Raw genomic sequence first — 57,671 nt, forward strand, 5'->3', positions numbered from 1 at the left:
GTTATTTGTATTTGATGAAAAAATATTGGATGCAGCTGGTTTACAAAATAAATTAAATGATTATTATTACTTTTATAATTTTAAAAGAGTGCATAAATCTTTGAATTTTCAGACACCATTTGAATTTTTAACTAATTTAACTAAATAATTTTAAATTTATAAAGTTTTATTTAAACTATTTTTTAGTGTGTCAATTTTAGAATTTTTATGGTCGTATAAAGAAAATTGGGGTTTTTTATAAAAACAAGAAAAAAATGTCTTTATTTTATTGAACTAAATAATATTTAAAAACAAAAACCCCAATCTTTTACATGCGACCATTTTTATTTATATATGTATCATTTTTAATGATGTTTTTATATTTTAATTATATTTTTTATTATTTTTTCTTGTTTTGTTGCAATCTCCAAAATGTGTGTGGTATACTACAAATAATTTATTTAAATAATCTATATGATCTTGATAAATACTATCGGGGTTAGTACTTGTAATTAATATTAATTTTTTATAATCACGAACTGCTTGCATAATTGCTTCTTTTTCTGATTTACTAAATTTATTAGCTTCTCCAAGCCAAATAATACATAAATCAGCACCATTTGCTCATGCTGTTCCTTTCCCTAATACTTGCGATGAATTACTTTTTCTAGCCCCTTGTAATTTAATAAAACTACCATTAGGAAATGTTCAAGTAGGTTTATTAAATCTAGCATTATATTGATAATGACCACCTTTTCATTTTTTAGTAAGATTAAGTATTAAACCAACTTTATCTAAGACATCTTGAATATCTTGTTGCATTTCAGCAGTATCTGCACTATTTAATCTAAAACCATATATTGCTATTTTTTTATCTTTATTTGCTAATACAATACAACTTAATAATGCTATTAATTCATCAGTAGAATATGTTTTACCTGCTTTACGACTACCTGCTAAATTAATCTCATCTGCAATATACTCTGTATTATTTAATAAACTAACTATTATTTCATTAAGATAACTATATTCATATAACATTGCCATTATATTTTTCTCCTATCTGTTATGTTAATTACTGGTGGAGCATAATTTATTTCAGTTTCATTTTCACGACCATAATACTGTGCATATACCGATACACCCTCTTAGTTTCGTTTAAGAGATGTAATTTTATATTATTTTCTAATATTCTTATTTTCATTTTAAGTTCATTAAATGCTAATAAATTAGTGTTTTTTAAGTCATTATATTCATCTTCTTCTAAATTACAAAAGATTAATAAGGTTTCTTTTGTGGCAAGTTTGATATTATTTTCTTTACAATATTCATCAAATTTTGTTAATTTTTGCTTTATTTTTGTTAAATTTGCCATTATTCATCACTTTTTATCTACTTTTGCCATCTTTTTTACCTCTTTTTGTTATCACCATTCTACAAAAAAATATCAAAAAGTAAAATAAATTAAAAAAAGACTTTTTCAAGTCTCTATTTTTTAGTAATTTTTAAACAAGCGATTAAGGGCTAGTAAATCCTACTTGTATTAAATTACATCACCATCCTACCATCATTTAAAGTATTGTCAACAAAATTTTAATTTTTAGTGTATAAATATTTTAATAGAAAGGGCTAGGTTGTCTTATGAAAAAAGAAAAGAAAAAATTTAAACATTTTAATTTAGCAGAAATAAATGACTTAAAAGAATATTTAATATACGAAAAATTTAAAAAGAAAGATGGCACACCTAATTATTCTAAAATAGGAAAAGTAATGAATAAAAGTCGTAATACAATTAGATTAGAGGCTAAAAGACTTAAAGAAGAATACGATCATAAAAAAGCGAATGATGATTATAAAAATAAAAGAAAAAAATCTATAAAATATACTACAATTAGAAAAAAGTTGTAAATCATATAAGAAAAATTTTAAGTAAAAGACGCTATTCACCAATGTTAATTATTTTTGAATATGAAAAAAAATATAATGAAAAGTTTCCATTTTCACATGTGACACTTTACAAATATATTGAATATGGAGTTTTTGATGATGAAAATACTGAAATTAAGAAAAAACTGCCATTTAAAGGTAAAAAGTTTAAAACAAAAAAGAGAAAAGATGATCGTGGTCAATTAACTAATATTAGATTTATTGAAGAAGCAGAACATGAAAAAGGTACTTTTGGTTGATTTCAAATGGACTGTATAGTAGGTAAAGACCATCAATCTGCTTGTTTAACTTTTACAGAAGAAAAAAGTTTATATACGATTTGTTTTAAATTAGACCACCATAATTCAGAAGAGGTTAATAAAGCCATTAAAAGTATTTTTTAAAAATAAACTTTATAAGGAAAATATAAAAGGAATAATAACTGATCAAGGTAAAGAATTTAGTAAATGAAAAAAAATTGAAAAGATTACTAATGCAAATGTATACTTTTGTGATGCTGGAACTCCAACACAAAAACCCAAAGTTGAAAGAATGAATAGAGATATTAAAGAATATCTTCCTAAGGGAACAGATTTTAATCCTATTAGTTAAAAAGAAATTAATAAAGTTATGAAAATTATTAATGAGAAACCACGACCGAGTTTAGGTTGATTATCCTCCAAAGAGGTATTTTTAAAAAATATTAATATTTAATTTTTTTAAATATGAATTATATATTTGTAACAAAGTTTTCTTTTTGTCGTGCTTAAATATTAACTTATATTTAAAAAAATTATTTTTTTTAAAAAAATAGTTGCAATTTTTAATAAAAGATATATTATTGACTTAAATAAGGACAAATTGTCCTATTTGCATCTTTACTTTACATTTACAAAAAATTGGAATAAATATAATCTGCAATAAAGACTTTCATATACAACTACTAACAATTCCTTCTTTAACTGAAAAAGATCATATTATTCTTTTTTTCAAAATCTGGTTGTACGCGTGAAATTCTTGAAATATTAAAAAATGGAATTAAATATAAAATTCCAATTACTTTAGTAACTTCAAATTTAAATTGTGGCTATGAAAAATATTTATATAATAAAATTATTTTTCGAACATTAGAGCAACTTTTCCGCTATTCAGCTGTATCTTCTAAAATTACACAATTTCTATTTGTGGATATTATTTTTAACCAAATTATGGAAAGAAAAAAACAATTTAAAAAATTAATTTTACATGGAACTCACATAATTAAAAATTAAAACAAAATTAATTCTTAATTTTATATTATAGTTCCTTTTTTATTTCAATTATTAACTAAAATAACACCTTTTTGAATTTCTTCATATATTGATGGTTTTTTATCTATTAACATTGTTATTAAAATATTAGTTATAATTAATTGCGAAATATTGCTAGAAATAATTGAAAAATAGGTTGAATCTAAATAAGAATGATATAAAATTCTATAATCTGGTTGAATCAAATCACTATTATTCTGCTTAGTTGTAACTAAAACCGTTTTTATATTGTTTTTTCTACTTAATTTAAGTAATTCAAGAATTTCACACGTACGACCAGATTTTGAAAAAAGAATCAATAAATCATTATCATTAAATGAATTTAAAAACAATAACTGATCATGAAAATCTTGCGATGTATAAGAATTAAATCCTAATTTAATTAAACTATCATTTAATTCAGAACAAATAACAGAAGATGAACCAACACCAAAAACAAAAATACGTTTAGAAGTAAAAATACAGTTAATAATATTTTCTAGTTCTAATAAATTTAAGTTATTAATTGTTTCAAAAATAGAATATAAATTAATATTTTTAATTTTTTGAATTAAATTAGGTAAATTATCATTATATTGAAAATTAAAACTACTTTTAATCTGTTTAATTTTTTCATAAATAAACATTTTAAGTTATTTAAAATTTTTATATCCTATTTTTTTCGATAATCTTGATATTGTTGATGTTGCTATTCCTAGTTTTTTACTAATAATTGTGATTGAATTATTTAAAAAATATTCCGGTTTTTTATTGATTTCAATTGCCACATATTTTTCTAAGGATGTTAAATTATATAAATCCAAAGCAATTATTGGAATAATTTATACCCTCCTTCACTAAAAATTATAATGTATTAAATTTTCAAAAAATTTGCATTTTAATAAAAAAATACAAAAACAAGTAATTTTCTTGTACTTTACTATCTTCTTTTATAATAAAAATAATAAAAAAATAGAAAGGTTTATAGAAAATGAAAATATTTAATGAAAAATTATTACAATATATTGAAAAACCAATTAATAAATGAAAGCAAGCAATTGAATTAGCATCTGAATTATTAATTACAAATAATTATGTTAAAACTGATTTTCCCATTAAAATTATTGAAATAACAAATGATTTAGGTCCTTATTATTATGTTGTGGCACCAAAATTAGCATTATTACATATTATGCCTGACTCAACAATTTTAAAAACTGGAATAAGTTTTACATATTTTAAAATTCCAGTTAAATTTCAAAAAGAAGACAAATACCATATTAAATATTGCTTAGCTCTTGCTGCAGAAGATAATTTTTCACATATAGAATTACTTCAATCGATTGCTAAGCTATTTGCAAAAAAAAGAATTTTTAACTAGTATAAAAAACTGCTCATCATCAATAGAATTAATTGAAATTATCAAACAGCATGATAATTAAAAAATATTAAATTTACTTTCTTTCATTAGTTTTATGATCTAAACTTGGTTCTAAATCTTCTTCTAACTTATGTTCTAATGCTAATTTCTGATCAACTTCTAATGTATGCTGGCTACGTTGTCAATCTTTATAGATAAAAAAGCCAAAAGCAACTGCTAATAAAATTGCTAAAACTAATAAAACAACAATGACGATGGTAACTAACATGGTTTCTGTCCTCCTTTTTCTCGTTTTATGCCATAATAACTATTCAGACTTGCAACTAGGACTGGTACAAAAATACCTAACACAAAAGCTAATACTGAGATATATCAAGCGTTTTTTGTACAACTAATAATAAAATTATAAACTAAAAAACCAACAATAACAACTAATATAAGTGGAATTAAATAATACATCATAATTTTATATAACTTATTTAATTTAATTCATGATACTTGGTTATTGTAATTAATTACAATATGTAGTTTTTTTGCATATCAAACAAAGAAAATAACTTGTGCTAAAGATACTAAAATTAAATCTAATCCTGCTGCTAATAATTGAAAGGAATTAATTACTTGATATGTGCTATCAAAAACTATTAATAAACCAACAACAATAATTGTTAAACAAATCCCACAAATTACTTTTTGATTACTAATTTCATATTGTGTTTCAATAGCATCCACAATAACTTCAACATTACCAACCGTTGTACTTAATCCGGCAATAAATAAAGCTAAAAAGAATAAAACTCCTAAGAAATTCCCAACTCCCACAACAGTATTTTGATTAATAATATGGAAAGTTTCTGGCAAAACATTAAAAACAAAAACCATTAAATCATTACCAAACTTAGTAGCAATTTGTTGTTGAAATAATAAAATATCATTTTTATCAGTAACCAAATTATTAATAATAGCCCCTGATGCACCAAAAATAAAGATTAAGTTAGTAATGGATAAAAATAAAATTCCAATTACTAATAAGTAAGCTTTTGAACCATTATCTTGATTATGTGGACCTACACCAGCAAAGCGCATCATCATTCCCATTCCTAATGATGTTGTAAAAAAAGCTAAGGAAAAAACACTACATCATGTTTGACTTTGCTTTAATTTCTCTAAATTATTTGTTAAAAACAACGTTGCTAATCCTTGATGGCTCCCTGGGACTGTTAAAATATAAATTGCTAAAATTAAAATAATTAAAAATAATAAGGGCATAAAAAACTTATTAACTTTTTCAATTCCCTTAATTCCAAATAATAAGACAAGACCAACTAACAAAACAACAAATAAAAAAGCTAAAAATACAATTCATTGAAAACCACCATTGTTAGTTACGCCAAAACCACCACGCTGTAAAATCTGATGGTTAAAAATATTTTTATAAACATTACTAATCAAGGTAGGACTAAATTCAATTCCAATCGAAATAATAGTATAACCAACCAAAACAGCATAATAAATCGGAATAATAATCATTAAAGTTGATTGAAACCAACCCATAAAGCGACTAAAGCGAACACTTTCTTTATCAAAAATGTTAATTACACTTTTACGTCGAAGATTTCCTAAGTTAAATTCAAAAATTAATAATGGAACTCCCACAATTAATAATGCAAAAATATATATTAAGAAAAAATAAAATCCACCATATTTATTAATATAACCAGGTAATCCTCAAATTACCCCTAATCCAATTGCTGCACCTAATGATGAAACAATAAATCCAAATTTTGTCATTTGTTTTTTACTACTCATTTTTTTCTCCTTTATTTTTAAATAAAAAATGCAATATTGTTGCATTTTTACCATTTCTATTTCTTTTGAGATCTAATCTTACGACTAGTACCTCAAACAACGGCAATAATAATACTTGTGCAAAAAGCACCAAACATAATAATTAAAACAATTTTAATAATGTTAACCTTTTGATTATAACTTGCAATATCATCATAGCCAAAAATGTTACCAATATATTGCCCTTTAATTCCTAAACTATTTACAAGATTCTTAAAATATTTTGGTGCAACATTTCGTGCTTCTTTAATCATTCCATAGTAAGCATCAACAGCATGCCCCATCTCATGGTTCAAAGTACAAAAAACACTTGGTGAGCTTCATCATCCAATTAAATATTCAGAAATAGTTTTTCCCTTCAAAACATTATTAAATTTTTTTGCAGAAATAACGATATAAGCCCGTCTAGTTGAAATAAAACTATTTGACCCTGGTAATGATTGAAAAGAATAATTTGTATAAGCTGCTGTTTGTCTACCTTTTTCTAACAATGGAGCATCAGGAGAAAATAAAAATCCAGTTAAAAAATATTTAAAATTGTCACCAGTTATTGCATAAGTCATATTAAATAAATTTAAAATTTGTTCTTTAAGAAACTCCATCAATTCATCATTTCATTTATAATATTTTTGCATTACTTGCACACTATCTTTTAAGAAAATAGTGCTCCCTTTTTCATGATAATAATTATTTTCATATTCTGTTATCTTTTTTAAATCTTCATCTAACTTATCAAATGATGAATAATATTGCTGTTTACTAGTATTCATAAAATTTTCAAATTTTATAATCGCTGATTGTGATGCTTTCGTATATGAATCATTCATCATATTTCCTAATTCCACTGTTAAATCCTTCTTACCATTATTAATAATTTTATTTCGTAGAATATTTCCGTCAAAACTAACATTATCAGTTTTAATATCTTGCATTCCACTTGACTGCCACATAATTAAACTTGTTTTAAGAGCATTAAAAGTATAATTCTGTGCTCATAATTTTGTATTTTCGGGAATTAATTGTTGTAAACCAAGTTCAAAAGATGGCAAAAAATATTTTAAATCAACTGCATCAATTGGTTTAGTTGTTAAATTAGTATTATAACTAATATTTGACTTTGCAACATACTGATCAATTTTAGCAAGTTGTTTTTGTAAAGAAGTAATTCGGGAACCAAAATTCTCTTTTTGAAGCGGAGTATAAATATCAATAAAAAAATTATTTAAAATCTCTCAGCTTTTATTTTTCATTTTGTTTGGCATTGTCATTCATTTTGAATATGCTTCGGCAAAAAATTCTTTCCAAGTTTTCATTCCATAAATACTAGTATTAATAATCGAGGCCATTAATGACATTTCAAATAATTCTTTCGTATCGATTCTCACATTATTAATATTAGTTTTAGTATTATAAATTATATCTTTATTAGCAACAATATTGTTTTCTATCATTTTTACTGTTTTGTTTTGGTTAATATTGGAAGACTTATAAATAAAATACTGTAATAAATAGCCTGAATAAATAAAATCATCTATGTCAAGTGATGAAACTGCTGTTGGTGATAGTTCTGTAATATATCCCTTTTGATTAATAAAACTAGAAGTAGGTATAAATGTCATATTAATAGTTCCAAACACTAATAAACTACTTGCTATTGTATGAAACTTTCCCATAATTTTTTCTCCTTTTAATATATTAAAAATTTATTGTTGATAACCAACATACTAATTAAAAATAAAATTAATTGTAATAAAAACTACTTTTAACAAAGCATAAATTTAAAATAACAAATACTAATTATCAAATATTTTCTAATTGTAATAACAATGCTTTCATTTCTAACCCACCACGATAGCCACGTAAAGCATTATTTTTGCCTAAAACACGATGACAGGGAACAAGAATTGTGATGGCATTATTGCCAATTGCTGTCCCCACAGCTCGCATTGCTTGCGGATGTCCAATTTTTTGTGCAATATCAGCATAACAAGTTGTTGTTCCAAATGGTATTTTAGCAATTTCTGCTCAAACCTTTTTTGAAACAAAGTACCAGTGAAATCAAACGCTAAAGTAAAAAATGTTCGTTTTCCCATTAAATATTCCGTTAATTGCTCCATAACAAGGTTCGTTTTTCCTTCTTGATCAGCAATTAATAAAATATTTGGTCCCTTTTTCTTCAACCAAGATTCTAATTCATTAAACCCTTTGTTATTAGAACCAATAAAAGTTACACCTTGTTCAGAAACAGCAACATATAAATTTTAATTATTAACCTTTAAATTGTTATAATACCATTTAGTTAACTTTTGTTTGGCCATATCTTATAACCTCCTAATGATTGCTGTTTTTGATTAAAATAAATTATTTTGTGCTTTAAGGTATTTAAATTATACTATTAATTTATGAAAAACTATTTATAATTAGCAAATTTTTTTTATTTTTTATTAGTATGTAAACTGTAATATAAACTGTAACAAATTAAAATTTAAAATCAAAATAATTTTTATTATAAATTATCATATGAAATAAAAAAGATTAACTTTTTATCGTGTTAATCTTTTTAATAAAATGAAAATATTATTTGATAGCTTTTACATAACCCTTAAAAGCAAATTTTCCAGAAATATATTTTGAAGTGTCTTTTGCTTTAACTAAAATTATGACTTCTTGTTGCTTTGAATAATCACCTGGCTGAGCATTATTTGTAATTGTATAATCCTCAGCAGTTACTGCTTATACTATATCTTTCACAATTTTTAGCACTTTAGCAACAAGCGTTGCTTCAATATTAATTTTTTCTAATTCATTAATAGTTGTCGCATTTGGATTCGCTGCTTTAATTTCTAAATCACTATATGAAATAGTACCCTCGCGAGAAGAAATATCGACTTTTTCTATTTTTGTAAGTTGTGGTAAAGTTACTTTAATATATCCGGTATTGCCAATAACAACCATACTATCCTGCGCTGCAACAATTTGAACATAAACATCAACTTTACTATCTTGTAAATTAACAGTTTCTAATTTACTAACATCCTTATCTTTAAAAACATCATAAGTAAAATCAGCTGTTGTGTCCGTTTTATTAATTCATTGTACCGCTGATAAAACAATTGTATCTAATACTATTTTAATCTCAGCTTTTGTAACTCTATTGGGACCATAACAGTCATTTCTTCTAGTGCTTCAATTATTTTAATTTTTGCTAAATCATTGTTACTTTCAGAGTTGTTACTCTCATCTTTGCTATCACCAACTTTGGTGCATGCAACTAATGTTGTTGCGCCAGTTGTTGTTAAACTAAAAATTGATACGATTGATAAAAATTTTTTCATAGTTTGTATTTCCTTTTCTATTAAGTAGTGATTTTATAAAAACAAACATAATTAAAAAATACATGAATAAGAGAAAAAACATTAACAATTATTTTAATTACTTTTAACCCTACTTTTATATAATTTATATTTTTAAATTTTCTTTCTCTTACAGGGACAAGTATATAATATTTTACAAAAAAAACAATATTTTTTTTGATGATTTAATATTTTAAAGAAATTTTTTTATGTTATTATTTAGTTAATAGATTTGTTGCACTTGCATTTACAATTTACAAATTAAAAAATAATAAGGAATACATTCTTGCAACTTTTGATAATGAAAAAAGAACAAGAAGAATTATTTAATAATATTTTACAAGCAATTTATAATAAAAGTTATTATTTAAACATAGAAATAAAATAGAAAGATAATTATCTTTCTATTTTATTTCTTTTTTACATTCTTGCAAAAATTCAATAGCTTTGTCAATTATTAGACAATCTATTTCTATTTTTATAGATTTTGTATTTAGTAATTTATCATATTTATCAAGTAATACATGATTTTCTCTTTTATATGGGTAATATTCTTTTAAATTAAAAATACCGTAATTATCATCTTTGTCAAAAATAATTCTTTTATTCATATTTTACCTCATTTCAATTTCATTATAACACTTTTATATTATTTGTTTAGTATTTTTATACATAAAGTATTGTATTTATAAACTATTGGTATATACTTAAATTATATTTTAATCTTTTTGTATTAAAAAAGAGTTTATGCTGACTTGTTAATCGGACAAGAATAAAAAAAGAGGAGTTTATAAAATGGCACTTACAAAAGAACAATTAATCGAACAAGGTTTAAGTGAAGAAATTGCAGAAAATATCTTAAATCAGTTTAATAATGAAGAAAAGAAAATTAGAGAAAGTGTGCAAAAACGAAAAGATGTTATATCAAAAGAAGACTTTATTAAATTATCTAATGAATTAGATGAATTAAAAGCATTTAAAGATGTTCCATCTACTAAAATTGAAGATATTAAAATTAATTTAGAAAAAGTTAGTGGTAATTCTTTATCTGAAAAAATGCAAACTTTAAAAGAATTAAAACCTGATTTGTTTGTTGAAGATCAACCATCAGTTTCACCAACTAATTTTATTAAAGATATTATTGAAAAATCGGTTGAAAATAAAAATGATGAAATTGAAACTATTAAAGAAAAAGAAGCATATACTCCTGATGAAATTAAAAAATTAACTGATTATACACTTAAAAACCTTAGATAATAAGGGAGTGAAATATTATGGCAACAATTAACTTGCCACAAGTACCTTTTACATTACAAGGTAATACAACAGATCAAAAAGCGTATGTTGATATGGTTAATGCTTTATTGCGTGGACCTTTATATAATGAATATGCAAGTATTATGCAGTGTGCTACTGCAACCGCAGAACAAGTTGCTTGATTACCTAATGCTGGTCAAGCGTTATATAATTTAACTCATCGTATGGTATGACAAGATGATTATTTATTTCCTAATGGTGGGACAACTCAAACAATGGGATTAACAAGAATTCCAGTACCTATTGATAAAAGATTTAATTTAAAATTAATGAATGAAGCTTTTGACTTAGCATTAATAGAACAAAATATTAAAAATGGCGTTGTTGCTGATGCTATTTCTAGTGTTGTGCAAAATAAATTTGTTAATTTAGAATGTGAATTAATTCAGGCTATTTATGATTATTGTTTAGCAGATGGTCAATATGAAGTAATTCCATTTCGTAGTTATACAGCCGAAAATGCAGATGATGCAAATAAAGCATTCTTTACATTAAATGAAACTTTGATTGAATTAACAAATCAAATTAGTAATTTATATTTTGGTTTACCAACAGATAAAATGTTTATGGTTTTAGGTCGAAGATCATGTTTAAGATTAACACCTGCTTATTTAAAAGCAATTGGTTCACAAGCACAATTAAAATCGATAGTTAATGGTGAATTATATGAAAATACAGCAATGGGTATTCCAGTATCAAAAAGCTTTCATTTAGAAAAAACATATACAAAAGGACAAGTTAACCGTGATAAAGGTTATAATTTTACTAATGTAAATGGTTTAATTATTAATAAACAAGTATGAGTTTATCCAATTAATATGGATACTATTCAACAAGTTTTAGATAATGATACTGCTAACCCTAAATGAATTGGTAAAGTTCAATATGCAACACCAACTATTTTATATCCAAAAACATATAAAATTATTTTGGAAAAACAACCAAGCCAAGATGAAATTACTGCCACTAAAAGTAATCTAAATAAAACTTTTAGATTTCCAGTTGATTATCTAATTTCAGCATCAAAACCAGAATCAAAACCAAATAATCAAGGTTAATATAAAATGAATTTACTAATATTACGCGTTTTAACTTTATTAGTATCTAATTTAGAAAATAAATCTTTAATAAGTAAATTTGTAAATTTAATTAATAGAGTTAATCAAGTTCAAAATAAAATATTAAAGCCAATTAATTATATTAGTGATAAATATAATAAAATTACAAATAAAGTTGAAGATATTTATCAGTGATTAAATCCATTTACTTATTTAGATTTAATTAAAAAATGTCATAAAAAAGAAATACAACAAATATTAAGTCAATTAGAAAAAGATAATAATATTAAAAATAGAGAACAATTTAAAAATGAAAATTATTTAAATACTAATTAACAACCTTTAAATAGTAGTTGACTTGATAGTGGTATGTTTAATATTACAAATAAGTTAACTTTAACTTTAACAGGTAATTTAACTATTTTAATATATACAAAAACAGCAAAACATCCGAAATTTTATGGTCCATATGTTTATCCTAGTGTTCCAGTTGAAATTTGAAAATTATTAAATAATGCTGTATCTAATGCAGGAACTTTATTTTGGCGTTATTGATTAAGAAAATTATTACCTAGTCATTTAAGAAATTATATTAAAAAACGATTACCGCAAGCATTAAAAGAAAAATACCCCAAAGGAACCACTAAATTAACATTACCAACAGTTCAAAAATTAAATCAAATTAAAAAGTTTATTAATAATTTAAAAATTGGACATTTTAATTTTAATTTTGCTGGTGAAATTAATAATAAAAAATGGTATCGTGAACGCCGAAATGATGTTAAAAATATTAAGAATTTATATAAAACACCAGTTAAAAATATGTTTTACAAAACTAATCAAACTATTAAAAAAATTAAAAAAGTACAAAGAAAAATTAATAGTTATAAGTCAAGTAATTTAAAAAATAAATATCGTAATCAATTAAGGGGTGTTTTATATGGAAAATAATTTAAATAATTTGTTATTTATAACAGTTGAAGATGTTAAAGAAAGTAAACTTTGACAACCTATTAATGATAGAAAACAATCTGCTTATAATGATAATTTAATTTATAATGCTATTTTAAAAACTAGTTTATGAATGGATAGATTATCAGGTGAAACAATTTCCGATAAGATTAATAAAAAAGAATTATTTCCATGAGTAAAAAAAGATAATACTGGTTTAATTGAATATGATAAATGATTAAGTTATATTTAATCTGCTTGTTTATTAGCAGTTATAAATTGATATTTACCAAAAGGAGTTAATGATTTAACTGGTAGTGCATCATTTTCACAAGGTTGTTTTGCTTATTCACAAACTAATGATCCAGAATCAAATGAAAATATTACCAAAGATGTTAAAAATGCTTTAAAATTAGCAGGTGAAATAATTGATATTATATCTAGTAAAACAGTATCTAGACCTTATAATTATAATTTAGATAATTATGCTCATCCATGAGAAGAAGAATATAAGCATATTAGTAAAAAAACTTTTTATTTCAACATTATTATTTTGATTAAAAGAACGATTACAAACAGATAATTCAATAAATATTACTTATCCAACTGTTAATGATTTTTCTAAAATTGATTATAACGAATATATTAAACTTATTGTTCCATTTGATAATGATAGTATTTATTATGATGAAATTAATAAAGTATGAAAATCTAATACTGGCAATATTATTAATCCAGAGTCTATAATGAAAACATTAAATCTTAATGATTTTGTTATTACTGAAGGTGGTAATAATAAAGGTAAAATATCTGTAACAAATGGTTATAATGATGAATTAGCAATTGATGACCCAACAAGTGGTGGTGAATTTGTTAATTATATGAAAACACGACAAATTGGAATTAAATTAATACATACTGAAAGTGGAAAAGCGAATGCTTCATTTAATCAAAAAACGGATGAATTAGAAATTTGAGATCCAGCATTTAAAAATAATGATATAACTGCTAATTTTGAAATTATTAAAACAAGTACAACATCAGAATTAAAAACAACTGATGATACATTGTCAACTACTAAATATATTAATGAACATTATCAATTAAAAGGTAGTGGTTATAATAATTGAGAAGTTGTTAATACTAGTGATTTTAAACCTAATGATAAGCAATATATTTTACCAGTTATTCCTAATGGAATATATAAATATAAAGTTGAATTAGGATATTTAAAAGAAAATAAAACTATTTATAAAAGTTCATTAATTTTTAGTGAAAAAAAACTTTGATAAAAATTATGATGTAGTAGTTGGAAATACCTTTCGATTTTCAGGGTTACCTATTTTTACAATATCTATTAGTTTAAGAAAAGGTTATCAAAATACTGTTATTAGTTTATTAAATCAAAATGGCGTTAAATATGAAATGCAAACATTAAATATTGAAAGAAAAAAAAGTAATTTAGAAAGGATTTTAGTTATGAAACACGATAAAACAACTTGATTTAAAGGTGCTCTTCCTTGAAATTGATTTAAAAAAGACCTTATTCCGATTTATAATTGAACTCATAAAGATATTAAAGATTGAGAAAGAAAATATAAAATTCGTAGTTGAGTAGTTAGTTTTTATACATTGATATTTTTAACATTAAATTGTTGATTAGAATATGGCATGATTAATGCAATAAAAGATAATATTAATTGATATAATTATGGTCAATATTGAGGTAATGAAATTGCTATTTTACTAACACCTTTATTTACACACGGAATTCAGGGTATATTTGTTGCTAGTAGTAAATCAAAAGTTGATATGAAAATTGATATCCCTCGATTAAAAATATCTAAAGTAAGATTAATATTTACAATTTTACCTTTAATAACTTTAATAATTTCTTTAATTATTATTTGAATTGATAAATCAAAATGAAAAAAAGACCATTTAAGACATTATTTGGACTGCCGTATTAATCCGCGTGTTATTCAACCACGAATAGCAAAAGTATGAAACAAATTAGATGGTATAACGGAAGAAAAATTAAAAAATATACAAGATGAAAATAACAAAGAATTAAATTTAAAATAGACTATATATAGGGGTGGTTGATATTTTTGGGTGGTTATATAGTTTAATTTATAAATTATTTTGTTCTGAAAGGATAGATGGCCACTGTTTGAGTAAGGATAGAAAGGAATTAAATAAAATGAATGAAACATTAATGATTGTTTTACTTGTGTTAGCAGGTGCGGGTGGAATGGGTAGTCTTGGTATTCTAGGCTTATCTGCTAAAAAAATTAAAAAATATAAAGCAGAAATTAGAGAATTAAGAACTGCTGTTATTTTTCATGAAAAACATTTACGAGGATCTGAATATGCAACAGAATTAGCATTAAAAACAGGTTAAATTAAAAATGTTAAAAAACAAGTTAAAGTAAACAACAAAAAACAAGCACAAAAAGATGCTATTAGACAACTAACAAATAGTATTTAAAAAAATAACCTTAATTGGTTATTTTTTATTTGTTTTTAATATAATTAAATTCTTTTCACCATATTTATTGATTAAATATTCTCAGTCTTAGATTAAATTTATATTTACATCTTCAGGGTCTGTACCAGTTATATATTCACCAAGGGCAGTTTTACATGGGCGATTACCTTGTTCTGAACGATAACATAAAATATATTTATTCATGTTCTTCCCTATCTTTTTTATTGTGTTTTATATAAAAATTAATAAGATATTCTATTTTTTGTGAATAAGTAAAGTCATTAAATTCATTTCAAACTTTTTCTTCATTTTCATTTAAGTAAATATTAACATTACGAATTAATTTAGAATAATATTTTCCTGTTTTTTGATTAAATGAATGTTTCATAATATTAACCCTTATAATTAGCAATAATAATGGCATCTCTTATATGGTGAGATATTTTTTCATTATTATATTTTCAACCTTTACCATATTGATAAGTTAAATTATTATCTTTTTCATATTCTCATATACAACCATCATTATATTTACTTAAATTTTCCATATTTTTAACAATTGATTTAGTATGTCTTGGTGATACTCAATTAATATTACTTACTTTTTTCGTATTGTATTTAACTGTTCCAATTACTTTTAATAAATCATCTCTATCTTTACTAGTATTAGCAGATGTATATAAACAATCTTCAATATTAATAATTGCATCTGGTCTTAAAAAATCTAAAATAATATCGGGTTGTGTAATTCGGTTATTATTTTTATATTCTAATTTTTTAATTAATTTATTATCTTTAAAAACAACAATAGCCGTAGTACCAGATCCAGAAGGGTCAATATCTATTTTTATCATGCGTATACATCCTCATCATTGTTAACTGCTGGTACTACATTAGAGATATTTTCTTCTTTAACTACATTATCGTTTGTGTTCGCTATTTCATCATTACATTGGGTATTTATATTATTTGATAATGTTTCATGGCTCATATGCCCCTGATTTTTAGCGATATTACTATCATTATTAATATAAATCTTTTCATCATTAGTTGTAATAACTGCTTGATCTGATTTATATGCTTGTTGTAATTCAACTGACATAATACCCCATCTTCGTAACAAACTAGTTAATACTGTTTTTAATGCCATTTCATCAAAAGTAGCAATATAAAATGATTTATTTTTAGCATAAGTTTTATAATATTTCATAAAATGATTTTCCATTTGTTCTTTGGTCATATATAGTGTTTTTTCAAAACCATTAACCATTTTAAAATATGCTACATAACCTATAATTGGTAATTTTTCTCGTTCATCTTCATTTTGTATTCAATTAAAACTAGTTCCTTTTAAACGATCATAATTTATTAATTCACCATCTTTGACATCAGATACTGAAATATCTAAATATTAACCGCTTCTTTGGGCTAATTGAATATAATTTTTATAACCCATTTGAAATTGTGCTTGATTAACTCATTCTTGTATTTCGCGACCATTAATAATTCTTGTTATTTTAGTGTTATATGGAACAACATAAGCATAACCAAATTGTCTTTCTATTGGTAAATTTAATAACACCCCTTGATAACAAGCAGTCATAATTGTTTTTGGATCTGCTTTTTGTAATAATTCATTACTATTTGATATTGCAACTATATTACTTTTAAATCTTGCAATTTCATTTTCATTTGAAAATTTACTTTTAATTCAATTAGTAGCTCTGTATCAGTTCTTAAAAATTCTACTATATTTGCCATTTTATTTAACTCCTTTATTTATTTTGAATTTAATACCCTTAATTCCAATTAATTTAGTATCTGTATTTGTATCTCATTGTGCTTTAATTATGTTTTTAACTAACTTTTCATCAACAATTAAATATTTAATTAGTTGTTTTAATTCATATTGATTAGCATTTTCTAAAAAATTATTATCAATTCCTAAAATATCAATATCTTTGATTAATAATTTTTCTTTAATAAAATTAATACCAGCTTTTTTTAATTGTTTTGATTCTAATGATTTATCAATTTCAGCTACTTTTTCCATAACTCTAACTTGTTCATCTTGTATTTGATCTATATCTAACCCCATATCAACAGTTAAATTATTTGCTTTCTCAATTAATTCTTGTTTTTTTAATTCTTGTTCTTTTAAAAACTCTTGTTGTTTTTATTTGCGAGCTTGTATCAAATTATTATTAATTTCAACTCTGTATCTTTCAATATAATTTCTATAATTAGTAATTATTTTACCAATTCTATTATGCTCATCTAATAATTTTTGAACAGGTTCTAATCATTCTTTAAAAACAAAATTATTTTTAGTAATAGCACTTGGAATATCTTTTAAATGAACATCTTGATAACCATTTAATGCATAATGATTAATATGTCTAAAAATATACTCAATTAATTCTTGTTTATTTTCTTCTTTAATTTTTTGAACATTATACGCTAGAAAACTTTCATTTTTAAAATCCGCTTCGTTTAAAGGAAATTGAAATGTAATATTATTTACTGTATTTTTTACAATATCACTCATTATTTATCCTCCTTATTAGATAATTTGTCATATTTTGAACTGTCAACTAATATTCAATCGATAGAACCTGTTGAATATGGATTTTTGTAAAAATCTTCTTTATATAATTGTTGTTGTTTTAATTCTTCAAGTTCTTTTTTAAGTTTTTCGTTTTCTTCTTTAAGTTTGTTAAATTTAATTGATTCTGTTATATTCATTTTAAATTTCCTCCAAATTCATATCCATAATTAAATTATTAATATATTCATAAGCACTATCTTATGAATAGCAATAATCTTCTAATGCAATGTTAAATAAATCATCTTCGGTATAAACTTTGCCATCTTCATCTTTTCACATATTATTCACATCATTTTCATTTAATATTTTCACTTTCTAAATCAATAATTACTGTTGGATAATACTTTTCATTTTTAGCAGTTATTTTTGCTTCTTCAAAAGTATAAAATGAATATGTAGTTAAATATTCATTTTTAATAATTAATAAGTATCTTTTAGTCATAATTTATTCCTCCGAATTCTTTTTATTTACAATTAAATTTTCTAATTGATAAACTTTTAATCAATGTTCTTCACATAATATAATTTCTTTTTTATAACCTAAATTTCACTCTAATTTATCACCAATTTTTTCAATATAATTATCTCCAAAATAAGCATTTTTATTATTACAATTAATTTTTTGACATTTCATAGGTTAGTTTCTCCTAATTATTTTTTACCTAATGCTCACTGTTCATCAGTCATATCTTCAAATGATACTGAATAACTTTTAAGCATTAATTCTTGTAATTTATTTTTTTGATCGCATTTAAAACAATAACCTCAATATTTTTGTTTAAGACAAATTTTATTTAACTTTTTCATATTTACCTCCTAAATTATTCCTTTTATTTTTTGGTCGATTTGTAATATTTTTCAACCATCTGATGCTAAATCTAAAATATCGTTAATTTTTTAATATTGCATATAAGAAGCAATAACATCTCACTTGTCTTTAAATAAATTTAAGTACATTTTAGCTCATTCTAAACATTGCAAATCATAATGCTTTTTATGATGTGAAATACGACAATTAATAGGTTGACAATTAACTACAAAGTACTACAATGTTCTACATTTTGTAGTTGTTTGTAAATTTGTTAGGCCGTGTATATACACCTCTTCATCCGCACCATTTCAGGTCAAAGCGTTTAGTTTTTAAAATAAATCTACTCGCACCTTGAAGAGCCTAATGCTAATCGCAAATTTATTTATAATGTGATCACCTCTTTATTTTATTGTCGTTCGATGTTGACCTCGCACTTATCACGACTATCGCTTAGTTATAAAACCAGTGCCGATTTACATATTTCCTCATACACTATTTCAGTACTTGCCTCGGCCGGCGGTGGGAATGAGTTGATACTCATGTTCTTATGGAAACACTTAGTTATTTAAAATAACCGTCCCACACTGCATTAAGTTGTTTTATAAAATTTAAGTTTTAAAGAACCAGTTTCTCAATCAAAGATAATTTTTGAATTTTCTAAGCGTTTATAAAACCGCTTTTGTGTTTTATCTTTTACTTTATTCAATAAATCTTTATGTTTTTCACAAGTTCATAAAACTTTATTTGATAAAAATTCTTCGGTAATGAATGATACTTTTTTATAACAATCATTAACATCACATATTTTTTGTTGTTTAATTATCATTACCTCCTTTTAGGAGTTGTTTTATTTCAAATAAAAAAACAACCCTTTTAATAAGAGTTGTTTTGTCCTATTTCATTCTTTATTCTACATTTTTAAAAAACGAGATAAAATAAAATATTTTGTAAAAGAAATAAAAACTAGAAAAATTAAAACAGAATTTGGAATATTAATTTATAAGAGAAGAATTTACAAATATCTTTATAATGGTAAGTGAAAATATGTTCCTCTTGTTGATAAACAATTTGGAGTTGAAAAATGACAAAGAATAATTAATGATTTAAAATTAAAAATAATTGCTGAAATAGTAAAAAATAAAAGATATAGTGATATATTAGATATGTTTAATTGTAAATTACATTTTTCATCTGTTTCGCGTATTTTACGAAAAGCATTAATAAAAAGAAAAGATAAAAAAATAGATTTAAAAAATTGAGAAAATTTATATATCAATTTGGATGATGCACATGTAACTTTAAAAAATAAAAATAATAAATCTTATTTGCAAACTGTTAGAATAATTTCATTTAATACTGGAAAAGAAAATAATAAATTTTTAAATAAAAAATATTGTTATTTTTTTCTTAATAAGAAAACTCAAGGAGCAGAATTTAATGCTTTATTTATTAAAAAACAAATTCAAAAATTTTTTAAAAATTATGAAAATATTAAATTAATTATTGGTGGGGATAGTGCTAAATGAATTAAAAAAACTGCTAAAATTTTAGATGGTATGTTTATATTTGATAGATTTCATGCAATAAGAGAATTAAAGAATAATATATATTGTGGTAATCGTAGTAAAGAATCCTTTAAAAATTATTTACACGCAAAGGAATTATTTTTACAATGAAAATACGACGAATTTATAACTTTTTTAAAATCATTACAGAATGAAAGAATTAAATTAAGGTATTTTATTAATTTAAAAAATGGTATTTTAAATCAAAATAAAGAGTGAAATATTGGCGTATCTGCTGAAAGTGATGTTTCAAGAATTGTAAAATCTTGTTTGGGATATGGGAATAAAACATTTTCATTTTCAACATTTAAAAATATTTTGGATTTAAAAATTATGAGATTTAATTTTAGTTAATTTAAAATAATTTAATTTTAATTTTTAAACTATTTTTTAGTATGTTAAAATATGAAATTATTTTTTGTATTTTTATTTTTTTGTGTTATTATGTCTTTATAAAAGAAAAAAGTTTCTTGTTTTTAAATAAATTAAATAATACCCGTTTATATGCAACACTCCCCAAATTTTTGTTCTGGTTGCAACTCAATATTCTCATCGTCTTTATTAAAAACACGTAAATTAACTTTAGGTTTATTATTACTAATTAAAATATTTTTATAAACATAAATAAAAATAGCACTTAAAAAAACTAACATTGAGAACAAAAAACCAAGAATAATAACTAATCTTTTATTAAAAATTTTTTTCATCTGTAACTAATTTTTGCTCCACAAAAAAATCAAATTCAAATTGTGTTAATAAATCTTGGTTAAATTCTTTATTATAATAATTAGGTAATTGTTGAGTAACGATGCGATAAGTCATTGTTAAGCATTTAAACCAATTTGAATTAACAAAAAAATTATTATTAACATTTATTTTAGGAATAATTGGTTTAAAAATAAAATTTTGAACAAGATTAAAATTAAATCGTTCTATTGTTGTAATAAAATTTATTTCGCTTTGTGCAAGAAAGGGATTAACAAGAAAATTATTTAAGGTTAAATTATTATTTGCTTCAATTTCAATTTGGTTTTTGTTTTGATTATAAACTGTATTTTCAGCAAAAAAATGTTCATAAACCTTCTGTGCTTAATTATATTTTAAATAACCTTGTAAAATCTTAAAATTGTATTTTGTTTGTTTACTAATTATCATCGTTGTTGTTGGAATTAAAAGATGCTGATTATTAAAAAATGTTCATAATTTTGCTATTTTAGTATGAAAATCAATTGGAAAATCGATCATATCTAAAGAATTGAAAACACTTAAACCACGTAATGCAAATAAACTAGTTATTTTTACTCCACTTATTTTTTGTGGAATTAATTGAAAATAATTAGCAAAAATATCATAAAAAGTTTTAAATTTTTTTTTGTTTTTCATCGTAATTTTTATATTGAAGGATTCCGAACAATTTTTTTGTTTGTTTAAGAAAGTCTTTCTTATAATTAAAATTTAAATAAAATTCTTGATAAGAATTTTTTGTTACTAAATCATTGTCCCAAAGATTAGGTGCATTAATAACTAAACTAATTTTATTTGTTTTATTCATATCAAAACACTAGGCTGGAATAATAACTTTTCCTCATTTTGAGTATTCCACTTGTGTTTGTGATATTTTTAAAATTGTTGAACTAGCGGTTGCTTGTAATTCCGTTGTGATTTGACATTATTTTTTATTATTAATATTTCAATATACTTTTAACATTGAAAAATTAAAATTAAATTGAAAAAAACGTTTTTTTAAAACATCAAGCAATTTGGTGTTTGGTTCGTGGTCAGTTTTATATTCTGTTGTTAATTCACCAGTTGGAGTAAACCATGGTTTTAAATTGCTAATATTAGGACGAATATAAAAAGCATAGGCTTTACTATTATCATCATTATCAAAAGCAAATAAAGGAATTGTTAAATCTAATGCTAAATTAATTTTATTATTAGAAGCAAACTGAAAAGAATTATAAACTGCTAATGACTATTCAATAAAATTTTGATTAAACAAATAAAAACCTCCTTTACAATTGAAATTTATCAAAAATAAAAGAGATTTCCTTGTTATTAATAAGCTCGCGCAAAATAAACTAAATTAGTTGCTGGTTGTCTGCAATGAAAACAAGTTGTTTTTTTTGTTGGCACATCAAATGGAATACAACGTGATGTTGTTTGTGTTTCAGCTTTAATTGTATCTTCGCACTCAATGCGACCACAAAACGGCACTAAAAATAAACCATTCATTTTTGCTAAAGTTTTTTTATACTCTGAATAATTATCGATTTTTTTTGTTCGTTGATGACGATTATCCAAAGCTCTTTGGTATAAATTTGTTGCAATTTGATCTAATAAATCAGAAACTACTTTTTCAACTTCTGTTCAGGAAACAGTAATTTTTTCAAAAGTATCACGTCGAGCAATTGTAACTTGTTGCTGTGCTAAATCACGAGCTCCAATTTCAATTCGCAATGGAATTCCCTTAATTTCCGCATTAGCTGCACGAAACCCAAAACCTTTGTCTGATTGATCAATTTCACAACGATATTTGTGTAATTTTTTTTGTAGTTGCTCAACTGCAGATAATTTCTCATCATTATCATTGTTAATTGGTAAAATCATAATTTGAATTGGCGCAATTTGCGGTGGTAATACTAGTCCATTATCATCACTATGTGTCATAATAAGCCCCCCTATCAAACGCGTTGAAACCCCTCACGATGTTGAATAAGCATATTCTAAAGTATTTTTTTGATTTGAAAATTTAATATCAAATGCTTTAGAAAAATTTTGACCAAAATAATGACTAGTCCCACATTGTAAAGCTTGACCATCATACATTAAAGATTCGATCGTATAAGTTTCTTCTGCTCCAGCAAATTTTTCACGTTCTGTTTTTTGCCCTTTAATCACGGGTAATAATAAAGTTTTTTCTGCAAAAGTAGCATAAATATCTAAAATTTTTAAAGTAAATTGCTGTGCTTCTTGTTTTGAACTATGAATTGTATGCCCCTCTTGTCATAAAAATTCACTTGTACGTAAAAACGGACGGGTAGTTTTTTCTCAACGTAAAACATTAACTCATTGATTATATAACAGTGGTAAATCATGATAACCTTGGATTTCTTTACTAAAAAAGGTTCCAAAAAAAACTTCTGATGTTGGTCGAATGTATAATTCTTCATCTAAGACTTTATCTCCAACTTTTGTTACTGTTACAATTTCTGGTGAAAACCCTTCAATATGTTCTTTTTCTTTATTAAAAAGAGTTTTTGGAATTAGTAAAGGAAAATAAACATTTTTTACACCATTTTTTTTAAATTCAGCATCTAAAATTTTTTGAATATTTTCTCAAATTGCATATCCATAAGGTTTAAAAATAGTTGTTCCCTTGACTGGCCCATAGGTAATTAAATCGGCATTTAAAACAATATCAGTATATCATTGCGCAAAATCAACTTCACGCAGAGTAATTTTCTCTAACTTTCTCTTCATTCTTTACTTCTTTCTACCTTCTGTTAACACATTAGAAACATTTCCTTTTTCACCTTGAAAAATTTTAAGTTTTAAATTATTACTTTTAACATACATTTGAATTCGATTTAAATACTGATTATTTTTCATTAATATTCAGCGAATTGCTGTTGGTTTCACATCTTCAAAAACTTTTACGCGGCGGGTTACATCATCATATTCTCAATCTTTTTTTGTTAAATGAAATAAATTTTGAATATCAATTGCAATCACAGCAATTTGACTTGGATCAACTTTTTGCTCTGCAATTCAACTTCAAAAATAATGTCGCGTTGAATTATCTAATTCAAACTCTAAATGATCTGGTTTTTCTAAATATGTTCAAACAATATATTCACTTTCTTTTGCTAAATGAATATTATTAACTGGTTGTAGTCCAAATTCCAATTGCCGCAAAACATTACTAATATCAGTATAAAATAATAATGACTTAATTCGCTGGCGATTTAATTCTTTAATAATTTTGTGCGTTTTACGCCGTTTAAAACTAAAACCAGTTTTAATTTTACTATTATCATCTTCATCTTCAAACAAACTACTTTCTAAATTATCTGATGATGACAATGATTTTTCTTGTAATAAGTTATGCTTTTTTTCTGTTTGATGTTCTTTTTCTTTGTCATCTTTATTTTTTAATTTATTAAATAGCATTATACCCCCTCCTTCACATATTAATTATACAAAAAATTATTCTTGATATTAGCATTAACTTATAAAATTGGTGCGACTAATTTTAAACATGTTAACAATAGTCGATAACTCAAGGGTTTATATTTAATTGGTCATTTCTGTCATAAAATTGAATGTTCATAATCTCATTCCCAACGAGGAATAAAGCTTGCGACTACCTCTGGATCATAAATAACTGCTGTTGTTTGATGGTCAGAAAAGAAACTACGGTAATCTAAATTACAAGTCCCAATCACAGCAATATCATCATCAAAAATAGCAATTTTATTATGACTAAAAGTATTATTCATTTCATAAATTTTAACACCACTAGCAAATAAAGGTTTACAGTAACTTTTTGTTATATCTAAAACAAAAATTTTATCAGTCAAACCTGGAATTGTTAAACGAACATCAACTCCAGCACGTGCTGCAAGAATTAAAGCTTGAATAAGATCATCTGGTGGAATAAAATAAGGAGTTGATAATCAAACTCGTTTACGAGCTTTGTTAATTAATGAAATATATAGGTCTTTGGTAATGGAATGATCAATGCTAGGACTATGATTAACAATTTGTAAATGTGATTTACCCTTCATATTGTATTGTTTTGGTGCTAAAATGGCTGGTTCTAAATCTGTGATTATTTCATGACGTTTAGTTGCAAAAAATCAGTCATCAGCAAAAATTACTTCCAAACCTCGAACCGCTTCACCTTCAATTCGTACTTGTGTATCATGAAAAATTCCAAACTTTCATGATTTATCAGCATATAAATCGGCTAAATTAATCCCACCTGTATAACCAATTAAACCATCAATAATAACATCTTTACGATGATTACGATAATTGGCGTTCCCACTAATAAAAGGTGTAATAATTGGTAAATATTTATGAACTCTAACACCAGCTTTAATTAATTTTTTAATACTTTTTTTACTAATTTTAAAGTAACTACCAACATGGTCATAAATCATATAAATCCGAACACCAGCTGCAATTCGCTCTTTTAAAACTGCTAAAAAAGATTCAAATAGTTCACCATCAGCAACAATAAAATAAGTTAATAAAATATATTGTTGTGCTTGTTGTAAATCTGTTAATAATGATTTAAAAATACGGGTCCCATTTGTAATTATTTTAATTTTATTATTTTGGTATAGTGGCTTATTTGCATGCCGCATTAATAATTCAACAACATTCCCAAATTTTTGATTAGGAGCAGTATATTTTATTAAACATGTCTTATTTTTTTTACAATAAGTATCATATTCTAATTTATTTAAATGATTGTACAACAATGATTTTTTATTTGAATAATGGTATTTTCGACCAAAAAAAACATATGAACATAAACCAATAAATGGCACAAAATTAATAAAAATAATTCAAGAAAATTTAACTTCATAACGTCGTTTGGAAAAAAAGAAAAAGAATGAGAAAATTAAATCAATAATAACAATTCCTAAAAAAATATATAAGAATTTAACATTGAAAATAATAACGACAACAAGTAACCCCATAATCGCCATACCAAATAAAAAAATCATTGATAAAATAATTTTTAATCAATTTTTCATTATGCTTCCCCTTTATTGCACAATATTACTACTTTTATTATACCAATAATTTAAAAAGAGTTATAAAAATTATTTATAACTCTTTATTACTTTTTTTCGTTAAATGTAAATTAAATGGCGGAACAGGAGAGACTCGAACTCTCGCGCCAGTTACCCGACCTAACACCTTAGCAGGGTGCCCTCTTCACCAACTTGAGTACTGTTCCGTGGTGATACCCTATATATTATACAAAAGATATCATTTTAAACAAGAGAAAAAGATTATTTTTTTCAACCTATCCAATTAAAATATTTTCTTCAACATAACTGTATTCTTTTTCACCACTTCCACGAATTGAAACTAATAATGTTGAAGAAACTCCTAATTGCCCAATAAACATTAATAGAATCAATATTAAAGTACTTAAAATACCAATGTTATATAGCTCGGTAAAATTTAAAGTACTTAATCCTGTTGTTCCAAATGCACTACAAATTGTAAAAAAAGTATTTAAAACATCAAGATGAGGATTTTCAGCACTAATACAGATAATGGCAATTGCAATTAAACCTCCTGAAATAACAGTAACTCCTAACGCTCGTTTTACTGTTTCATTTGGGATTTTCCGTTTAAAAGCATTAACACTATTATTATTCCGAATAATAGACCAAATTGTAATGATAATAACAGCTAAGGTTGTTGTTCGAATCCCCCCTGCGGTAGAAGAAGGCGCTGATCCAATAAACATCATAATTGACATCACTATTCGTGATCCTGGTAAAAAGTTACTCATTTCAACTGTTGAATAACCTGCATTTCTGGTTGACATTGTATTAAAGAAAATATTCATAAAACCATTTCAATTTGATTTTGAATTTCGTAAAATACTTTCCATATGCTGAGCAGTTTCAGGATGGATTGTATTAATATTCGTAAATTCAATTAATCAAACACTAAAAACACCAATAATTGATAAACCAATATAAGTAATTAAATTAATTTTAGTAAATAAGGTAAATTTAACATGTTCTTTTCGTCGTCATGCTACAAATTTTCGTTTTAAATCGTAAAAAGTTGGAAAACCTAAACCGCCAATAATAAATTGGAATAAAAACACAAATTGAATAAAATAATTAGTATTATAAGGCATTAATGATGAATTACCAATAATATCAAACCCAGCATTATTAATTGATGAAATTGAATGGAAAACACCGCTTCATAAACTTCGTCAAAAATTATGATAAGTAACATTATCAATCATGAATTTTCCTTCTACTGATAACGGTGAAAAATAAAAATTACAAAATAATAAAATTGCCCCAAAACATTCCAAAATAATTAAAAAAATAAAACTATTTTTAATTAAATCCAATGTATGCCCAAAATTACTACTTCCTCGTTCACCTTGCACTAGCATTTTATCCTTAATTGAAATTTGACGCCCTAATCATACAAAAATCATAATTTTAAAAGTAGCAATTCCAAAACCACCTGTTTGAATTAAAATTAAAATTACCAATTGTCCCCAAAAAGTATAATCCGCTGCAGGATTACTAATTGTAATTCCAGTATCAGAAAAAGCACTAGCAGCAGTAAATAAACCAATTAAATAATTTCACGCAAAAGTAACTGAAGGGTTTAAAATTTTACCTTTTCCATCAAGAATCATCCGTTCTCCGCTATGAACAAAACCTGAAATTGATAACAGTAGTCCGCCTAAAAGAACAATTAAAATATAAACTAAAAATAATCTTCCCGATATTTTTGAGAAGGGTAACCAATGACGACGCCGTGTTAATGGTGCAGTTGGGTCATTATTACGTTGTCGTTTATTATCATTTTTTCTTTGAAAAATATTTTTGAAATATAATTGAAAAAAAACCATTTGTGTCCCTCTTTCATTAATATTATTATATACTACAAGTTAGTAATTATTGCTAATAATAAAAAAAATAGTATAATTAAAAGTGCAATAAGGGGGAAAGGGAATGGCAAGAAGAAAAAGTTTTGCAATTATTGGACTAAATAATTTTGGACGTTCAATAATTGAAACACTAATTGCGCGAAAACAACACATTATGGTCTTTGATATTAACCAAACTAAGGTTAATAATATGATTGCTAGTTATGAACAAGTTGATGGCGTAGCATTAGACGCAACAGTTAAAACAAATCTAATTGAGCAAGGACTAGACGAGTATGATACTGTCATTATCACAATCGCAAGTAATATTGAAGCTAGTATTTTAACAATCATTGGATTACAAGACCTTGGAATTACTAATATTATTGCGAAAGTAAAAGATATCCGTCATGCACGAATTCTAAAAGCATTAGGAATTAATAATATTATCCAACCCGATACAATGGCCGGAAGTATTACTGCAACTAAAGCAATGTTTGATATTGACATTGAAATGCAAACTGTTGATGAAAATTATGCATCATTAATTATTCAGGTGACTGATCCAAATATTGAAGGACAAACATTATCAGAATTACGTTTTATTAATAATAAAGATTATAATATTGTTTATGTTAAACGTAAAGGCCGTGTTATTTTACCCGGAGATGTTGAAACAATTAAATTAGATGATGAATTATTATTTATTGCTAAAATTAGTGCAATTAATGATTTAACAATTAAATTACAAAAAATTGATCAAGAATATGAAAAAGATGGTAAGTAACCATCTTTTTTATTTCCCTTGTTTCGCTGTAATTAATTCAATAACTACTTGTTTGCCAATTTCTGGGACAACTTGTCCTTTTGTTAATTTCATTAATTCACCCATAAAAAACTTAATTACTCGTTCTGGTCGTTGCTCATATTGTTCTAGCATTGCTATATTAGCATTAAAAACTGGCTCAATAATTGTTTTAATTTCAACTGGGTCACTAATTTGTTTTAATCCTAATTCAGCAACAATTTTCGTTGGAGCACAATCTTCATTTAAAATTCGTTGTAACACTGTTTTAGCTTGTTTATTTGAAATTACATTTTGATTAATTAACATAATTATTTCAACTAAATTTTGTGGTGTTAATGCTGTTTCACTTATTGTTAATCCCTTTTGATTTAAATAAGCACTAATATCACCAATTAAATAATGAGCAATCATTTCATAATGTGGTGATAACTTAATTGCTGCTTCAAAAAAATTCATTAAGGCATAATCTTGTAAAATAATTTCAATATCAGCCGGTTTTAAATTTAATTTTGATAAATAACGTTTACGTTTGACAGCTGGTAATTCTGGCATATTTTTAAGAACTTTTGTCATTCAATTTGGATCTAATTTAATTGGAAAAATATTTGGTTCAGAAAAATATTTATAATCAATAGCATCATTTTTATGACGCATTAAAACCGTTGTTTTTGTTTTTTCATCAAATCGGCGTGTTTCTTGTTCAATTCTTTTTACCATTAATAAAAGTTCACTTTGTCTTTTAATTTCATATTCAATTGCCTTTTCAACATTTGCAATTGAATTAAGATTTTTTAATTCAACCTTATCACCAAATGTTTTCACACCAATTGGACGTAACGAAATGTTAACATCGCATCGTAATGAACCCTCATTCATTTTAGCATCACTAACTTTGGTATAAACTAAAATTTCACGTAAAGCTTCTAAATATTGACGAACTTGAAACGCTGACCGTAATACAGGACGAGTTACAATTTCAATTAAACCAATTCCAGCACGATTATAATCTAATAACGTTTGGTCTTCTTCATGCAACTGTTTAGCAGTATCTTCTTCAATATGCAGACGTTCAATTTCTACTTTAAAAGGTTTATTATTCTCATCAATAATCGTTAAATATCCATTTTGACCAATTGGATAATATTGCTGCGTAATTTGAAAACCTTTTGCTAAATCAGGGTAATAATAATTTTTACGATCAAATTGAATGACTGGATCAATTGTCAAATTAAGTGTTTGGCAAGCAATTAACGCTAACTCAACTCCCTTTTTATTAACTGTTGGCATTACTCCTGGATAACCAACATCCATTGGATTAACCATACTATTGGGTTTAGCCCAATAACTCACTGCGCCAGAAGAAAACATTTTTGTCTTTGTTTTTAATTCAACATGATTTTCAATTCCAATTACTACCTCAAAATTAATCATGATTGTTCCCCCTTTCTGGTGCTACTTTATTTTTAATTCCAACAATCTCTTCAATTAATAAACTAGCATTAAAGACCTTTTGGTCAGCAAAAGGAGCAGCATTAACATTTATTCCAATTGGCATTTTATCAACAAAAGCAAGTGGAACAGTTAATGACGGATTACCCATTAAATTACCTAATACTAATAAATCATCAACATAATTTTCTAACTCTGCCTCTGTTAAAATTTGATCTTTAATAGTAGTAATTTTTGGAGCAATCGTTGATGCAGCTGGTAATAATAAAAAGTCATATTTTGCAAAAACAGTAGTTAAAGCATTGACAATTAAACGTCGTACTCGTTTTGCTTTTAAAAATAATAATGTTTGGTTATTTTTTGTTAAAGTATACGAACCAATAACATAACGACGTTTAACAACATGACCAAAACCATTAGTTCGTGAATTCATCATTACTTCTTGATAAGTGTCCCCATCAACTCGTGTTCCATAATTAATTCCATCCAACATTGAATGACTACTTACTGCTTCTGCAAAAGAAATCACCATATAAACTGGCATTAATGCTTTTAGTAAATCTTCTGGAAAATCAATTGCTGTAACACTAATTCCGCGGTCTGTTAATTCATCATATAAATGATCAAAATGAATTCTAATTTCATCTGGAAGAATCGCATGCGCATTTTTTAAATAAGCAAATTTTTGTTCTTTGATTTTTTCTGATGATAAATTTTTAAAATAACCTTGTTCCTTACTCTTTAATGAGGTTGCATCCTTGCGATCTTCTTGTGCTAAATAATCAAAAACAATTGCACTGTCTTCAACAGTTCGAGTAAAATATCCAACCGTATCTAATGATGGCGCATAAGGAAAAACACCATACCGTGAAATTAAACCATAAGTTGGTTTAAAACCAACAACACCACAATAACCTGCTGGTTTTCGTACTGAATCACCTGTGTCTGTTCCTAATGCAAATGGAACAACACCAGCTGCAACTAAAGCTACTGAGCCAGATGATGAGCCACCAGTAATCCGGCTCAAATCTCAAGGGTTTAAAACATCTCCTGTTAAGGCATATAAACCATGCCCACCCATCCCTAACTCATCCAAAGCTGCTTTTCCTAATAAAATACTATTGTTTTCTTTCAAAATATTAGTTACTGTTGATTCATAATTTGGAATAAAATTTTCTAAAATTTTTGAACTCGCCGTTGTCTTAATTCCTTTTGTTGCAAAATTATCTTTTGCAAAATATGGTAAAGCAAATAAATAATTATTTTTAGGAACAACAAAGTGGTCTAATTTAGCTGCCAAAGCTGTGGCTTCTGTTTTTAATTCTGTCACTGTTGCATTTAAAACCTGATATTTGTCTAAATTAGTAAAAGCATCCTTAACTATTTGCGATGGAGTAATTTTTTTAGCAACTAAAAGATGATGTAATTCTTTGATTGAATAAGCTGCCATTCTATTTAACCACCTTATTAATTACAATATAATCATCTGTTTTTTTTGGTGCTGCCGCTAAAATTTCAGCTTGTGGAGCAACATCAATCTCATCATCCTCACGTAAATAGTCAACTGTTAAATCAAATGGAAAATGCATTGAATAAACATTAGTTGTATCAATTTTTTGTACTAAATCCATTTGCTTTAAAATAACATCAAATTCTTGACTTAAATTAGTTAGTTCCTCATCTTGTAAATCTAGCATAATATCATATGCTAACATTTGTAACACTTCTTTTGTAATTCGTGCCATCTTATCCCTCCTTATTTAATAATTGTTGAAATTCTTCTTCATTAATAATTTTAACATTTAATTTTTGTGCTTTTACTAATTTATTACCAGCATCACCCCCTGCCAGTAAATAAGTGGTTTTTGCACTAACACTTTCAGAAATTTGTCCACCATAACTTTCAATTAACTCTTTAAAATATTCTCGTGGTTTTGATAAAACTCCGGTAATCACAAACCGATAATTTTCAAACTTCTGTGCTAAATGCTGATTAGTAGCATAATACTCCATTTTAACCCCTTTTTGGCGTAGTAAGGCAAGTTCTTGTTGATTAGCTGGAATTGCAAAATAATCAACAACACTAGCTGCTACAATTGGACCAATATCATTAATAATTGATAATTGTTCAATATTCATGGTAGCTAAATTAGCAATTGTTTTAAATTGTCGTGCTAATAATTTTGCTGTTTTTTGACCAACATGTCGAATTCCTAATGCAAACAATAGTCGCTCTAAGGAATTATTTTTTGAATTATTAATTGAAGCAATCATATTTTCAAATGATTTTTCACCAAAATTTTCTAATTCAATAATTTCCGCTTGGTATTGCTCTAATTGATATAAATCACTAAAACTTTTTAAATATCCTAATTTAAATAATCGTTCAATAATTTTTTCACTAATTCCTTTAATATTCATGGCATTTCGTGAACAATAATGTTCTAACCCCCGAGTAATTTTTTTAGGACAAACAGAATTAATACAATACTGGTCAACCTCACCTTCAACACGTTCTAATAAAGAATTACATTCTGGACAATGCGTTGCCTCATGCCATTTTTGAGCATTTTTTTGGCGACAAGCTACAACATAATTAATCACTTTCGGAATAATATCCCCCGCTTTTTTAACTTGAACATTATCACCAATCCGAATATCACGCTCAGTAATAAAATCAGCATTATGTAATGTTGCTGCTCGTACAATTGTTCCTGCAATACGAACTGGCTCAAGAACAGCATTATAAGTAATCCGTCCTGTTCTTCCAACAGAAGGAAAAATATTAAGCAATTTTGTAACCACAACTTCTGCTGTAAATTTATAAGCTATTGCTCATTTTGGATTTTTAGCATTATAACCTATGCGATTATATAAATTTAAGTTATTAACTTTAATCACAATTCCATCAATTTCATAACCTAATTGATGACGTTTTGGTTCATACTCTTGAATATATGCTCACACTGCCGTAATATTTGAACAATAACGATACTCAGGATTTGTTTTAAATTTTAATTGTTCTAATCTTTGTAACGCTTCGTATTGTGATTGAATTCCATCCTGCAAAGCATTAACATAATAATATAAAAATGCATTTAACTTTCGTTTTGCAACAATTGTTGAATCTAATTGCCGTAAAGTTCCTGCTGCTGCATTTCGAGGATTAGCAAATTCAGATTCGCCATTTTTCGCACGTTCCTCATTTATCTTCTTAAATTCTTCAACTGATAAATAAACTTCACCCCGAACAGTTAAAGTTGGTTGGTCAATTCGAAGCGGAATTGATTTAATTTGTTTAATATTAATAGTAACATCTTCACCAGTAAGACCATCTCCACGAGTTGCCCCCATCACTAAAAGATGATTATCATAAACTAATGAAATTGATAATCCATCAATTTTTAATTCACAAGTATATTCAATCTCTGGCAAACCAATCAATTCTTTAATTTGTTCATCAAAATGAATTAAATCATCATAATTAAATGCGTTTCCCAAACTTAACATTGGACTTGTATGAACATATTTATTAAACTTTTCGCTAACTTGACCAGAAACACGTTGCGTTGGAGAATCAATTGTAATTAATTCACTATATCGTTGTTCAATTGCAATTAATTCTTGTATTGCTCGATCATATTCTTGATCACTGACACTAGGGTTATCATTCACATAATATTCATAATTTCATTGTTCTAACTGTTCTTTTAATACTAAACTACGTTTTTTTGCTTGTTCAAAAGTCATAATATCCTCCTTTATTTTATTATTTTTAGGTTCTTTTTATGATGCGGGGGAATTGGTGGTTTTTTAAAATGCCATTTCTTAAACGGTTTAATTTTCAATGCATAAACACTAATATTTAAGGCAACTAATAACGCAACAATAAAAACCGTAGCATTGTTTAACAAAGCCTGTTCATTAAAAATTAAAATTAAAAAACGCCCAACTAACGGATTAAAGAAAGTTACTGTTAAAATTGATAGCATATTAATTGGAGTTTTTGCAACAAAATTCGGAATTCGTTCAAAAAGGAATAATCAAATTAAAGCTAAACCTAAAAAGACAAAAGAAATAATTAAGAAGACAATATTTGTTCATGGTTCTCAACGCCCTAATTCTAACTGCACATATAAGGATGATGCAATTGTTTCTAATGTTCAAAAATTTAAGTTATTTTCCCTTATTGCTAAAACAATAACTACTGAAATTAGAGTAAAAATAATTGGTACAACAAATAATAATTTTTTTTGCCCTAGATACATCATTATTTCAATATCATGTACTAGTGAATAATTGCGATATAACAAAAATGATAAAATTATCATTAACAAAAATAATCCTAAAAAAATAAAAATTAGTAAAATATTTTTTATTTGTGCGTTGTAAAAGATAAAACATAATGTTGAAAATAAGGTAAACTTAACCATATCTTTTAAGAAATTAGTTTTATATTTTAACATACTAATTCATGTTGAAACATAAATAATAAATAGCATAATATATGATGCATCTCATTCGAAGGTAATATAACTTGCAAAAATAATACCAATAATTCAAGGTATATTACGACTGCGGTATTCTTCATTTGTGTAAATTGTCATTAAAATAAAAGTGACAAAAAATAAACCAGTTAACATATTCTGTTGATGCCATGAATCATATCCAAAATAATAAATTAATAATTTTGAAGCAGATAAAACAAGGAGTGATAAAGTACCAATTAAAAAACGATTACTTTTTTTATTAGCAAAATTACTCAATAATGTTACAAAAATTGAAGCAAATAGCATTGCATCTAAAATATTTAATAAATTTCAAATAATATCACTTGGATCAATTCCAGTCATTACAAATCAAACTGAAACATTTGTAAACCAAGATAATGTTGTTAAAGCTTGAGCATTAGCAATCGTAACATTTGGATTTAATTTAAAAATAATATTATTATCAACTGAAGCAAAAAAATAAAAACTTAAAATATAACTATTAGTAATGTTTGAACCTGAAGGAGCAATAAAATAATTTTTAGCATAATATAATGCCATAAAAACACCAAATGCAACAAAAAAAATGGCATGATTTCAATCTCATAAATTAATATTAAATCAATAACGAATAAATAATAACAAAAATAATGAATATAAAATATTAATTGATAATAATGAATAAACTAAAATAATATAACGTAAATTAGGAATAAATTCTAATGGAATTAGCAAAAAAGAAATAACAGCAAAATAAAAGAAAAAACCCATAATCATCCCAAAATAAATATTTTTAGTTCGAATTTTTAAAAATTCGGCTAAAATTGCCCTTGTTGAAGAAAAAACTCAGTAATAATATAAGAAAAAAACAATCGCAATTAAAACTATTTTTACCATTTGACCTTCTTCCTTTCTTAACAATTATAGCAAAAACACTCTAGAATATACTTTATAAACAAAAATAAAAATGATTTCCATTTTATAAATCACTTATTAGTTAAAATTATTTCCTATTTAATAACAGCAATAATTTCTTCTTGTTTAACATTGCCTGTTTTAACAATATTAATTGTCTTACCGCTCATTGTTTCTGGTGTAAAAACAATTGGCGTATATAAACTTGGTAGATTTTCAGCTTTTAAAACTGCTAAATCAACATTACATAATAAATCCCCTTGTTTAACATTATCATCTTGTTTTACTTAAATATCGAATCCTTTTCCATTTAATGAAACTTATCCATTCCGATGTGTAATAACATTTCAACACCATTATTACTTTTGATTCCATAAGCATGACCTGTCGGAAAAACGGTAATTAATTTCCAAGCAATTGGTTTAATTGCTAAACCCTCACCTAATATTTTTTGTGAAAATACTTCATCTTCAACTTTATCTAAAACAATAACTTCACCATCTACAGGGGCAATTATTTCAAGTTCTTTTGGTTTTTTACTAAATAATCCCATCTTTTCTTCTCCTTTTTTCATTAAGCAGACAACTTTGTCATCTATCTTTAGTATACTATAAAATTATTAAATTTATGTGCTATTTTTAAAACAATAGAAAACCAACTAGTTGTTTAACTAAAACCAAAATAAAACCAATTAAACAAAAAAACATAATAAAAATAAAATTAAATACTTATTTTTTTGAAAAGCAGTCCGAATTGTTACCTTCTGTTTAACTGCAAAATTATCATTTTTAGCATTATGGCGTGTTTTATAACATTGTCTTCAATATCAAAATCCACTAATAATTGATAATGCCGTAAAAATAACAACAAAAGCAATTAAAACTGGCAATGGAAGGTCAATTATTGCATACGTATTTAAATTTATCATTTAAACAACCTATTTTAATAAAAAATAACACTATATAGTGTTATTTTATCAAAATTTTAGACTTCTAAAGCATTTTTTGTTCTTTTTTCAACTAAAGCCAAAACTTCATCACCTGTTTGGCATTCTAATGCTTCTGTTACTAATTGTTCCATTGCCGAAACTTCTAATTTGCTAATAATACGACGCGCATTTAAAATACTTGTGGCAGACATTGAAAAGTAATCTAATTTCATTCCCATTAAAAGCGGAATTGCTTGTTCCTCTCCAGCCATTTCACCACACATTCCAACCCATTTTCCTTCTTTATGAGCACCATCAATAATTGTTTTAATTAAACGTAAAACAGATGGGTTATATGGTTGGTATAAATATGCCACAAATTGGCTCATTCGATCAGCTGCCATTGTATATTGAATTAAATCATTAGTTCCAATTGAAAAAAAATCAGCGTGTTTTGCAAACTGATCAGCTAACATTGCTGCTGCTGGAATTTCCATCATCATTCCAATTTCAATATTGTCTGCAACTTTATGTCCTTCTTTAAGTAAAATTACTTTTTCTTCTAAGGTAATTTTTTTTGCAGTTTTAAATTCATCAACTGTCGCAATCATTGGAAACATAATACCAACTTTCCCATGCACACTAGCACGTAATAAAGCACGTAATTGTGTTCGAAAAACATCTGTTTTATCTAAACAAAGGCGAATCGCACGATATCCTAAAAATGGGTTCATTTCTTCTGGAAATTTAAAATATGATAATTTTTTATCACCACCAATATCCAATGTTCGAATAATCACTGGGCGCCCTTGCATTCCTTCCAAAACACCTTTATAAGCTTCATATTGTTCATCTTCAGTTGGGAAATGGTCATTATCCATATATAAGAACTCACTTCTAAATAATCCAATTCCTTGCCCACCATTATCCAAAACACCTTGAACATCTTTTGGTGCTCCAATATTTCCTTCTAAAACAAATTTTTGATATCCATCTTTTGAAACTGTTGGTTTATCTTTAAATGCCAATAGTTCTTGTTGCAATTGTAAAAATTTTTCTTTTTCTGTTGTCCAAGTTTTAATCTCCGCCGATGTTGGATTTAAGATAATTTCTCCTGTTGTTCCATTAATCATAATTATTTCATGATGGTTTGCTTGTTTTGTAATATCTTTTAATCCTAAGACAGCTGGAATTTCTAGACTACGGGCCATAATTGCAGCATGACTAGTACGCCCCCCCATATCACAACTAAATCCTTTCACAAATTTAGGATTTAACTGCGCTGTTTGTGAAGGTGTTAAATCTTCAGCAACAATAATAACTTCTTCACTAATAGTTGCTAAATCTAAGACCGGAACATTTAAAATATACTTAATTAAACGATCAGTTACATCTTTAACATCAGCTGCACGCTCTTTAAAATATGGATCATCCATACTTGCAAACATTGTAATAAACTTTTGAGCAACAGTATGAATTGCATATGCTGCGTTATTATTATTATTATTATTATTATTATTATTACTCTTAATGATATTTTTTGCTTCATCAATCATTACTGGATCACGCAAAATTTTCTTATGTGCTTCAAAAATTGCTGCTTTTTCCGCTCCTAATTTGTCTAAGACAATCTTTTGTAGTTTTTCAATATCTGTGTTTGCCTTTTGCATTGCTGCTTCTAGTATTTTAATTTCTTTTGCCGAATCAGAAATCGTATTATTCGAAATTTCATATTTTGGTTCTTCTAATTTAAAAACTTTGGCAATTGCAATTCCATTGCTAGCACCTATCCCGTGCAGTTTTTTTGACATAATAAAAAATCCTCATTTCTCTTTCTACTAAAACTATTTTTATTATATACCGAAAACTGGAAAATTGTTGCATTTTAACTAGACTTTTTATTATAAGACATTATTTTCTGTAAAAAAACAATAAATTTAAGTAACTATTTTATTTTTTTATTTTATAAAATTAAAAAACATTATTATACTCGTGGAAGATTATATCAACGAGTTTGCATAATTCCGTTAATAAAAATCCGATATTAATAAAATCCAATTAATAAAGTACCTTGTTTAAAATTTAAATTTTTTATTGTATTAATTCTCATTCGTTGAATTTTTTTAATACTATAAATAGCAAACCAAGTTGAATTACAAACAAAAGCATAATCTGGAATTAATTCACTTAAATCAATGTTTTTGCTCAATGCTTGATATTTTTTTTCTACACGAAAAATAAATAACTTATTGTTATTATTATTTAATTTTCATTGTCTATAAAAAGATTTAAATTTAAAATGACATTTATCACAAATCATTTGCTGCCCATTTTTTTGCATGACAAAACATACCTCGCTTTTCTTTTTTGTCACCCCACAAGTGTTGTTAATTAATATAAAATAAAAAATAAATAGAAATCACAATTTTTACTAAATAAATTATATAATAATTTTATTTATTTTATTATTTTTTATTAAAATTTATTTTAAATAATAAAAAGTAGAGTAAAACTCTACTTTCTAAAAATTTGTTTTATATTTTATTTTTTGACTCACCATTTGTTAAAATTTCTTTTAAATTTTCATATGTTGTTTCAATCATATTTTTGACAGCTTCATCAGTATAAGAACCTATATATGGTGTAATAATTACTCGTGGATATAAGGTAAGTAATTTATTTGTCAGATTATCTGGTGTTTTATTTTCATTAAAATCTTGGAAAAAAACATCACCTTCATTTTCTAATACATATAATCCGACACTTTTTAAATGATTTGACTTAACAGCTTCATAAACTGCTTCACTATCCATTAGTTGACCACGCGCTGCATTAATTAAAACTGCCCCCGGTTTCATTTGTGCTAGAAATTCTTTATTAACAAAATGATGATTTTGGTCTTTAATATATGGACAATGTAATGAAACTAAGTCTGATTCTTTAAGCAAAGTATTTAAATCAGTATATGTTAAAACTGCTCGCACACTATCATTTTCATAAATATCATATCCTAATACTTTAGCTCCCATTCCATACCAAGCCTTTGCTGCTTCACATCCAATCCGACCAGTTCCAATAATTCCAATTGTTGAATTACGAATTTCTTTTGCAAACATAAAATAATCAACCTTAAAATTTGTTTGACGTTCATTATTAGCCATATAAAATAAATTACGTAAAAAAGCATTTCCCATTGCTACCGCTAATTCACTAACTGCATTAGGCGAATATCCTGGTACATAAGCCATTTTAAAACCTAATTCATGTGCTTTTGTTAAATCAATATGGTTATAACCAACTGTTCTTGTTAATAAATATTTAATCCCATATTCTTGCATTTTTAATAAATTTTCTTCATAACAATCACAATTTGCACAAACCATCACTGCTTGATGTCCTTTAACTGTGGCAATATTATCTTTTGTTAAATATTCTTCAATTAAAGTTAAATCATAACCATATTTTTCATTTAGTTTTTCAAAAAATGGTCGTTCGGTTTTCCGAACGCCATAACAAACTATTTTAATTTTTATATTCATTGTTATTTTTTCCTAATATGTAAATAATGTAGTTGCCCCAATTTCTGTCGTAATAATTACTCAGAATGGTAACGAAATAATTGAAAATAAAGTTTAAACTAATGTTAAATTACTTGTTAACATTGGTTGCTTTTTATATCCTATTGAATATGTCACAATAACAGACGCTGGTGGTGCTGCCAACATAATGACAATAACAGTCAAGCCAACTGAATCTAATTTTCATACTCCTGTTTCTTTTCCAATCACAGCAAAAATAATTGCTAAAACTAATCCAATAATTGGTGCTAGAATAACTTTCATAATCATTCCATATCAGACTTTTTTATATTGCATTGCTTCACGCAATTTCCCTTTTGCTAAAGTCATTCCAATTGCTAATCATGCTAATGGTGTACATAATCCTTCCAATGTTTTTGTTATTTTAAATAATGGTGGAAAAATATTATCTAATCGTAATGGTTAAAATAATCGACCACTACCAATTTTATTTTGATCAGGAACAATTTCAATTCCTGGAATTAATTGTGTTACTCAAAAGATAAATCCAATAATTGTTGCAATTAAAATTGGATTAACAAAAATTTGTTTTAAATTTGCCTTCACGGTTGCCATTTTTTTAGTTCATATTTCGGCTCTTACTTGTGCATACCCCATAGGATCTATTTTTGCATCGACAATTGTTTCTGCTGTTGTTTCAACTGCTGATGCTAATTGTCCTTGCACCGGTTTACTCATAACAATAAATCCTAATGAATATAAAAATACTCGATAAGGAATATTAAAGATATTAGCTGGTAATGTTGCTTGTCCGGCGTCAAATAAAGCTGTAACAAATGGAATTCCGAAGAAAGTAGTTGATGCAAAAACTGTACACATTGCTAACGTATCACGAACATCTTGCTCATATTTAATATAAAAATATTTTGCTACAATTCCTAAAATAATATAAAATAAAAATCCGACTAATAAAATTGCTGCTTGTGTTTTAACTTGTTCAACTGTTGTATCAGCCATAAAACCATCAAATGCTAAACATGGTAAACCAACAACCATGACAATTTTAATTAAGACAGCTTCTCAATCTTTTTTAAAGGTTTCACGTTTTGTTAAAAACCAACCTAAAAAAATTACAAACATGGTTGCAATAATTGCACTTCAAAAACCCCACGCTTTTAAAGTATCAAGGACTGCTGTACCAACATTCGCTTGTAAATATAAATACATTCTATTTTTTCCTTTCATAGTTTTAAATAATATCTAGATGTACTTTTTGTACTATTAATATTATAATCAATTACTAAACAGAATAACATAAAAAATGAAAAATTTTAGTAAATTAAAAGTTTAAAATCCTAAGGAGAAAAATATTTTGAAATTAGAGATATAAGTTACATAGTAATTTAATTTGTAATTATGGTATAATTTTAAAATAACTTATATAAAATCTAATATTATATAAAGAGGTTAAAATGTATAAATTATCAAAGTATAGTAAAAATTTAAAAATAATAATTATCACTTTAATGATTTTCTTAATTATTGCCCCAATCTCTGGTGTTATCATAGATTTATGTGACAGAATGATTAATTATGATTATTTTAAGCCAAGTAAAAATGGGCATAGTGAAAACACAATTGATCAATTAATTGCATGATTATTTGTTGCTTTTACAAATTGGTTATGCTTTATATTGTGTTATTTATGCCACAGTTTTTTTTGCAAGATTAGGATATAAAAATGAACCTTCAGAATTTAAAAAATTTATTTTTAATTGTGTTTTTTTAGCAACACATTCAATTGTGATTGTTCTTGTCTTTTGACCAGATGTTATCAAGCAATTATTTGTTGGAAAAGGATTTATTTTTACAAATTCAATTTTAAAAAACATTATTACAATTAACATTCATTTTATAACTCCAATTATTGCATTTATCTTATTTGGTATTTTTTCATATTATGAACAACATGATTTTAAATATTTTATTAAAAGAATCAATTACTTTAGTTTAATATTGCCAATTTTATATATTATATTTTTATGAACCAGAGACTAGTTATATATGTTGAATGTCATGGTTATACTCCAACAGATGAAAGAATAATGTGATGAAATAGCTACAAAATTTTAAACCCATATCTTCATTCAGTTTTAGCACCATTATTAGTACTATTTTTCAGGCATTGGAATTTATGGCGTTTCAACTTTAGTTAGTTATCTAGCATTATTTTCGTTAAGAACTAAAAAAACAAAAAAAGAAAAAGATTAACAATTGTTAATCTTTTTTCCTTTTTTATAATTCAATTAAAACTTTAATTCCTGGTCCCATTGTTGTTGTGATAGCAATATTTTTAATATATGCTCCCTTAACAGCCGCTGGTTTTGCCTTACGAATTGTTTCATAAATTACATCATAATTAGCTTTTAAATCTTCAACTTTAAATGATGCTTTTCCAATAATTAAATGAATGTTTCCATTTTTATCAACACGATATTCAACTTTTCCTTTTTTAACATCACCAATTGCTTTAACAACATCTGGAGTAACTGTTCCTGTTTTAGGGTTGGGTATTAATCCTTTTGGCCCTAATAATTTTCCAATTTTTCCTAATTCTACCATAATATCTGGTGTTGCGATAATAACATCATAATCAAATCAGTTTTCTTTTTGAATTTTTTCAATTAAATCTTTACCCCCAACAAAATCAGCACCTGCTGCTTTAGCAGCAGCTTCCTTGCTATTTGTTAAAACTAAGATTCGTTGTGTTTTTCCTGTTCCTTTTGGTAACACAACAGCTCCACGAATTTGTTGGTCAGCATGACGTGGATCAACGTTTAAATTAAAGGCAACTTCAACGGTTGAGTCAAATTTTGTTGTTACAGTTTGTTTTGCTAATTCAATTGCTTCTGCAATTGAGTATACTTTATTTTTATCAACTAATTCAGCAACTTTATTATATTTTTTACCAAATTTTGCCATTCTTAGTTTTTCTCCTTCTTACTTGGCATACCTTCAACAACAATCCCCATATTACGAGCAGTTCCTTCAATAATATGCATTGCTGCTTCAACATCATTTGCGTTTAAATCAACAAGTTTATATTCTGCAATTTTGCGAACTTCATCAGCTGAAATTGTTGCTACCTTTTCATCTTTTGCCTTTGCTGATCCCTTTTGGATTTTTGCTGTTTTTTTTAATAAAATCGCTGCTGGTGTTGTTTTTAATTCAAATTTAAATGTCTTATCATCAAAAGCAGTAATAACAACTGGAACAACATCACCCATTCGTTCTTTTGTTGCATCATTAAACTGTGTGCAAAATTGAGGCATATTAATTCCTAATGAAGCTAATTCTGGCCCTGGTTTTGCTTGTCCTGCTTGAAATTCTAATTTTGCAATTCTTGTAATTCTTGCCACGAGCAATTTCCTCCTTTTAATTAAATTCTCGCTGTGGTCCAAACGTAATATTACCATCACTACCACATTTAAGCATATTCTAAATAATAGAATAAATGCCTAATTAATTGTAACAATAAAAAAATAAAAAACAACTTTATTTTATTCAAATACTGGTCGCATGTAAAAGATTGGGGTTTTTGTTTTTAAATATTATTTAGTTCAATAAAATAAAGACATTTTTTTCTTGTTTTTATAAAAAACCCCAATTTTCTTTATACGACCTTATTTTTTTACTTTTTAATTTCAATATCTTTTGCAATCTTATTGACAGTATTAATAACAATATCTTTTCCATACTTTTTCACTAACGACAGCAAAATAAAATATTGTTTTGTTTGCATAATTTCAACTCCTTATTTAAAATATTAATAAAATTTATTTCTAAAACTGTAAATACCACAAAAGTACAAAATGTATGTGGTTTCTACACTCAAAATATCGTTAAAATTGGTTTTATTGATAAAGATGAATATATTAAGATTATTGGTTATGAAATTAGTGACTTTAACTTTAAATTACAAGTTCAACAAAATACCACAATTCAAGACAATAGCACAAGTTATGTAATGATTGATGAAAAAGATATTTTAATTAATAATATTTCAAAACAAGACAAAGAATTTTTAGAAACATTAGACTTAAAAATAGTATCTATTAATGAACCAATTAGCGAAGACAATAAAAATGAATGTTACATCATTGAAAAATATAAACATCCTTATTCACCAGACGGGGTTGATATTATTAAATCTACTCATTTAGTTAAGGTGACTGATTTTAAATGAAAAAATCAAAATAGTATTCATTTATTATTACAAAAATCATTACCAGAAGATACAGTATTTACTGGTATTGAGATTAAGTATCCTAAATCAATGTTATTTGGAAATATTAAATATTGAGGAAATGTAAATGGTGTTTATTCTTATCCATCATCAAATATTGAAAATGCTAGTTTAGTACCATTGTTATCAATGCCAATTGAAACAAATCCTACTTTAAGAGTATTTCAATATTGATTTACCGAAAGTTTTTTACCGTGAAGCATTGAAAAAAACTATATTCAAGGTAAAGATATTTTATATTTAGTAAATAAGAATGATTTAGATAAAGTTTTATTAAATTTTTTAACATATCGTTATAATTATGATAGAAAATTTCAAGGGGCAAAATACGATGAAAAAGGCAATCCTACAAATAAAGCGGCTGAATTACGCCAAAAATTCGAAGGACAAAAACCAGAAGATGTTATTGATGGACTATTTGAAAACTGAAAATTAGATAATTATAAATCTTTAAATGATAATGCTGTTAAAAGATTTAAACAAATTATCTATGTGTTATCAAATTATACATATAGTAAATACGGAATTAATAAAGGTTATAATGATGATATTAAATTATTTACACCCTATTATTTTGAATTATTATCAATACCTAATAAAATTGAAGAAAATTATTGAGAATTTAAAAATTCTATAGTTCAATTAAATTCATCATATTTTAATTTTATTAGTGGTCCTATTCCTATAAATTATTGAAAACAAATTTATCCAAGTGATAAACCGTTTATTATAGCAGATGATAATTATTATTTTGTAGTTTGGCGTGGTGATGAAAATACTAATTGAAGAATTATTAAATTTAAAAATATTAATTTTTCAGAAAGAAGAAAAGTTTTAGATACACAAGAAGATTATGAATTAGCATTAACACGATTAGAAGATAATTTATTTCGCGTTAAAATAAGAGCTGTAAGACCTATAACATCTTGGTCACAAGATGATGGAACTTATTTTAAATCAGTTTATCATTGAGAAATACAAGGTCAACCAAATACACCAATTATTGATCCACAAACAGGGCAAATTACAGATTGAAATTTAAAACAGCAAAATAATAACAACAAAAATGATGAAATTAAAGTAACTGTTAAAAACACCGATATTTCAGAAAACCCTATTTATCAATTAGAAACAAATTATTTTAACTGATTATCAATAACAAATGAATTAGAAACAAACAATATCCCCTCACTTATTCCTGCTGAAATTAAATTATCAGATGGAGAATATGGTAAATATTTAACTAATTTAATTATTTCTAATAACAAAATAGAAGATTATTTAAGTTATTTTTCTCAATGATATAAATTACTTTATTCAAAAGAAAATTGAATAAATATGACTGAAAATTTGGTTGAAGATATAATTAAAATAACTTTTTATAGCCATCAAAAACCATTTAATTTAAATCAAATTGAAATATCAGGGATATGGGGTTATGATAACTATGATATTACAATTTTTACAGAAAAAGAAAAAATTAATATTAATAATTTAGAATTATTTAGTAAAAATAATGAAAAATTATCATTAATTAGATTAGAAATATAAAAAGTCATTTTAATAAATGACTTTTTATATTTTTTTATTCTCTTTCAACTTTTATTTCACCAGTTTTATCATTTACTTCTAACCTAGGAATATTTTTATCAATTTTTCAACGATAAACTGATTTAAAATAAGTTCCATCATCTTGTGACCAAGATGTTATAGGTCTTACAGCTCCTATTTTAACACGAAATAAATTATCTCCTAATCGTGTTAATGCTAATTCATAATCTTCTTGTGTATCTAAAACTTTTCTTCTTTCTGAAAAATTAATATTTTTAAATTTAATAATTCTTCAATTAGTATTTTCATCACCACGCCAAACTACAAAATAATATTTATTATCAATTTGATTAAATGGTGTTTCTTGTGGCGCTATTCATTCTAAGTTATTTTTAATTTCTTGATTAGCAGTATCTATTTTATGTTTTTCTTTTTCTTTTTTTAAATCATCTTCGCTATATTGTGTTTTATTACAAGCAACTAAATTTGTTGTACTTGTTCCAATTAAAGTGATTGTTCCTAAAAGACTTAATATCTTTTTCATTATAATAATTCCTTTCGTTAAAATTTTCTTACAATTACAATTATATATATACAAGGACTATTTAAGAGTTTGAAAGGAAATTATTTAATTTATATGGAAAGGGTCAATCTGGGCTCGCGGTGATTTTCATAAGTTTTGCAAAAAATTACTTAAAGTTTAAAAAAACTTTTGTCGCGCTTTTCAAAATACTTAGGAAAAATTCTAAGCGTTAAGCAAAGAATTTTATAAAGGTTCCCAAATTTGTTTGAAAGAACTTCAAAACTTTTTTAACTTGTAAGTTATTTTATCACAAAAATTTAAGAAAATCAACCGCTCGCCCAATTCCTGTAAATGATTTTTATAGTCTTAATGATATAATTAAAGCATTTAAAGAGAGGAAGTATATTTAATTTTATGTATAAAAAGGAAATAAAGTTAATGTTAAAATAACAAACATTATACCTTATGGTGCTTTTTGTAGAGCAGAAAAGGCTGGTGGTTTAATTCATATTAGTGATATTTCAGATTACTTTGTTAGAGATATTAGAGATTTTTTTGATGTTGGTGATGAAATTGAAGTTGAGATACTAGATTTTAATTCAGTTAGAAAACATCTTAAATTAAGTTATAAAAATTATCATCCTGAACTATTGAAAAATGATGATGGTAATAAAATACAAGAAAAATCACCTAGTTTAGAAAAATCATTAAATACTAATTATTTAATAAATAAAAAGTAAATAAAATTTATAAATTTTAGAAGGTTTTTAAAACCTTTTTTATATTCCCATTTTAAAACGATATGGATAAAAACCATAAAACAAAGCATCATATGGGTCATGGTACATTTTACTATCGGGTGTGTTTGTTTTGGTATCACTAAATCTTAGTTCACTAATGCACTTATCTAAAAATGGGAAGTTATCTAATATGCCATATATTTTACCTTGAACAAACATTTTTCTTATTCAGGTTACGCGATTGATTATACCTGCTTATTTATTAAGAGATGTCTGATGTTTTTTGGCTTTAAACATCTTAATTTTATAGCCTAAATAAGAGTAAATATCTTCTTGTAATTTTTACATAAAGTCGTGTGCATTAATATCATAATGAAATGTAGCATATTCAAAACCATCAAATTTATCAAATGTATTAATTATTCACTACTCGTAATGTTTAACTATTTCATTTAAATTCATTGCGTTTTTTGGTGTAACAACATTTTCTTCAATTAAATATTTATCATATTCATTATTTTCATTAATTTTATAACCACTAAATAAAAACACCGTGTGGTCTTCACTACCATTATCATAATCCACACCAATTGAATAACTATCAAATTGATACTGTTTTGTATTGGAATTATAAAAATCTTGTAAATTATACTCTTTAATATATTTACGATAATTTCGTAAAACATAAATACTGGGGTCATTATTGTTATATTCAAATCCGTAGTATTCAAGTTCAAATAAATCAGGTCGCTCTTGTTTGTTTGTTAAAACAAGTTTTTTAGTAATATCAAGTATTTTATTTCAAACAGCACCCATTGTTAATCGTAAATTAAAAATACCCAAACCATTAAATGCTTGTTTGTTTTCTGAATATACTTGATTGTGTTCTTTTAAAATATTTTTAATTCTTTCATTTAAGGGTAAATATGGGTTACAAATTTTTCATAAAAAAATGGTATTTATCAAAAGGATTAAAAGTAAATTGATTAGAATATGTTTTATGAAAATATGTTGTTTATTGTTATGTATTGTTTTGCTATGTTGTCTCATTCTTGAAATGTCCAAGATAATTCTTTTACTGGAATAGGATTATCTAAATTATATTGTTCATTATCATTTTCATTAGTATATTTTTCATAAAATACTTTTAAGCTTTTTGATCTAAACATGGAAATTCACAAATTATTATAACGTTTATCTAATTCTTTATCAGTTAAAATTTCTTTTTCTTCAGCATGTATCATTTCATCTGTTCACGCTGATATAATACCACTACCTTTACCAACTTTTCCCATAATTTTATTACCATTAGCATAACCCGCAAAAGCAATTCTCACACCACTAGGAAAAACAATTTCGCCACCTTCTTTAACATTTTTAGGTCAAACAATGCCATTTTCATTATAAGGTCCTATATCAATCCCCTATTTATCGTATAAATAATTACATACATTAATTGTATCGCCAAATATAGTATCTTCATGGGTATTGGCATATCTTCGTAAAATGTTAGATGAAGCATCAGTAAAATTACAAGCAAAAAATAATTTTTCTGCTATGTGATTTCATATCTTATTAGTACCACGCCCCACTGAAACAAACTTAAAAAAAAGTTGGTGAAGTAAAATATCGGGCATAACTATCACCAACAAAGTCTTTAAATACTTCTCAATCAAAACCAAAATTATAGTCACTAAAATTCAAATAATATTTTTTATTTAAATATTTATAACTAGTAATCCGTTTTTTGTTATTAATTTTGGTAAAATCCTACATTTTTAAATAGCCTCTTTTTTTGATAAGATTATATGAAATATTGAGTATCATATTTTAAAATAATTTGTTTATATGAAAGGAAATTATAAAATGGAATTAAAACAAAATTTATTAGAAGATTATAAAAAAGATAAAATAATAGAAACAAACAATGAAACTAAAAATTTCTTGATTGAAAGATATAATGAGATATTTAAATTATATCAACAAGGACAAATATTACAAGGATATAAGGTAATATCAAAATTGTCAAAAACAATTAAAACAGAATATGGAGATATTCCTATTAAAAGAAGATTATATGTTAAATATGATAAAGAAAAAAAAGAAAATATAAATCGTTATTCTTTAGATGAAGAATTAGGTTTAAAAAAATACGAAAGAATTGAAATAAATTTAAAAAATAAATATATGTCTTTTATAGGTGATGGAAAAAGATATAAAGATATTTTACATACAACAGAGAATGCAAATATTAGTGAAAGAACAATATCTAATATTTTTAAAAATGCCGATTTAGAAGAAACCGATTACATTAGTAATAAAAATAACAATAAAATTAAAATTCCAAATAATGTTTTATATATTCAAATTGACGGAGCTTTTAAACCAATGCGAGAAAATAAAAAAAAAAAAAAATTGAAAATAAAATATTTCTTGCGACTATGCATGTTGGTGTTGATCAAGAAAAGTCAACAAAAACCAGAATAAAAATGAAAAAGAAAAAAGGCGTTTTTCAAATGATGAATAAAAATCATAAGAATAAAAATAATAAATCTAATATTGATAATTTTATTGATAAAATTTTTAAATCAATGGATACTTATGATATTAATCAAAATACTAAAATATTAATATTAAGTGATGGTGAAAAACAAATTAAAAAAATTTATAGAGCAGTAAAAGCAAAATATAAAAATAACACTGTATCATATAGTTTAGATAAATTTCATTTATCAAATAGATTTAAACAATTATTCTCAAATCGAAATAGAATCAAAATTCATAAAATAAAATATAAATTAGCAAAAATATATTTCTTTACTGGAAATTATAAATTATTATTAGATTTTTTAATATGTCTTTTACCATATGTTAATGGTAATAAAAAAATATTTTTATTAGAAACCATTGAATTAATTAAAAGTAATGAAGAAGGTATTGTAAATCAATCATTAGAATATAATATTGGTTGTCATGTTGAGGGTGATGTATCGCATTATATTAAGACTGTTAAAGGGCGTGGCGCAAAAATATATTGTAAAGAAACATTTATTAATATGTTAATTGCTTCTATGTTAAAACTTAATAATCAAATTAATGATGAGAAAGTTGATAAAACTAATAAAAATAAAGAAAAGATTGAATTTAATATATTTAATTTAAATCAATCTCAAAATCAATTTTTATCTTTATAAAAAATAAAAAACATTTTAAAATTAGCAATAACTTTAAAAAGTATTTTTTAGTATGTCAAAAATCATAATTTTATAAATTATTTTTTCAACTAAAAATTATATTTTTAAAAAAGTTGAATTTTTTATAAATTTTGTTATCATTTAGTCATAAGCGAAACTTAATTTGTTTCTAATTACTTAATTTTATTAAAAACCTAAGAATAATGAATACTACCCATTTAGTTGCTTCATATTTTTACTATTTTTAAGATCTTTTCATTTATCTTGTGCCATTATTGTATAACCATTAACAGGGGTATTTTGCGTCAAAAAGGAATTAGAAATATAAACATTATGATCATCAGTTTTTGTAAATGTTATTGGCTCATAAAGATGTGTTACATCTTGCATATGAGCAGTATCACCAAACTGTAATTTTTGCATTACTTCATCAAGACTTACAACATTTTTAAAATAAAGATAAATATGTGCTTCTTGATTAAGATTTAACCAATCTTTTTGTTGGAAGGTACTTGATGCAGTTGGTAAATAATAATTATTATAACCAACTGCAAATTCTTCATTTTCCTTTGTGTTCATTTAATAAATTCAATTTGGATCACAATAGGAAAGCGATTGATCAACATTTTTACAAGAAATTGTTGTTAATGTTGGTGAAAAAATAAATATAGAACTTAGGAATAGTACTAATATTTTTTTCATTTTCTTATTTTTTTCTAGCAAATTAACAATGGACAATTTAATTCTAGTTGCAGTAAATTAAAAAACATTCCCCAACATGCTTTTTATATAACAATCACTAAATTATTTATTTACAAAATAATTACATGACTCACACCTAGGAGTTATATAATAAGACTAATTAAATTTAGAAAGGTCTACTGGCTTAATTTCATCCTACTAACCGCCTTCCCAAAAGTTTTCCTTTCAGTGGCTAATGTGGCTTTCGTCAATATCACAGTTGCTGGGACAGCTCAAGATTCGCACTCAATTCCCTAACTCTAAAAAACTATTTATTAAATTGTCTAAAATTATCGTACCACATTTTTTAGTTATCTTTATAATAATTAATAACAAAAATAAAAATAAAAATAGTAAAACTTCAACTTAAACTAACTAGCGAAGGTAATCAAATATTATGTAAATCAGAAAAATATGTTAAATTAGGATATAAATTAGAGTCTAAAATTCACGCAGGAACATTTCAAAAACAAGCATTACCCATAATTGATGATGGATAACTTAACGGCAACAAGTAACCAATAATATTTAAAAATTTGTCACTACCCACAACACCAATTGGAAAAAATAATCCCGATAAAAAAGCAAATAATAAAAAAATAAAATTGCTACCACTAAAATAACCTTCAAATCATTTGAACAAAGCGCAATTAAAATACCAATTAAAGATGCTAAAAAAGAACTTAATATAATTGCTCAAAATAATGCAAGTCAATTAATTCATTCAATATGAATTCCTTCACCATAACTAAAAAAAGCAATTAAAAATAACCAAAGTGAACCAATTAAACTAGTAATTAAATTAATGGCAATTAAAACTAAAATTAATTGATAAATTGAAGCTTTTAATAAATGCAATTGGCGTGCAAAAGTAGTTTTTCGAAATTTATAAAAAGCAATTGCTAAATCAAGAATAACACTAAGAACCCCCACTAATAAAATTGATCCTGGTAACGATAAATAACTAGCATTACTATTAAACATATTAGTCACACGAATGCTAATAAAATATAAAATAACTGGTAAAACAAATATTACTAAATAAGTATGTCATGATGTAAATCAATATTTACTAACAACACGTAATAATGGTAAGTTCATTCTGACTCTTTAATTTTTAAGCACTAATAATAATTTCTATTTTAACATCGTGTTCTTCAACTGGGAAAGGGGTTGGCACTAACTGTTCAATAAATGCTAACCCAATCACAAGATGATAATAATTTTTTAAAAACCTATCATAATATCCTTTCCCATATCCTAACCGAAAATTGTTTTGATCAAAAGCAACGATTGGAACAACAAGAACATCAATTTTTTTTGCATCAATTATTGGCAATGAATTTAATGGTTCATAAAGACCAAAACGTGAATTAAATTCTAAATCAGTTGTTAAATTGGTAATATGATAAAATTTTAAATTATTACCATCCATTCGTGGTAATAAAACATTAATTTTTAATGCAAATAATTGTTTAATAATAAAAATAGTATTAACTTCATTTTTGATTGAATAATAAAGAGCAAGTGTTTTACTATTTTGTACACCCGGATGTTGAAAAAAAGTATTAAAAATCTGAGTTTCTTTTTGCTGTCGTAACTCAGATGAAATCTTGCTTCTTACAAGCAATTTTTCTTGTCGAATTTCTTGTTTAGCACGAGTTATCATTAACCAACGCTATCTTCCATATCCATTTTAATTAACTGATTTAATTCAACTGCATATTCCATTGGTAATTCTCTTGTAAATGGTTCTAAAAATCCCATAATAATCATTTCCAAAGCTTCTTGTTCTGATAAACCGCGACTTTGTAAATAAAATAATTGTTCCTCAGAAACTTTACTTACTGTTGCTTCATGCTCAATTTGTGATTCATTATTATAAACTTTATTCTGAGGAATTGTATCGGAATGTGATTTTCCATCTAGAATTAGAGTATCACATTCAACCCTAGCTTTTGAATACTGTGCTTTTGGTCCAATATGAACTAACCCACGATAGTTTGCTGTCCCACCATTAAAAGTCATTGATTTAGAAATAATTTTAGAAGAAGTATTTTTTCCCAAATGAATCATTTTTGAACCAGCATCTTGAATAACATTTTCCTTTGCTACCGCAATTGAAATACATTGTCCTTTACTATTATTTCCTTTTAAAATAACACTCGGATACTTCATATTAATTTTTGATCCAATATTACCATCAATTCATTCCATTTGACCATTTTCATCAACAATGCTACGCTTTGTTACTAAATTTAAAACATTATCACTCCAGTTTTGAACAGTTGTATAACGCATTTTTGCATTTTTTCCCACAAAAATTTCAACAATAGCAGCATGTAAAAAATCACGAGAATAAATTGGTGCTGTGCATCCTTCAATATAGTGTAATTCTGCATCATCATCAACAATAATTAATGTGCGTTCAAACTGACCACTATTCTGATAATTAATTCGGAAATAAGCCTGCAATGGTTTTTCTAATTTAACTCCCTTTGGAACATAAATAAATGATCCACCTGATCAAACAGCTCCATTTAAAGCAGCATATTTATTATCTATATTTGGTACTAATGTTCCAAAATATTTTTTAAATAACGCTGGATGTTGACGTAATGCGGTATCACAATCTAAAAAAATAATTCCTTTTTCTTCAACTTCTTTTAACATACTTCCATAAACTGGCTCACTATCATATTGAGCTTTAATTCCAGCTAAATATTCACGTTCGGCTTCTGGTAAACCTAACCGGTTAAAGGTTTTTTTAATTTTTTCAGGAACCTCATCTCATTTTGTTGCAATATGTTCTGTTGGTTTAATATAATAAATATACTCATTAAAATCCATAAATTCTAAGTTTGGCCCTCAACTTGGATTTTTTATTTTTAAAAAATTATGATATGACTGTAACCGATATTCTCGCATTCAATCTGGTTCATTTTTATGATCTGAAATTTCATTAATAATTGTTTCATTAAGACCTTTTCCAGTATTATAGTAAGAAATATCTCCATCATTAAAACCATATTTATAACTAGAAATTTCTTTAATTTCTTTTTCTTGCTTTAATTTTGACATAATAACATCTCCTTGGGCATTAATCATTATCTGTTTTTAATAAATCTAATAATAATGTTTGAAAACCAGTAACACCAATTGTCGCACATTTAATTCGATTAGGTTGTTTTGCAATATTAATAAAAGCAACTAAATCGTTTAACTTGTTCTTTTCATATTGTTTGTCAAAAACCATTGCTAAATAATTTTCAATAATTGCTAAACCATCCTTCATTGTTTTTCCTTCTAGTTCTTGCGCCATAATGTCACTTGATGCTGTTGAAATTGCACAACCAACACCGTCAAACCGAGCACTTATAATTTTATTCCCTTCAATCATTAATTCTAAATAAATATCATCAATACATGATTCAGAAGCTTGATGAATTGAATAAACTGTTGGTTTCTTTGTTAAACCTTTGTATTGTGGTTCTGAATAATGGTCCATAATAATTTGTCGTAAAAACATTGGGTCATTTTTATTAAATTCCATTTAAACCAACCTTCCTAAAAAATCTTTCTCATTTGCAAGTGCCGATACTAACAAATCAATATCTTCATAACTATTATAAATTGAAAAACTAGCTCTAATTGTATTTTTTTCTGGAATAACAGTACCAATTAACCGCGCACAATGATCACCACTCCGAACAGTAATCTTATTGCGGCTTCCTAAATGCATTGTAACATCCTGACAAAAAACATTTTTAATATTAAAAACTAATGTTGGTCCCTTGCTATCAGGATTATAAATTATTGCTTTATCTTTTAATTTTTTATTAAACTGTTGAATTGCATATTGTTTTAACTGATGATTATATTTAATAATTTCTGTTAAAGTAAGGCTATTAACAAAATCAATTGCTGCTCCAAAACCAAAAATATCAGCAATATTAGCTGAACCCGCTTCTAACCGGTCTGGTAATTTTTTTAAACTATAATCTAAACCATTACTATCAATTCGAGTATTCATACCACCACCAACAATTAACGGCTGTAATTGTAGCAATAATTCTTCTTTTCCTCATAAAATCCCAATTCCAGTTGGACCAAAAATTTTATGGGCTGAAAAAGTAATAAAATCAGCATTTCACTTTTGAACATCAGTCGGCATGTGAATAACACCCTGTGCACAATCAATCACAACAATTATTTCCGGATTAATTTTTTTAATCATTGTAACAATTGATGTTGGATCATTTTCATATCCTAAAATATTTGGCACATTAGCAAAAGAAACAATCTTTGTTTTAGCAGTAATAACTGTTGCTAATTGTTTTAAATCAATTTGAAAATTTATTTCTGGTAAAAACTTAACAACTGCTTTTTTTTCTTGTGCCATCCGATATCATGGTAAAATATTTGCACCATGTTCTTGTTTTGTAATTAGAACCTTATCACCCGCTGTAATCTTTGAACTTAAACCATATGCAATTTGGTTTAATCCATAAGTTGCTCCAGGGACAAAAATAACTTCTGAAACCTTTTTAGCATTAATAAAATGTTGAAGTTTCTGACGAACAAGTTCATATTGAACATTTGTTTTATATCCTAAATCACTATCAGTATTATGCGGATTAGTTCCATAATTTGTATAATAATCATTAATAGCATCAATAACAACTTGTGGTTTTAAGCTAGTAGCAGCACTATCAAGATAAATTTGCTCAGAATTATTTTTAAAAAAAGGAAATTGTTTTTTAATTTCTCTATAATCAATCATCGTTATTCTCCAATTTCTGTATCAATTTCATCAATAATATTTTTTTGTAATTCCTCATCCTCAATTGCATCAATCACATTTTTAAAATAACCCATACAAATTAATTTTCGAGCCTGCGTTATTGTCAAACCTTTTGTTTGTAAATAAAAGATTTGCTCTGGGTCTAGCATCCCAACCGCATTAGCATGACTTGCTTTAATATCATTTTCATCAATTAACAAAATCGGATCAGAAATTGATTTTGAAGTTTTATCAAAAACTAGTAATCGTAATTCTTGATGAGCTTCTGATTTACCCATTGTTTTTTCAATATGACTAGTACATTTAACAGTTTGTAATGAATTATCTTTTGCAATTGAGTAAGTTTTAATTTTACTTTCGGTTGCTGGGGCTAAATGATGAGCATAAATAATCGCATTTTTATGATATTCATGTGTTGACAGACTTGCCAAATAATATTTAATAGCACTACGTTTACCCCGCAAATTGAAGGTAATGTTCTCAGTAATACTACTATTAACAATATTTAAGTGATAAATATTAACTTGTGCTTTTTCTAATAAGTTATAAAAAAGATTAGCTATTTGTTCACATTCACGATTTTTGTAAATATTAATAATATTAATTTGACTATTAGCAGGAATATTGTAGTTAATTGTTACTTCTGAAGTTAAATTTAAAAAAAACAAAAAAGTTTCATTAACAAGATTAGTAGCAAAATTAATATTAATAACTTCACCAGCTTTATTATTCGTAAATGTTAATTTGGGTGTTGTTGCATCAATAGTAAAATTGTCACCAATAAGTTTTTGTTCATTCATTAAAACTTGCATTTTTACTTACCTTTTTGAGCAGCACACCCAATTCCCGCTAAAGGTTTAACACCCCTTTGTTTATTTTCTACTGTTAAATCTAATTCTTGTAATAATCATTCGTATCCCTCTTCGTTAATTTTTTTAACTAAATTATAATCTCCACTTTTAACAATTTTACCCTTAACAATAACATGAGCATGTGTTGGTTGCATTAAATTAAAAAAGCGATCATAATGGGACACAATAATTGCAGCAAAATGCTTATTTCGCATTTTATTTAACTCAGTACTAACAACATTTAAAGCATCAACATCTAAACCTGAATCAATTTCATCAATTAAAGCTAAAGATGGGCTCAATAAATTTAATTGTAAAATCTCATTTTTTTTCTTTTCTCCCCCTGAAAAACCAGTATTTAAATAACGACGAATCATACTATCATCAATTTTTAAATTTTTAATATTACGATTAATATCTTGGTATAATTCTGGTAATTTAATTGGTGAATCACGATGAGCATTAATAATTGCTTTTAAAAAATCTAAATTTAAAACTCCAGAAATTTCAACTGGTGATTGCATTGCAAAAAATATTCCCATTTTACTTCGTTCATCAACCGTTTTGTTTAAAATACTTTCCCCATCAATTAAAATAT

Annotated in this window: 74 protein-coding genes, 1 tRNA gene, 3 pseudogenes and 1 riboswitch (2 of these 79 running past the window's edge); of the genes and pseudogenes, 19 read left to right on the top strand and 59 right to left on the bottom strand. The window is 25.5% G+C overall.

Going from position 1 to position 57,671, the window contains the following annotated elements; all coding sequences use genetic code 4:
• Positions 1-148: the final stretch of an integrase core domain-containing protein gene (locus tag ABNT63_RS10235; RefSeq protein ID WP_348735660.1), read on the top strand. 371 nt of this gene lie to the left of the window's left edge; 148 of the gene's 519 nt are visible here — the last part of the coding sequence; its start codon lies off the left edge, out of view; it ends in the stop codon at positions 146-148.
• A 215-nt stretch (positions 149-363) separates the two neighbouring features.
• Here ABNT63_RS10235 and ABNT63_RS10240 read toward each other — a convergent pair whose 3' ends face one another.
• Positions 364-1,026 (bottom strand): hypothetical protein, encoded by a 663-nt coding sequence (locus ABNT63_RS10240; RefSeq protein ID WP_348735661.1) that lies wholly within the window; start codon positions 1,024-1,026, stop codon positions 364-366.
• Positions 1,027-1,072: 46 nt separating this feature from the next.
• A complete protein-coding gene (locus tag ABNT63_RS10245) occupies positions 1,073-1,384 on the bottom strand; it encodes a hypothetical protein (protein ID WP_348735662.1) in 312 nt (103 codons plus the stop codon).
• Between the two features lie 236 nt (positions 1,385-1,620).
• Here ABNT63_RS10245 and ABNT63_RS11440 point away from each other — a divergent pair.
• Positions 1,621-2,619, top strand: a pseudogene (locus ABNT63_RS11440) (IS30 family transposase).
• Between the two features lie 577 nt (positions 2,620-3,196).
• Here the strand turns inward: ABNT63_RS11440 and ABNT63_RS10260 are convergent.
• Both ABNT63_RS10260 and ABNT63_RS10265 read right to left on the bottom strand, forming a co-directional pair.
• The gene (locus ABNT63_RS10260; protein WP_348735665.1) at positions 3,197-3,841 is read right to left on the bottom strand and encodes an SIS domain-containing protein; all 645 of its coding nucleotides are present in this window, start codon (positions 3,839-3,841) and stop codon (positions 3,197-3,199) included.
• A 6-nt stretch (positions 3,842-3,847) separates the two neighbouring features.
• A complete protein-coding gene (locus ABNT63_RS10265) occupies positions 3,848-3,982 on the bottom strand; it encodes a hypothetical protein (RefSeq protein ID WP_348735666.1) in 135 nt (44 codons plus the stop codon).
• A gap of 203 nt (positions 3,983-4,185) precedes the next feature.
• On the opposite strand from ABNT63_RS10265, the gene ABNT63_RS10270 reads away from it, so the two are divergent.
• Positions 4,186-4,575: a PTS sugar transporter subunit IIA gene (locus ABNT63_RS10270; protein ID WP_348735667.1), complete on the top strand. Its 390-nt coding sequence runs from the start codon at positions 4,186-4,188 to the stop codon at positions 4,573-4,575.
• 73 nt (positions 4,576-4,648) lie between these two features.
• On the opposite strand, the gene ABNT63_RS10275 is transcribed toward ABNT63_RS10270, so the two are convergent.
• From ABNT63_RS10275 to ABNT63_RS10310, 8 genes are all read right to left on the bottom strand, one after another.
• Positions 4,649-4,843 (bottom strand): hypothetical protein, encoded by a 195-nt coding sequence (locus ABNT63_RS10275; protein WP_348735668.1) that lies wholly within the window; start codon positions 4,841-4,843, stop codon positions 4,649-4,651.
• A complete protein-coding gene (locus ABNT63_RS10280) occupies positions 4,837-6,384 on the bottom strand; it encodes a sodium-dependent transporter (protein WP_348735669.1) in 1,548 nt (515 codons plus the stop codon). The genes ABNT63_RS10275 and ABNT63_RS10280 overlap by 7 nt, the downstream gene beginning before the upstream one ends.
• 56 nt (positions 6,385-6,440) lie before the next feature.
• Complete coding sequence (locus tag ABNT63_RS10285; protein WP_348735670.1) at positions 6,441-8,096, bottom strand: hypothetical protein; 1,656 nt, start codon at positions 8,094-8,096, stop codon at positions 6,441-6,443.
• Positions 8,097-8,220: 124 nt separating this feature from the next.
• Positions 8,221-8,607 carry a methylated-DNA--[protein]-cysteine S-methyltransferase gene (locus ABNT63_RS10290; RefSeq protein WP_348735671.1) on the bottom strand — a complete coding sequence of 129 codons (387 nt, stop codon included), beginning with the start codon at positions 8,605-8,607 and terminating at the stop codon, positions 8,221-8,223.
• A gap of 393 nt (positions 8,608-9,000) precedes the next feature.
• Positions 9,001-9,132 (bottom strand): hypothetical protein, encoded by a 132-nt coding sequence (locus tag ABNT63_RS11445; protein ID WP_431607842.1) that lies wholly within the window; start codon positions 9,130-9,132, stop codon positions 9,001-9,003.
• A gap of 24 nt (positions 9,133-9,156) precedes the next feature.
• On the bottom strand, positions 9,157-9,378 hold the full coding sequence (locus ABNT63_RS10300; RefSeq protein WP_348735672.1) for a hypothetical protein: 222 nt from the start codon (positions 9,376-9,378) through the stop codon (positions 9,157-9,159).
• A 170-nt stretch (positions 9,379-9,548) separates the two neighbouring features.
• Positions 9,549-9,758: a lipoprotein gene (locus ABNT63_RS10305; protein ID WP_348735673.1), complete on the bottom strand. Its 210-nt coding sequence runs from the start codon at positions 9,756-9,758 to the stop codon at positions 9,549-9,551.
• 422 nt (positions 9,759-10,180) lie between these two features.
• Positions 10,181-10,387, bottom strand: a complete 207-nt coding sequence (locus ABNT63_RS10310) for a hypothetical protein (RefSeq protein WP_348735674.1) — start codon at positions 10,385-10,387, stop codon at positions 10,181-10,183.
• Between the two features lie 184 nt (positions 10,388-10,571).
• On the opposite strand from ABNT63_RS10310, the gene ABNT63_RS10315 reads away from it, so the two are divergent.
• The 8 genes from ABNT63_RS10315 to ABNT63_RS10350 all read left to right on the top strand — a co-directional run bounded on the left by ABNT63_RS10315 (position 10,572) and on the right by ABNT63_RS10350 (position 15,506).
• Positions 10,572-11,033 (top strand): hypothetical protein, encoded by a 462-nt coding sequence (locus ABNT63_RS10315; protein ID WP_348735675.1) that lies wholly within the window; start codon positions 10,572-10,574, stop codon positions 11,031-11,033.
• Positions 11,034-11,050: 17 nt separating this feature from the next.
• Positions 11,051-12,151: a hypothetical protein gene (locus ABNT63_RS10320; RefSeq protein ID WP_348735676.1), complete on the top strand. Its 1,101-nt coding sequence runs from the start codon at positions 11,051-11,053 to the stop codon at positions 12,149-12,151.
• Between the two features lie 6 nt (positions 12,152-12,157).
• Positions 12,158-12,487, top strand: a complete 330-nt coding sequence (locus ABNT63_RS10325) for a hypothetical protein (RefSeq protein WP_348735677.1) — start codon at positions 12,158-12,160, stop codon at positions 12,485-12,487.
• Positions 12,488-12,520: 33 nt separating this feature from the next.
• On the top strand, positions 12,521-13,102 hold the full coding sequence (locus ABNT63_RS10330) for a hypothetical protein (protein WP_348735678.1): 582 nt from the start codon (positions 12,521-12,523) through the stop codon (positions 13,100-13,102).
• Positions 13,092-13,355: a hypothetical protein gene (locus ABNT63_RS10335; RefSeq protein ID WP_348735679.1), complete on the top strand. Its 264-nt coding sequence runs from the start codon at positions 13,092-13,094 to the stop codon at positions 13,353-13,355. Before ABNT63_RS10330 ends, ABNT63_RS10335 begins: the two co-directional genes overlap by 11 nt.
• A gap of 232 nt (positions 13,356-13,587) precedes the next feature.
• Positions 13,588-14,394: a hypothetical protein gene (locus ABNT63_RS10340; protein ID WP_348735680.1), complete on the top strand. Its 807-nt coding sequence runs from the start codon at positions 13,588-13,590 to the stop codon at positions 14,392-14,394.
• Positions 14,375-15,187, top strand: a complete 813-nt coding sequence (locus tag ABNT63_RS10345) for a hypothetical protein (RefSeq protein ID WP_348735681.1) — start codon at positions 14,375-14,377, stop codon at positions 15,185-15,187. Before ABNT63_RS10340 ends, ABNT63_RS10345 begins: the two co-directional genes overlap by 20 nt.
• A 118-nt stretch (positions 15,188-15,305) precedes the next feature.
• Entirely contained in the window at positions 15,306-15,506 is a 201-nt protein-coding gene (locus tag ABNT63_RS10350) for a hypothetical protein (RefSeq protein ID WP_348735682.1), read from the top strand.
• 283 nt (positions 15,507-15,789) lie between these two features.
• Here ABNT63_RS10350 and ABNT63_RS10355 read toward each other — a convergent pair whose 3' ends face one another.
• The 10 genes and pseudogenes from ABNT63_RS10355 to ABNT63_RS10400 all read right to left on the bottom strand — a co-directional run bounded on the left by ABNT63_RS10355 (position 15,790) and on the right by ABNT63_RS10400 (position 19,838).
• A complete protein-coding gene (locus tag ABNT63_RS10355) occupies positions 15,790-15,981 on the bottom strand; it encodes a hypothetical protein (protein WP_348735683.1) in 192 nt (63 codons plus the stop codon).
• Between the two features lie 4 nt (positions 15,982-15,985).
• A complete protein-coding gene (locus ABNT63_RS10360; protein ID WP_348735684.1) occupies positions 15,986-16,447 on the bottom strand; it encodes a hypothetical protein in 462 nt (153 codons plus the stop codon).
• A pseudogene (locus tag ABNT63_RS10365) lies at positions 16,441-17,274 on the bottom strand (RecT family recombinase). Before ABNT63_RS10365 ends, ABNT63_RS10360 begins: the two are co-directional and overlap by 7 nt.
• 81 nt (positions 17,275-17,355) lie before the next feature.
• Positions 17,356-17,691 (bottom strand): hypothetical protein, encoded by a 336-nt coding sequence (locus ABNT63_RS10370; protein ID WP_348735685.1) that lies wholly within the window; start codon positions 17,689-17,691, stop codon positions 17,356-17,358.
• A gap of 78 nt (positions 17,692-17,769) precedes the next feature.
• Positions 17,770-18,141, bottom strand: coding sequence for a hypothetical protein (locus ABNT63_RS10375; RefSeq protein ID WP_348735686.1), 372 nt, complete (start codon positions 18,139-18,141; stop codon positions 17,770-17,772).
• A complete protein-coding gene (locus tag ABNT63_RS10380) occupies positions 18,141-18,338 on the bottom strand; it encodes a hypothetical protein (protein ID WP_348735687.1) in 198 nt (65 codons plus the stop codon). The genes ABNT63_RS10375 and ABNT63_RS10380 overlap by 1 nt, the downstream gene beginning before the upstream one ends.
• Positions 18,339-18,481: 143 nt before the next feature.
• A complete protein-coding gene (locus ABNT63_RS10385) occupies positions 18,482-18,643 on the bottom strand; it encodes a hypothetical protein (protein ID WP_348735688.1) in 162 nt (53 codons plus the stop codon).
• 3 nt (positions 18,644-18,646) lie between these two features.
• Complete coding sequence (locus ABNT63_RS10390; RefSeq protein WP_348735689.1) at positions 18,647-18,835, bottom strand: hypothetical protein; 189 nt, start codon at positions 18,833-18,835, stop codon at positions 18,647-18,649.
• Positions 18,836-18,852: 17 nt separating this feature from the next.
• Positions 18,853-19,008 carry a hypothetical protein gene (locus ABNT63_RS10395; RefSeq protein WP_348735690.1) on the bottom strand — a complete coding sequence of 52 codons (156 nt, stop codon included), beginning with the start codon at positions 19,006-19,008 and terminating at the stop codon, positions 18,853-18,855.
• A 593-nt stretch (positions 19,009-19,601) separates the two neighbouring features.
• Entirely contained in the window at positions 19,602-19,838 is a 237-nt protein-coding gene (locus tag ABNT63_RS10400) for a hypothetical protein (protein WP_348735691.1), read from the bottom strand.
• A gap of 145 nt (positions 19,839-19,983) precedes the next feature.
• Between ABNT63_RS10400 and ABNT63_RS10405 the strand changes: the two genes are divergently transcribed.
• A complete protein-coding gene (locus ABNT63_RS10405; protein WP_348737193.1) occupies positions 19,984-20,931 on the top strand; it encodes an Mbov_0401 family ICE element transposase-like protein in 948 nt (315 codons plus the stop codon).
• Between the two features lie 146 nt (positions 20,932-21,077).
• On the opposite strand, the gene ABNT63_RS10410 is transcribed toward ABNT63_RS10405, so the two are convergent.
• The 4 genes from ABNT63_RS10410 to ABNT63_RS10425 all read right to left on the bottom strand — a co-directional run bounded on the left by ABNT63_RS10410 (position 21,078) and on the right by ABNT63_RS10425 (position 22,129).
• Positions 21,078-21,230: a hypothetical protein gene (locus tag ABNT63_RS10410; RefSeq protein ID WP_348735692.1), complete on the bottom strand. Its 153-nt coding sequence runs from the start codon at positions 21,228-21,230 to the stop codon at positions 21,078-21,080.
• A 37-nt stretch (positions 21,231-21,267) separates the two neighbouring features.
• Positions 21,268-21,399, bottom strand: coding sequence for a hypothetical protein (locus tag ABNT63_RS10415; protein WP_348735693.1), 132 nt, complete (start codon positions 21,397-21,399; stop codon positions 21,268-21,270).
• 267 nt (positions 21,400-21,666) lie between these two features.
• Entirely contained in the window at positions 21,667-21,960 is a 294-nt protein-coding gene (locus ABNT63_RS10420; protein WP_348735694.1) for a hypothetical protein, read from the bottom strand.
• A complete protein-coding gene (locus tag ABNT63_RS10425) occupies positions 21,938-22,129 on the bottom strand; it encodes a hypothetical protein (RefSeq protein WP_348735695.1) in 192 nt (63 codons plus the stop codon). The genes ABNT63_RS10420 and ABNT63_RS10425 overlap by 23 nt, the downstream gene beginning before the upstream one ends.
• Before the next feature lie 106 nt (positions 22,130-22,235).
• Here ABNT63_RS10425 and ABNT63_RS10430 point away from each other — a divergent pair, with 106 nt between their 5' ends.
• Positions 22,236-22,433 carry a hypothetical protein gene (locus ABNT63_RS10430; RefSeq protein WP_348735696.1) on the top strand — a complete coding sequence of 66 codons (198 nt, stop codon included), beginning with the start codon at positions 22,236-22,238 and terminating at the stop codon, positions 22,431-22,433.
• A 202-nt stretch (positions 22,434-22,635) separates the two neighbouring features.
• On the opposite strand, the gene proS is transcribed toward ABNT63_RS10430, so the two are convergent.
• The 5 genes from proS to ABNT63_RS10455 all read right to left on the bottom strand — a co-directional run bounded on the left by proS (position 22,636) and on the right by ABNT63_RS10455 (position 28,216).
• Positions 22,636-24,060, bottom strand: coding sequence for a proline--tRNA ligase (proS, locus tag ABNT63_RS10435; protein ID WP_348735697.1), 1,425 nt, complete (start codon positions 24,058-24,060; stop codon positions 22,636-22,638).
• A gap of 3 nt (positions 24,061-24,063) precedes the next feature.
• Positions 24,064-24,750: an acetyltransferase gene (locus ABNT63_RS10440; protein ID WP_348735698.1), complete on the bottom strand. Its 687-nt coding sequence runs from the start codon at positions 24,748-24,750 to the stop codon at positions 24,064-24,066.
• 59 nt (positions 24,751-24,809) lie between these two features.
• On the bottom strand, positions 24,810-26,348 hold the full coding sequence (gene cls, locus ABNT63_RS10445; RefSeq protein ID WP_348735699.1) for a cardiolipin synthase: 1,539 nt from the start codon (positions 26,346-26,348) through the stop codon (positions 24,810-24,812).
• Between the two features lie 115 nt (positions 26,349-26,463).
• A tRNA-Ser gene (locus tag ABNT63_RS10450) sits at positions 26,464-26,554 on the bottom strand.
• 69 nt (positions 26,555-26,623) lie between these two features.
• Positions 26,624-28,216 (bottom strand): potassium transporter TrkG, encoded by a 1,593-nt coding sequence (locus ABNT63_RS10455; RefSeq protein ID WP_348735700.1) that lies wholly within the window; start codon positions 28,214-28,216, stop codon positions 26,624-26,626.
• A 103-nt stretch (positions 28,217-28,319) separates the two neighbouring features.
• On the opposite strand from ABNT63_RS10455, the gene ABNT63_RS10460 reads away from it, so the two are divergent.
• Positions 28,320-29,021: a potassium channel family protein gene (locus ABNT63_RS10460; protein ID WP_348735701.1), complete on the top strand. Its 702-nt coding sequence runs from the start codon at positions 28,320-28,322 to the stop codon at positions 29,019-29,021.
• A gap of 9 nt (positions 29,022-29,030) precedes the next feature.
• On the opposite strand, the gene gatB is transcribed toward ABNT63_RS10460, so the two are convergent.
• The 12 genes from gatB to ABNT63_RS10520 form a co-directional block, all read right to left on the bottom strand.
• Positions 29,031-30,473, bottom strand: a complete 1,443-nt coding sequence (gene gatB, locus ABNT63_RS10465; protein ID WP_348735702.1) for an Asp-tRNA(Asn)/Glu-tRNA(Gln) amidotransferase subunit GatB — start codon at positions 30,471-30,473, stop codon at positions 29,031-29,033.
• The gene (locus tag ABNT63_RS10470; protein ID WP_348735703.1) at positions 30,466-31,941 is read right to left on the bottom strand and encodes an amidase family protein; all 1,476 of its coding nucleotides are present in this window, start codon (positions 31,939-31,941) and stop codon (positions 30,466-30,468) included. Before ABNT63_RS10470 ends, gatB begins: the two co-directional genes overlap by 8 nt.
• A gap of 1 nt (position 31,942) precedes the next feature.
• The gene (gene gatC, locus ABNT63_RS10475) at positions 31,943-32,236 is read right to left on the bottom strand and encodes an Asp-tRNA(Asn)/Glu-tRNA(Gln) amidotransferase subunit GatC (RefSeq protein ID WP_348735704.1); all 294 of its coding nucleotides are present in this window, start codon (positions 32,234-32,236) and stop codon (positions 31,943-31,945) included.
• Position 32,237: 1 nt separating this feature from the next.
• Positions 32,238-34,241 (bottom strand): NAD-dependent DNA ligase LigA, encoded by a 2,004-nt coding sequence (ligA, locus tag ABNT63_RS10480; protein ID WP_348735705.1) that lies wholly within the window; start codon positions 34,239-34,241, stop codon positions 32,238-32,240.
• Positions 34,242-34,252: 11 nt separating this feature from the next.
• Positions 34,253-35,878 (bottom strand): hypothetical protein, encoded by a 1,626-nt coding sequence (locus tag ABNT63_RS10485; RefSeq protein ID WP_348735706.1) that lies wholly within the window; start codon positions 35,876-35,878, stop codon positions 34,253-34,255.
• A 328-nt stretch (positions 35,879-36,206) separates the two neighbouring features.
• Positions 36,207-36,449, bottom strand: a complete 243-nt coding sequence (locus tag ABNT63_RS11450) for a PTS sugar transporter subunit IIA (protein ID WP_431607830.1) — start codon at positions 36,447-36,449, stop codon at positions 36,207-36,209.
• Between the two features lie 138 nt (positions 36,450-36,587).
• A complete protein-coding gene (locus ABNT63_RS10495) occupies positions 36,588-36,824 on the bottom strand; it encodes a hypothetical protein (protein WP_348735707.1) in 237 nt (78 codons plus the stop codon).
• Positions 36,825-36,880: 56 nt separating this feature from the next.
• A complete protein-coding gene (ptsP, locus tag ABNT63_RS10500) occupies positions 36,881-38,635 on the bottom strand; it encodes a phosphoenolpyruvate--protein phosphotransferase (RefSeq protein WP_348735708.1) in 1,755 nt (584 codons plus the stop codon).
• Positions 38,636-38,868: 233 nt separating this feature from the next.
• A complete protein-coding gene (locus ABNT63_RS10505; RefSeq protein ID WP_348735709.1) occupies positions 38,869-39,165 on the bottom strand; it encodes a hypothetical protein in 297 nt (98 codons plus the stop codon).
• 193 nt (positions 39,166-39,358) lie between these two features.
• Complete coding sequence (locus ABNT63_RS10510) at positions 39,359-40,363, bottom strand: NAD(P)-dependent oxidoreductase (RefSeq protein WP_348735710.1); 1,005 nt, start codon at positions 40,361-40,363, stop codon at positions 39,359-39,361.
• A 93-nt stretch (positions 40,364-40,456) separates the two neighbouring features.
• Positions 40,457-40,774: a hypothetical protein gene (locus ABNT63_RS10515; RefSeq protein WP_348735711.1), complete on the bottom strand. Its 318-nt coding sequence runs from the start codon at positions 40,772-40,774 to the stop codon at positions 40,457-40,459.
• A 51-nt stretch (positions 40,775-40,825) separates the two neighbouring features.
• On the bottom strand, positions 40,826-41,590 hold the full coding sequence (locus ABNT63_RS10520) for an AEC family transporter (RefSeq protein WP_348735712.1): 765 nt from the start codon (positions 41,588-41,590) through the stop codon (positions 40,826-40,828).
• Positions 41,591-42,025: 435 nt separating this feature from the next.
• On the opposite strand from ABNT63_RS10520, the gene ABNT63_RS10525 reads away from it, so the two are divergent.
• Positions 42,026-42,421, top strand: a complete 396-nt coding sequence (locus ABNT63_RS10525; RefSeq protein ID WP_348735713.1) for a hypothetical protein — start codon at positions 42,026-42,028, stop codon at positions 42,419-42,421.
• Positions 42,422-42,658: 237 nt separating this feature from the next.
• On the opposite strand, the gene rplA is transcribed toward ABNT63_RS10525, so the two are convergent.
• Together rplA and rplK are read right to left on the bottom strand one after the other, a co-directional pair.
• Positions 42,659-43,345, bottom strand: coding sequence for a 50S ribosomal protein L1 (rplA, locus tag ABNT63_RS10530; RefSeq protein ID WP_348735714.1), 687 nt, complete (start codon positions 43,343-43,345; stop codon positions 42,659-42,661).
• A 2-nt stretch (positions 43,346-43,347) separates the two neighbouring features.
• Positions 43,348-43,839: a 50S ribosomal protein L11 gene (gene rplK, locus ABNT63_RS10535; protein ID WP_348737195.1), complete on the bottom strand. Its 492-nt coding sequence runs from the start codon at positions 43,837-43,839 to the stop codon at positions 43,348-43,350.
• A 320-nt stretch (positions 43,840-44,159) separates the two neighbouring features.
• On the opposite strand from rplK, the gene ABNT63_RS10540 reads away from it, so the two are divergent.
• A complete protein-coding gene (locus ABNT63_RS10540) occupies positions 44,160-46,220 on the top strand; it encodes a hypothetical protein (RefSeq protein ID WP_348735715.1) in 2,061 nt (686 codons plus the stop codon).
• Between the two features lie 34 nt (positions 46,221-46,254).
• On the opposite strand, the gene ABNT63_RS10545 is transcribed toward ABNT63_RS10540, so the two are convergent.
• Positions 46,255-46,764 carry a lipoprotein gene (locus ABNT63_RS10545; protein WP_348735716.1) on the bottom strand — a complete coding sequence of 170 codons (510 nt, stop codon included), beginning with the start codon at positions 46,762-46,764 and terminating at the stop codon, positions 46,255-46,257.
• 413 nt (positions 46,765-47,177) lie between these two features.
• Here ABNT63_RS10545 and ABNT63_RS10550 point away from each other — a divergent pair.
• Positions 47,178-47,363, top strand: a pseudogene (locus ABNT63_RS10550) (S1 RNA-binding domain-containing protein); the annotation flags it as partial.
• Positions 47,364-47,522: 159 nt separating this feature from the next.
• Here ABNT63_RS10550 and ABNT63_RS10555 read toward each other — a convergent pair.
• The 4 genes from ABNT63_RS10555 to ABNT63_RS10570 all read right to left on the bottom strand — a co-directional run bounded on the left by ABNT63_RS10555 (position 47,523) and on the right by ABNT63_RS10570 (position 49,120).
• Complete coding sequence (locus ABNT63_RS10555) at positions 47,523-47,702, bottom strand: hypothetical protein (RefSeq protein ID WP_348735717.1); 180 nt, start codon at positions 47,700-47,702, stop codon at positions 47,523-47,525.
• 207 nt (positions 47,703-47,909) lie between these two features.
• A complete protein-coding gene (locus tag ABNT63_RS10560) occupies positions 47,910-48,449 on the bottom strand; it encodes a hypothetical protein (RefSeq protein WP_348735718.1) in 540 nt (179 codons plus the stop codon).
• A 32-nt stretch (positions 48,450-48,481) separates the two neighbouring features.
• The gene (locus ABNT63_RS10565; RefSeq protein ID WP_348735719.1) at positions 48,482-48,820 is read right to left on the bottom strand and encodes a hypothetical protein; all 339 of its coding nucleotides are present in this window, start codon (positions 48,818-48,820) and stop codon (positions 48,482-48,484) included.
• Between the two features lie 87 nt (positions 48,821-48,907).
• Entirely contained in the window at positions 48,908-49,120 is a 213-nt protein-coding gene (locus tag ABNT63_RS10570; RefSeq protein ID WP_348735720.1) for a hypothetical protein, read from the bottom strand.
• 229 nt (positions 49,121-49,349) lie between these two features.
• On the opposite strand from ABNT63_RS10570, the gene ABNT63_RS10575 reads away from it, so the two are divergent.
• Complete coding sequence (locus tag ABNT63_RS10575) at positions 49,350-49,970, top strand: UPF0236 family transposase-like protein (protein ID WP_348735721.1); 621 nt, start codon at positions 49,350-49,352, stop codon at positions 49,968-49,970.
• Between the two features lie 2 nt (positions 49,971-49,972).
• Positions 49,973-50,677 carry a hypothetical protein gene (locus tag ABNT63_RS10580; RefSeq protein ID WP_348735722.1) on the top strand — a complete coding sequence of 235 codons (705 nt, stop codon included), beginning with the start codon at positions 49,973-49,975 and terminating at the stop codon, positions 50,675-50,677.
• 210 nt (positions 50,678-50,887) lie between these two features.
• Here ABNT63_RS10580 and ABNT63_RS10585 read toward each other — a convergent pair whose 3' ends face one another.
• The 9 genes from ABNT63_RS10585 to sufC all read right to left on the bottom strand — a co-directional run.
• On the bottom strand, positions 50,888-51,256 hold the full coding sequence (locus ABNT63_RS10585) for a hypothetical protein (protein ID WP_348735723.1): 369 nt from the start codon (positions 51,254-51,256) through the stop codon (positions 50,888-50,890).
• 275 nt (positions 51,257-51,531) lie between these two features.
• A riboswitch (cobalamin riboswitch) is annotated at positions 51,532-51,721 on the bottom strand.
• A gap of 4 nt (positions 51,722-51,725) precedes the next feature.
• The gene (locus ABNT63_RS10590) at positions 51,726-51,968 is read right to left on the bottom strand and encodes a hypothetical protein (RefSeq protein ID WP_348735724.1); all 243 of its coding nucleotides are present in this window, start codon (positions 51,966-51,968) and stop codon (positions 51,726-51,728) included.
• Complete coding sequence (locus tag ABNT63_RS10595; protein ID WP_348735725.1) at positions 51,947-52,519, bottom strand: hypothetical protein; 573 nt, start codon at positions 52,517-52,519, stop codon at positions 51,947-51,949. Before ABNT63_RS10595 ends, ABNT63_RS10590 begins: the two co-directional genes overlap by 22 nt.
• 16 nt (positions 52,520-52,535) lie before the next feature.
• The gene (locus ABNT63_RS10600) at positions 52,536-53,087 is read right to left on the bottom strand and encodes a 5-formyltetrahydrofolate cyclo-ligase (protein WP_348735726.1); all 552 of its coding nucleotides are present in this window, start codon (positions 53,085-53,087) and stop codon (positions 52,536-52,538) included.
• Positions 53,087-54,499, bottom strand: a complete 1,413-nt coding sequence (sufB, locus tag ABNT63_RS10605; RefSeq protein ID WP_348735727.1) for a Fe-S cluster assembly protein SufB — start codon at positions 54,497-54,499, stop codon at positions 53,087-53,089. Before sufB ends, ABNT63_RS10600 begins: the two co-directional genes overlap by 1 nt.
• Positions 54,500-54,518: 19 nt before the next feature.
• The gene (gene sufU / locus ABNT63_RS10610; RefSeq protein ID WP_348735729.1) at positions 54,519-54,971 is read right to left on the bottom strand and encodes a Fe-S cluster assembly sulfur transfer protein SufU; all 453 of its coding nucleotides are present in this window, start codon (positions 54,969-54,971) and stop codon (positions 54,519-54,521) included.
• Entirely contained in the window at positions 54,972-56,201 is a 1,230-nt protein-coding gene (locus ABNT63_RS10615) for an aminotransferase class V-fold PLP-dependent enzyme (protein ID WP_348735730.1), read from the bottom strand.
• A 2-nt stretch (positions 56,202-56,203) separates the two neighbouring features.
• Positions 56,204-57,034 carry a SufB/SufD family protein gene (locus ABNT63_RS10620; RefSeq protein WP_348735731.1) on the bottom strand — a complete coding sequence of 277 codons (831 nt, stop codon included), beginning with the start codon at positions 57,032-57,034 and terminating at the stop codon, positions 56,204-56,206.
• Positions 57,035-57,036: 2 nt separating this feature from the next.
• Positions 57,037-57,671: the 3' portion of a Fe-S cluster assembly ATPase SufC gene (sufC, locus tag ABNT63_RS10625; protein ID WP_348735732.1), read on the bottom strand. 181 nt of this gene lie beyond the right edge of the window; only the last 635 of its 816 coding nucleotides appear in the window; its start codon lies off the right edge, out of view; it ends in the stop codon at positions 57,037-57,039.

Source organism: Spiroplasma endosymbiont of Ammophila pubescens, from assembly GCF_964020965.1.
Taxonomy (GTDB): domain Bacteria; phylum Bacillota_I; class Bacilli_A; order Mycoplasmatales; family Mycoplasmataceae; genus Spiroplasma.